A 57,120-nucleotide genomic window follows, 5' to 3' on the forward strand; every position below is an offset into this window, starting at 1 on the left:
GCTCGCGCCGATAGCTCCGGCGACGGAAGGACTGCTAGATCGCTCCCATGATCGATGTGGAGCGCATAGGGCGCGCTGCCTACACGCTTGTCATGGCGATTAAAGAACTCAATGTAGGTCGCGCCCAGCACAACGTGGGCGTTTGTTACCACCCGGCCATCGCCGATGTAGAAGCCGCTACCCTGGCCTATCTTTTTGCCGTCATGGCCGTAAGCATTTAACGTTAGCGCACTGTCTAGTGCGGCCCGCACGTTTTCTGCCGCGTCATAGTTGCCAATATTGGCAGTCGAAGCAGAGGGTTCATGATTTATTATTTTGGTTTCTTCTCCGTTTGACGGAGAATCTCCTCCCGATGTGGGCGACGTCACACAGGACGCTTGAATTAGCCCAGCAGCGCAAACAGTTGCCGCGCAGAGAATCTTTGACCACCTCCCAACGAAGGGCGCAGACGCATCGGTAATTCGCTGAAAATTACTCACGAAGGTTAAAAACTAAAGTCAAAATTAGTGCCTAAGTTTTGCTATCGGCATCAACCATACAAGCTTAAGCTACTCCGTCCTTCAAAACAGTCCTCCGCCGAAACTCATCCTCCGGAAACACCCGACCGGTCACCAGCGATTCGAAGATGTGATCGAACACCACGCCCGGCTTGCCGGCGGCGCGGCCGCTGCGGAAATAGGTGTGGCCCTTGGGGCTGTCGTAGGCGGTGTTGACGTCGTCGCAGTCCACGGAGAAGACGTTCTTGCCGACGGCGTCCATGTCTTCCGGGCCGGTGTGGCCCAGGCGGCGGGAGGCCACCCGGTTCTTCAGGTTGGCGGCCTTGCTGGCGCGCAGGGCGAGGTCGTCGCTGGCGAAGTAGACGGTGACGTTTCGTGACGCGTGGCCGATCAGCTCGCCGGGGTTACCGGATTCCAGGGATTCGTTGACGATGTCGGCGGCCACCAGAAAGGTGTTGCGGAACAGCAGAGGCACGCCGCCGGCGAGGTCGTAGCGGTTCCAGGCGGCCAGGCTTTCGCGCAGCACGCGGTTGCCCATGGAGTGGGCCAGCACGTTGATGCGTTTCAGGCAGGGGTCGTCCTGGGGATTCTGTTTCGGGTCGTTCCGCCAGGCCAGGAATTTTTCCATGACGCGGGCCAGTGACAGGGCGCTGGCGTCGGCGGCCTTCTGGTCGTCCCAGTAGTCCTGGACGATGCCGTAGTCGTTGTCGCAGGGCCAGATGACGGGCAGGACGAGGATTTCCTTGGGCTTGCTGGCGTCGCACAGGGCCTGGAATTCGGCGGCGCCGGCGAATACGTCCTCCGGCAGGTTCGAGTAACCGTGGATGTAAACCAGGATCTGCCGGTAGTCGGCGTCCTTGAGCCGTTTCAGCAGTTCGGTGCTGCCGACTTCCTCGTGTTCTTCCAGGCCCTGGCGCTGGCAGAAGAACACGGAGTTGCTGGGCGCGTTGTTCTTCAGGTCGAACGTGAAGCGCCGGCCCACACGCGTGCGGATGCTCTGCGTGGGAAAGCGATTGGTGATGAACAGCATGCCTCGCACCCCTTGCCGGCGCGCGGGCGCGCCGTGGTCCCCGCTTTCTTGTTAGCAGGCGGGGTGGGGGTAACGCAACTCGGGGGCGCGTGATCAGACGTCTAAGTGACGCGCTGTTCCCTCTCTCTGGCTCTCTCCCGTGGGGAGAGAGGATGGCTCTGGTTGGGCTTGGGGTTAGGCGAGGCCGGCGAGGACGGAGGCGGCGTAGATGGAGCCGATCAGCAGGCCGGACACGGCCAGCGCCAGGGTGGTGTTCACCGAGTACTTGATGGCGCGGTAGCGGCCGGGGTTGGTTTCCTTGAGGGTGCGCACGTTGGCCAGCGTGGGGGACACGCGGGCGAAGATGCTGTTGACCAGGCCGCGTTCGTCTTCCTCGGTGTTCGGCACCACGGTGGCGCGCATCAGGGCCTTATAGAAGAAGTTGATGATGCGGCCGACCACCCAGGTGGGGCGCTCCACGTCGCACATCAGGATCAGGCGGTAGCGCTGGGCGTCGTTGTGGGCGTAGTGCAGATAGGTTTCGTCGAACAGCAGGTCGTCGCCGTCACGCCAGGAATAGTCGGTGCCGTCGATGTTGATGTAGCAGGCGTTGTCGTTGGGCGTGGCCAGGCCGACGTGATACCGCAGCGACACCGCCACCGGATCGCAGTGGCGGGTGAGCTTGGAGCCCACCGGCAGCACCGAGAACATGGCGCCCTTCACCGTGGGCGCCTGCTTGAGGATTTCCAGCGTCTTCGGGCAGGCGGCCTGGGCCGAGCGGTGGGTGGTGCCGTACCACTTGAGGTAGAACTTGCTCCAGCCGTACTTGTAGAAGGTGCGGAAGCCGATGTCGTAATAGGCGCTGGATTCCGGGTTGTTGGTCTGGTCGAACGCCTTGCTTTCGTACAGGGCCACCGCCTCGTCGCGGATGGTTTCCCAGTTGTCGCGGATCGGCGCCAGTTCCGGGTACTCGGTGGTGTCCATGATGGGCTTGCGGGCCCGCTTTTCCGTGAACAGGTAGAGCAGGCAGTTCAGCGGGCTGAAGATGGGCCAGCCCTTGCGCACGTACTCGCCGAAGCTGGCGTAGCGCTCCTCGCCCCGCACGCGGTAGACGTAGAACATCGACCCGAGAATGAAGGCGAAAACGGCGAATGTGGTGAGTGCGACAACCATGGTGATTCCTCGCTGCCCGGGGCGGCCGGACGTCCCGTCGTAACGGCTGATCGATCGATCAGTTTACCAGAATGCGGCCGAAGCGGCCTGTTTTTGCCATTGGCGGTGCTGCGATCCGGGGTGACCCGGCGGCTTGAAAGCCGCCCTACGGTCGATTGCCGTAGGGCGCCATTCATGGCGCCTGGTCAATACGCCGTTTCCTGCTCAAGCGCGGCGGCTTGAAAGCCGCCTTACGGGTCGTTCGGGCGCAACGGCCGGGTCCAGAACATCAGCGGCTTTTCGGTTTCCTCGTCGGCGCCGACATCCGGCCAGGCGTAGTGGGCCATCACATCCGGCCGGGGCGTGTAGCCGCGGCTGCGCCAGAACTCGTCCAGCGGCTTGTAGTTCGCCGGGCGGGCGGGATGATCGGCCGGCCGCTGCACGGCGCAGAAGCAGGTGGTGTCGAAACCGCCCTGCTCGGCCGCCCAGGTTTCGCGCTCGTCGAAGAAGCGATGGCCGAGGCCGCGGCCGCGATACTCGGGCAGCAGGATGGACTCGCCGAAATAGAACACCCGCTCGGGATCGAACCCGGCCTGTTCCAGCGGCGCCCGGAAGGCGGCTTCCTCGTCCACCAGCGGCAGCGCGGTGGTGGCGCCCACCAGGTGCTCGCCGTCGAATACCAGGAACGCCAGCGAGCGCTCGGCGTTGACGTAGGTTTTCAGGTAGTCGCGTTCGTAGTCGAGGTCGCCGTCGTACAGGTAGGGCCACTCGCGGAACACGCGGATGCGCAGGGCTGCCAGCGGTTCGATGCGGGTGGCGATGTCCTCGCCGTGTCGGCACTCGAAAACCAGGTCACTCATCAATCGGCCGGTCGCGAAAAACGGCCGCCGATGATAACGCGCCAGCCGCCGGTCGCGGGTGCCGGCGCTACCGGTCCGGCAACAGGCTGGGCATTTCCACCCAGTTCCAGCCGGGGGCCGCGCGTTCGGCATCCACGCCAACCTGATGGGCCTGCTGGCCGGTCAGCGCGATGGCTAGCAGCGCGGCGCTGAATACCAGAACGGGCATGACGGGTCGGCGGATGTGGGCGGGTGCGCTCATGATCAATTCCTCGTCCGGGATAACGCTATGTCGGTTATCGGTCGAGGACGGACAAGTTGAAGGGGCAGGCCCGGGCGGCAGCTCCACAGGCAGCTTGAAAGCCGCCCTACGGCGTGATCCGGTGACAAGCGACGGGCACAAAAAAACCGCGGGCCCGAAGGCCCGCGGCTGATCGTCACGACGTTTGTCGTGTTGCGCTTATCGCGTTGTCCGCCGCTTGAGCGTCTGCGGCGAGAAGTGGCGGTCTTCGTAGGTCACCGAGAAGTCGTTGGGCTGACCTTCGTTGGTCATCGCGGTGGAGAAGTACAACCCGGACTGCAGGTCGTAGATCAGTTCCGGCGCACCGCCCACGAACTGGCCCGTGGGCAGATGCACGTTGGCCGCTTCCTGGAACTTCCACAGTTCGTCGCGGTTGTCGTAGGCGTCCACGGCGACGATGTTCCAGCCGTCTTCGTCGATGTAGAAGGTCCGGCGCTTGAACTGGTGGCTGGTGCCGTCACGCAGGGTGGCGTCGACCACCCACACGCGGTGCAGTTCGTAGCGCATCAGGTCCTGGTTGATGTATTTGTCACCCAGCAGGTCGTCGGCGTAGGTGAGGTCGGGCTGGTTGATGGCGTAGTTGTTGTAGGGGATGAGCATTTCTTTCTTGCCCACCAGTTTGTAGTCGTAACGGTCCATGGCGCCGTTGTACATGTCGACCTGGTCGTAGAACTGCTGGCCGTCGGTGCCCTCGTAGGGGTTGTCGTAGGCGACGTTGGGGGCACGGCGAACACGGCGAAGCCCGGTGTTGTACAGCCAGGCGGAGCGATACCCGACGTGTTCCCAGGCCAGCAGGAAGCCGCCGGCGTTACGCGGCGGGGCCAGGGTTTCGGACAGGTAGTAGATCATGATGTCGTCCTGGTCATCGATGATGACCCGGTCATCATTGAGCAGGGTGTAGGGGAATTTGACTTCTTCGACCAGTTTGGTGATCTGGGTGTCGCCGTCCTGCTGGACGATGGCCTGGTCGTTGTTGCGGCGCACGTGTTCCCCGCGCCAGCGAAGGCGGTGATTCCACATGACTTCGGTGCCGGTCTTGGGAATGGGGAAGGGAAAGCCAAGCTCGGCGTTACGCAGGCAGTCGTTGCAGCCGTCCAGGGTGGTGGTGGTGGCGTTCTGCTTGGTGAATTTGTAGATGTTTTCCGGGTAGCCGACGTTCCGGTGCGTGGGGTACACCTGCATCTTGTAGTTGGGGTAGAGCTCGAACATGGCCTTGTGGCCTTCGGTGAGCTTGTCGGCGTGTTCCTGGTAGTTGTCCGCGGTGATCACTAGCCGCGGCTCTTCTTCCAGAAGCTTGGCAATGGTGTCGGGGTAGTTCTCGGCGGTGACGTCCAGACCGCTGAGCTTGCCTTTCTGCGGCCAGGGGTCCCAGGCGGGGATGGTGCCGGCGTCGTTGCCGGCCTTGGTGGCGCCCACCGGGGTCAGCTCACCGCCCAGCTTGGATGCTTCGCTTTCGGGGACCTTGGCGAACGACGTGTTTGCCGCGCCGACCAGGGCCAACGCGGCGCCCAGCGCCGCTGCGTGCTTGAAATGCGTCATGTATCGATTTACCTCCGGACGTATCTGCCCATCTCGATGGAATGCCATTTGGCGCCGCTGTGAGCGCGGCTCGTTTATCATTGAATTCAGCAAGAACTCTATCCCGATACGAATTTGATTGCCAGCAGGATTCACCGTCAGGCGGGCCTTCTGGCGGTCGCAGGAACGTTCATGTCCCCGGTATCCGCAGCGGATTCAGGTTCCGCGACTCACAAGGTTCTGACCGCCCCGGATGGCGGTCGGTTCAACCTGACGCGCGTCATCCCCGCCCGGCCCCGCGCCGCCGTGGTGATGCTGCCCGGCATGTTCACCGGCCGGCGGTTCTGGCTGTCAGACCAGGGCGTGGGGCTGGCGGCGTTCCTGGCCGACGCCGGCTTTGCCGTTTACATCGTGGAGCGCCGGGGCGTGGGCGCCACCCGGGGCGATGCGGGCACCGGCCGCGCCGGCTTTACCGAACACGTGCAGCATGACCTGCCGCTGGTTCAGTCGCTGGTGGCACAGGAACAAACCGGCCCGGTGTTCTGGATCGGTCACTCCTTCGGCGGCGTGCTGGCGGCCCGAGCAGTAGCCACCACCCTGCGCGCCGATCAGGTGGCCGGGCTGGTGCTGTTTGCCACCCAGTTCGAGGTGGGCAAGCGGGGGCTGGATTTCCCCGGCAACCTGTTCGCCCGCGGCGTGGCCCGGCTACTGGGACGCGTGCCGGCCCGCTGGGTGGGCCTGGGACCGGAGGACGAATCCCCCGCCACCATGACCGACGCCGGCCGCATGGTGGCCGACGGGCGACGGTAACCCGAACTGCGGGAACAGCTCGGCCGGCTGACCCAGCCGACGCTGGCCATCGTTGGCGCCGGCGACCGGGTGGACCCGCCCGAGGGCTGCGAACGCTTCATCGGCCACTTCGCCAGCACCGACCGGACGTTCCTGAAGGCCGGCACCCACAACGGCTTCGAGGTGGATTTCGACCATCCCGGCATCGTGATCAGCAAACCCGCCCGCGCGCAGATCTGGCCGCTGGTGCGCGACTGGCTGGACGCGCGCTGCGCTACTCGTAGTGCGTCCAGAGCCCGATGACCTTGACCACCTGCTCTTCCTCGAGGACCTGATACACCAGCCGATGCTGGATGTTGATGCGGCGGGACAGCGCGCCGCTCAGGTCACCCACCAGACGCTCGTAGGGCGGCGGCGTCTGATACGGGTTCTCGGCGATCAGGTCCAGCAGCGCCTGAGCATTCGCCTTCAGGCCGGAGCGGGCGAGCTTCCTGGCGTCCTTGCGGGCCTGTTTGGTGTAGACCAGCCGCCAGCTCACCAATCCAGCTCGGCATCACAATCGGATACCGGCGTTGCCAGCCCTTCGCGTATCGATTCACGCATGCCGGGCACGCTCAGCAGATAGAGCGTTTCCTGCACCGCATTCCAGTCGGCCTCGGATACCAGCACGGCGTTGTTGCGCTTGCCGGTAATGCGCACCGGCTCGTGCGAGTCGGCCGTCTCGTCGATCAGGCGGTAGAGGTTGGCGCGGGCGTCGCTGGCGGTCAGGGAACCCATGATCGGCTCCGATTAGGTGAGACTGCGTTAGCGTACGATTTGACGTACGCTAACGCAACACCGCACCGCCCGCATCAGGCCCCGATCAGCGACTGCCCGCAGACCCGGACCACATTGCCGGACACGCCGCCGGCGCCGGGCGTGGCCAGGAAGGTCAGCAGTTCGGCCACGTCCTGCGGCTGGCCGCCCTGGGACATGGAGTTCATGCGCCGGCCGCCCTCGCGGATCATGAACGGCATCTCGGCGGTCATGCGGGTTTCGATGAAGCCGGGGGCCACCGCGTTGACGGTGATGCCGCGGTCGCCGAACTTCTGGCCCTGGCTCTGCACGTAGCCGATCAGCCCGGCCTTGGTGGCGCCGTAGTTGGTCTGGCCGGCGTTACCGGCGATGCCGCCGATCGACGACAGGCACAGGATGCGGCCGTGGTCGTTGACGATCTTGTCGCCCAGCAGCACTTCGTCGATGGCCAGGATCGAACGCAGGTTGATCGCCAGCACCATGTCCCACAGGTGCTCGGCCATGTTGGCCAGCATCTTGTCGCGGGTGACGCCGGCGTTGTGCACCACGATGTCCACGCCGCCGAAGTTGTCCTTGAGGAAATCGGCAATCGCCCGGGGGGCGTCGGCGTCGGTGATGTCCTGGGCGAGCGCCGTACCGCCGACCGCCTTCGCCGTGGTTTCCAGGGTTTCGGCATCGGCCGGGATGTCCAGCACCACGACGTGCGCGCCTTCCTGGGACAGCCGTTCGGCGGTCGCGGCGCCGATGCCGCGGGCGCCGCCGGTGACCAGTGCTACCTTGCCATCCAGCGGCCTGGTCACCGGGACCGAACGCGGCATCTTGCCGCCCCTGGTCACGCGCACCGGCTGGCCGTCCACGTAGGTGGAATGGTCGGACAGGAAGAAGCGCAGCACGCCGGCCACGCGGTCCTCGGCGCCCTTTTCCACGTAGACGAGATTGGCGGTGGCGCCCTTGCGGCCGATTTCCTTGGCCAGCGAGCGCACGAAGCCTTCCACCGCGCGGGCAGCCACCGCGGCCGGCACGCTATCGGCGGTTTCGGGCACGTCGGCCAGCAGCACCACACGGGCATTGCCGGTGAAGTTACGCATGATCGGATGGAAGAAATCGTAGAGCGCCCGCAGCTGGGCCGGATCCGTCATGCCGGTGGCGTCGAACACCACCGCGTTGAAGCGGCTGTCGCCGGTCACGTCGGCCGCCGACTGCGCCTCGGCGCCCATCGCCTTGAGCGTGGTCTGCACCTTCTTGCTGGCAGTGGCGCCGTCACCCGCGCCGAACAGCACGGTCTTGCCGGCGAGTGGTGTGTCGACATAAGGGCCGCCGGCCCGGGCCAGGGTCTGGGGGGTGGGCAGCCCGATGGTCTTGATGACGCTGCGCAGGGCCGGCTGCTGGGCCATGCGGACGAGGTAATCGCTCATGCTCGATCTCCGTGTCGTTGGTTCGGCGACGCCGCGCGCCGCCGCCGGTCGGATGAATCCGACCCTACAATCAGAGCCGGCTCGGGGTCATGCCGAGTCGGCGCGCATTCAGGCTTCGAGGATCGCGGTCACGCCCTGGCCGCCGGCGGCGCAGATGGAAATCAGCCCACGGCCGCCGCCGTTCTCGGCCAGCGTCTTGGCCAGCGTCGGCACGATACGGCCGCCGGTGGCGGCGAACGGATGCCCCGTCGCCAGACTGGACCCCTTGACGTTCAGCTTGCTGCGGTCGATGGACCCGAGCGCAGCCTTGCGGCCCAGCCGCTTCTTGCAGAAGTCTTCGGATTCCCAGGCCTTCAGGGTATAGAGCACCTGAGCGGCGAAGGCTTCGTGGATTTCGTAGAAGTCGAAATCCTGCAGCGACAGGCCGGCGCGGTCGAGCATGCGCGGCACCGCGTAGGCCGGGGCCATCAGCAGGCCCTCGCGTTCCTCGCGGAAGTCCACCGCCGCAGTCTGGGCGTGGACGATGCGGGCCAGCACCGGCAGGCCGTGGGCTTTGGCCCAGTCCTCGCTGGCCAGCAGAACGGTGGAGGCGCCGTCGGTCAGGTTGGTGCTGTTGGCGGCGGTCAGGGTGCCGTTTTCCTTGTCGAAGGCCGGGCCCAGCTTGGCCAGCTTCTCCAGGGTGGAGTCGGGCCGCATGGTGTTGTCCCGTTCCAGCCCGGCATGGGGCGTGATCAGGTCGTCGAAGAAGCCGGCCTCGTACGCGGCGGCCAGCTTCTGGTGGCTTTCCCAGGTGAGCTGGTCCTGATCCTCGCGTGCGATCTTCCAGCGCTTGGCGGTTAGTTCGCAGTGCTCGCCCATCGACAGCCCGGTGCGCGGCTCGCCGTTGGCGGGAAGCTCCGGCACCAGGTTCTTCGGGTTGGCCAGCTTCATCAGGGCCTTCAGGCGCTGGCCGTTAGTCTTCGCCTGGTTGATTTCCATCATCGCCCGCTGCATGCCGCGGCCCACCGCGATGGGGGCATCGGAGGTGGTGTCCACCCCGCCGGCCACGCCGACGTCGATCTGGCCCAGCGCAATCTTGTTGGCGACCAGGATGGCCGCCTCCAGCCCGGTGCCGCAGGCCTGCTGCACGTCATAGGCCGGGGTGTCGGGGGACAGGCCGGAATCCAGCACGGATTCGCGGGTGAGGTTGAAGTCGCGCGAGTGCTTGAGCACCGCCCCGGCCGCCACCTCGCCCAGGGTTTCCCCGGCCAGGCCGCAACGATCCACCAGCCCGGCCAGGGCCGCGGTGAGCATCATCTGGTTGGACTGATCCCCGTAGGCGGTGCCCGAGCGGGCGAAGGGGATGCGGTTGGCGCCGACAACGGCGACGGAACGGACATCGGTACTGTTCATGGCATGCGCTCCTGCGGTGGCCCGCTGGCGTAACAAGAAAAGACTTCTTTCCAGATTAGTTCATCGTGCGTTGCAGTGCAACAAACGCGACGCTCGCGTTCAAGCATGACCGCAAACGCATGTCAGAAGTTATACGACACGCTCAGATTGACATGATCCCGGTCGGCCAGGTTGTTGAACTTCCCGTCCCAGAATGCCTGGTAGATCATCTGCCCGCTGATGCGCGAGGTGAAATCCACTTCCGCGCCCGCCAGGATACGCTTGCGGCCCTCGATGTAGTTCTGGATCGGCGCCGGGGTGATGCCGTGGATGTCGTGCAGGAAGGCCACGATCGGCCGCACGGTCAGACCGCCGATCAGGTCGTTGTACTGCAGCCGGGCGAGAATGCGATAACCGGCCGAGACATCGGTGGGAAAGCTGCCGGTCTGCTGGGTGGGGTTGAACGAGCGCGGATCGGGCTGTCCACCCGGCTGGCCGGTGCCGTCGGCGCCCGGCGAGGGATGGGTGCCGTTGGCGAAATCCAGCGCCGCCAGCGCCAGATCGTCGGGCGACGGCATGTTCATCACATGGGTCACGCCCAGTTCCAGCACCAGAATGATCTGGTTGGCGCCCAGCGGGTTGTTGGGGCCGAACACTCGCAAGCCGGTGATGTCGGCGGTCTGCACCCGCAGCCGCTCGTAGCCGCGGATCAGCTCGTTGGGCTCGACCGGATCGTTGCGGTACACCGACAGCAGGTCGGGCACCGCGTTGCGGGCGCTGGGCAGCACGCCCACGCCGATGTTGACGTCCTCCTCGGCAAACGCCGGCTGCAGGCCGGCGAACACCACGTCGGACGCCTGAATCGCCAGCGGCTGGTTCGGCCGGAAGGCGTATTCGCCGGCCATCGCCCACTTGCCGAAATTGGTGTTGAAGGACAGCCCCACCATGTGAATGTCCTCCGGGTAGTCCAGAAACGGGCGGATGGTGTCGATGGGCGCGGCTTCGTCGGGGCCGTTGGGCGACAGCGGGCCGAAGGTGGCTTGAAGCGCGTCGGCCAGCCGCCCCTGGCCGTTGAAGCCGCCGCAGGCGATGGCCACCGCGATGGCGTCGGCGCTGACGTCCTGGAAGGTGATGCCGCTGACCAGGTCCTGCGGCACGTTTTCGATCACCGCCTGTTCCAGCTGGGCGGTCAGCGTATCCAGACCCGGGATGTCACCGCTGCCCGGCGCGGGAATCTCGCCCGCCCGCCGGGCGCAGGACGCGTCAGCCGCGATGATGCTGGCGACCGGCAGCCGCGCGTGATAGTTCAGCGCGTAGAAGCTCAGCTCGGTGCCGCCGTTGAAGTCCGGCAGATACCAGTTCAGCCGGGCGCCGTACTGGCCCCCGCTTTCCGGCCGCCCGGCCCCCTGCAGCAGACGGCCGGTGCCGGTGGTGGCCGTGGCCTGCCGGGCCAGGAAGTTGGTGAAGCCGCCGGTCTGGTCCGGGTCTTCGGACAACTGACCCAGCGAGATGTTGATGCTGTCGCCCCCGCCGGCCGCCTCCAGGATGTTGAACAGGCTGCCGTCGGCGGCCGGCGTGGAACGCTCCCAGTCGTACTGGTAGACCAGCTGCAGGCCGACGTTCTGACTCATCTGCACGTCCAGCACCGCCAGCCCGGTGGGTTCGAACACCGACGCGATCTCGGTGCCGGGGAAGAACAGCCGGTTCTGGTTCACCGGGTTGAGCTGGTCGAGACTGCCCAGGAAGTTGAATAGCGACTCGCCCCAGTGCACCCGCTGCTCCCCCACCGACAGCTGCACACGGCGGCCGAAGGCGTCGAACGGCACGCTGACGAAGGCCTCGAGTACATCGATGTCGTGGCCGATCTGCTCGACCGACTTGCGGGGCAGCCGCGTGCGCCGGGGCTGAAACGCGGTGGGCGCGTCGTCGGCCAGCGCGGCCTCCACACCCTCGTAGCTCACCGGCGGCACGTCCTCGAAGTTGTCGGGGTGGAATTCGTCCAGATGACTGGCCACCCCGTCGTAGAAAGCCAGCGACGAGAACTGGAACACCGCGTCGCCCCAGAAGGCCGTGAGGTCGGTGGCCAGACGCAACTGGGCGGCGGTCATGTCGCCCTGGTCGAAATTGAGGTTGCCGTTGTCGCCGTTGGCGCCGAAGAAGCTTCCGGGCGCGTCGACCAGACGCTGGTTGGGGCCGGGGTCGCCGTTGGCGCCGCCCAGATCCAGACAGTCGTCCGGACACAGCCCCGGGTTGTTGTTGAGCTTGCTGACCAGCGCGGCGTCACGCTTTTCCGTGCGCCAGGTGGCGCCGACGGTGGCCCGGTTGTTGAGGGAGATTTCCAGATCCCCCCAGTCGAACTGATACCCGGCCGCACTGCTCATTGTCAGCAGACAGCCGGCACCGATCAGAACGGTTCCTGCCCTGGTTCCCGACATCGCACTCCCCCTCGCACCACATCGTTCATTGTCGGCGCATCCGGACGGACTCGACACGGCCCGTTACCCGTCACGCTGTTTATGAATACCGAGATTACGCACAAGCGTTGGCTCATGCCAACCCGATCGGGATTGCCGCGTCGGGAAATCGCCATTCGGGCTCTAACTATTGACGCGTGAAGGGCGTGAGGCCGGCGCCGAGGCGATAAACATTCCTGATTACCACCAATTGACATTGGCGAGACGCGCTGCCTACGCTCCGACAACCACATCGGGGTAGAGCGACACGCCATGAGCGCGAAAGATTCCACCATTACCGGCAACCAGTTCGCCGCGGCCGACAGCCCCACCACGCTACGCGCGGCGGTCGGCGTGTTCATGAGCTATCGCAGCCCGCAGATTCTGGCCGCGCTGGCGGGCGCCTCGCTCGTGCTGCGCGTCTTCCTCGGTCCGTTAAGCGCCCTGGACCTACTGGTGGCCGCCACCCCGATCCTGATCTGGCCGTTCCTGGAGTGGTTCCTGCACCGGTATCTGCTGCATCTGAGGCCGGTCGAGGTGTTCGGCTGGACGCTGGATTTCGATTTCGCCCGCAAGCACCGCATCCACCACCAGCAACCCTGGCGGCCCGAGCACATCTTCCTGCCGGTGTACGTGCACGCCACGCTGGCACCGGTGCTCACGCTGGGGGCATTCTGGCTGCTGCCGCAGCCGGGGCTGGCCGCCACCTGGATGGCGGCGCTGGCGGGCATGACGCTGCTATACGAGTGGACCCACTTCATCGTGCACAGCCGCATCAAGCCGAGGTCCGCCTTCGCCCAGAAGCTGTTCCAGAATCACCGGCTGCACCATTTCCGCAACGAGCACTACTGGTACAGCTTCACCGTGCCGCAGGTGGACGCCATGTTCGGCACCGCGCCGGATGCCACCGACGTGCCCCGCACGCCGACGTGTCGAACGCTGGAATACGGCGAGGCAGAGGCGGGGACGGATCGAGCCGCGTAATCCGGAACGCGCGGGCAGCACGCCTGCAAGAAGAAACCGCAGATTTCACAGATTCACGCAGATTGAACGGGTGGCTCGGGACGACGCTCGCGCCCGGGCCAACGGGTCAACCGATTGCGACGTGACCAGTAGCCACGATGGCGTATGGCCAAACCGAACCATGGCCTCGCACTCTGACGCAGTAATCCACACAAATCCTTAATCTGCGTCATCTGCGAAATCTGCGGATAACCTCTTTCTTCCCGATTCCTGAATCTGCGTCAATCTGCGAAATCTGCGGATAACTTCTTCTTCCCGATGCCGCCTCAGAAGTTATATTCGAGCGCCAGCGAGATGTTGTCGCGGTCGCGCAGCGAGATGCGCCGGTCGCCGGTGCCCCAGTAGGTTTCCAGCATCACCTGGCCCTGGATGCTCTGGCTGAACTGGATTTCCGTGCCCAGGATCAGCCGCTTGCGGCCCTCCACGAAGTTCTGTGCCGGGAAGGGGGCCACGCCATCGATATCGTGGAAGAAGAACAGCAGCGGATTCACGTTCCAGCCGAACAGCAGGTCGTTGTAGGTCGCCTGCACCAGGGTGCGCCAGCCGTAGGAGGTCTGATCGGCGAAGCAATCGCCGGCCTGGGTCGGATTCAGGCGGCGGGCGTCCGGGCCGGCCGCGCCGGTGCCGTCGGCGCCGGGACTGGCGTGGGTGCAGTTGGGGCCGCCGCCGTCCAGCTGCAGGTCGCTGCGGTCGGGATGATCGATGACGTGGGTGATGCCGCCCTCCAGCAGCCAGATGATCTGGTCGGCGCCGATCGGGTTGCTGCTGCCGAACACGCGGATGCCGGTCAGGTCGAGCTGCTGCACCTGGAAGCGCTCGTAGCCGCGCACGATCTCGTTGGCCTCGACCGGATTGTTGCGGTAGCGGGTGCTGATGAAATCCGGCACCGCGTTGCGGGCGCTGGGAATGGTGGCGATGGCCAGGTTGATGTCCTGGTCGGGCAACGCGGGCTGCAGGCCGGCGAATACCACGTCCGGAATCGACACCTGCAGCGGCATGTTGGGCCGGAAGGCGTACTCGCCGGCCAGCGACCAGGATCCGAACTGGGTGGTGAAACTGGCGCCGAACAGGTGAATGTCTTCCGGGTAATCCAGGAACACGCCCAGGGTGTCCAGCGGCAGCGGTTCGCGGCCCAGGCCGGTGCCCTCGGTCAGCGAGCCGTTGAAGCCCTGGCAGGCCACCAGGGCCGTCACGCCATCCGCCGACAACTGCTGCCCCAGGGTGTTTTCCAGGGTCGACACGATCGGCTGCAACACGCCCGGCAGATCGCCGCCGTCGGGCAGATCCACCCGGTCGCGCAGGCAGGACCGGTCGGTGGCCTGCACGCTGCCGTAGGGCAGACGGCTGTGATAGTTCAGCGCGTAGAGGCCGAAATCGGTACCACCGTTGACGTCCTCGGCGTAGTAGTTCAGGCGCAGGCCGCCCTGCCCGCTGTCGCTGGGCTCGCCGCGGGTGGAATCCACCGGCACACTGTTCGAGGTGCTGGTAATCAGCTGGGCGGTGCCGGTCTTAAAGGTACCGATCTGGTTCGGATCCTCCGAGAACTGGCCCAGGCCGACCACGGCATAGTCACCGCCGCCGGCGAAATCGTTGGTGGCGAAGAAACTGCCCTCCGCGGTGGGCTGCACCCGTTCCCAGTGATACTGGTAGACCAGTTCGGCCGACAGGTTGGGGGTGAAGTTGGTGGTCAGCACCGCCAGGCCGGTGGGCTCGAACACGCTGGCGATCTGCGCGCCCGGGAACCGCAGGCGATTCTCGTTGGGCGGGTTGAGCTGATCCAGACTGCCCAGCGCCACGAAGGTGGACTCGCCCCAGCGGATGCGCTGTTCGCCCACGGAAATGTTGAAGTCCATGCCGAAGGCCTGGAACGGCACTGACACGAACGCCTCGAGCAGGTCGATGTCCGCCCCGACCCGCTCCTTGATCGGCCCGGCCCGTTCGCTGAAGCGCGGCTGGAAGGCGGTGTCGGGATTGAAGTCGTCGAAGCTCTCGTTGACCTCGTCGTAGAAGCCGATGCCGCTTACCTTGAACGCGACGTCGCCCCAGAAGCCCTTGAGTTCGGACTCGATGCGCGACTGTCCGGAGATGAAGTCGCCGCGATCGTAGTTGAGGTTGCCGTTGTCGTAGTTGGACCCGACGAACGACCCGGGCGCATCCACCAGCCGCTGGTTGGGGGCGGTATCGCCGGAGAACGACAGACAATCATCCGGGCACAGGTCGGGATTGACGTTGAGCTTGCCCACCAGGGACTCGTCGCGCTCTTCCAGCCGCCAGCCGGCGCCGAGAATCAGCCGGTTTTCCCAGGAGGCCTGGATATCCCCGACCTCGAATCGCACCGCCTGTGCCGGCGTCATCCAGGCCAGTCCAGCCGCCATGCCCACGATGGCCGCAAGCGACCGTCCACCCAATGACATCATCTCCCCGCCTCCCGACAGACCGGCCCACTGGCCAGTGATTATTGCTTTAGGAAAGAACCCTTGCCAAATGTAGCTGACATTGCGTAATGTGACAAACCCGCGTTGACTCGATCCAGCGCAAACCCACGGGACGGAGACAAACCGATGCGACAGATGATCACCGCCCTCGGGCTGGGCGCGGCCCTGGCCATGCTGCAGATGCCGGCGCATGCCGCCGTCGGCGAAGAAGAAGCCGCCAAGCTGGGCAACGAGCTCACCCCCGTCGGCGCCAACCCGAACGGCAACGAGGCCGGCTCCATCACGCCGTGGATCGGCGAAGATGCCTTCAACGAGGAGCAGAAGAGCTTCACCCCGGAGACGCTGGAAGAGGTCCGCCAGAAGATTATCGAATTCGGCGAGAACCATCCGGACATGAACCTGCTCACCAACATCGACGACCTCCGAAAGGCCGCCGAGATGGAGCCGGAGCTCAACAATCTGGTAACCCAGATCGGCGTCGGCAATCTGGTGCCCCGCCTGACCATCACCGCCGACAACGTCGACGAGTACGCCGACAATCTCACCGAGGGCCACAAGAAGCTGTTCGAGCTGTATCCGGACTACCGGATGATCGTCTATCCGACGGTGCGCCCGGCCTACTATCCGGACGAGATCAACGAGGCCACCAAGCGCAACGCCACCCGCGCCACGCTGGAGGGCACCGACGGCATCTCGGGCGCCGAACTGGGCGTGCCGTTCCCGATTCCGAAGTCCGGCGCGGAGGTGATCTGGAACCACAAGCTCAAGTTCCGCGGCTCCGCGGTCAAGCGCTATAACGATCAGGCGATCGTGGACGCCGACGGCAGCATCGAGATCACCAAGGTGATCGAGGACGTGGGCTTCGAGTACGGCAATCTCAACAAGGAGGCCGGCGAGCGCAACAACGAGATCATCGCCTACTTCCTGCAGGAGACAGTGGCGCCGCCGCGCGTGGCCGGCCAGTTCACCCTGGTGCATGAAATCTTCGGCAAGGGCACCTCGGGCCGTAATGCCTGGATATTCAATCCCGGCCTGGGGCGGGTGAACCGCGCGCCCGACGTGGGCTACGACAACCCCTCGATCGGCTCCGACGGTCTCCAGTTCAACGACCAGATCGACATGTTCAATGGCGCGCTGGACCGCTACAACTGGAAGCTGGTGGGCAAGCAGGAGATGTACATCCCGTACAACTCCTATCTGATGAGCAACCCCATCGCCGACTACACCGACGTGGCCGGCAAGGGCCACATCAACCAGGGCATGGCCCGCTACGAGCTGCATCGCGTGTGGGTGGTCGAGGCCACGCTGCGCGACGGCACCCGCCACCAGTTCGGCAAGCGGGTGTTCTACGTGGACGAGGATTCCTGGGGCATAGTGGCGGTGGACAATTACGACACCCGCGGCGAACTCTGGCGCTTCCAGGAAGGCCACATGCTCACCGCGCCGTTCGTACCCACCACGACCACCACGCCGGAAGTCATCTACGATCTCAAGAGCGGCCGCTACTTCATCACCGCGCTGACCAACGAGGGCAAGATTCCGGACTTCCGCATCGAGTACGACGGCGGATACTTCGGGCCGAACGCGCTCAAGCGCAAGGCCCGCCTGCGCTGATCGATGATTGCCGGGCCGCCGTCAAAGGCGGCCCGGTGGTTGCCACGCGAGACCGCCAAGGGGGGAACATGGGGTCTGATCCGGCATCACTGCGCCAGCTGCTGCCGCTGGACGAACGCGCCACGGATTTTCTGGCGCAGCTGGCCGAGGCCGACCGCCAGCGCCTGAGTGATCAAGTCACCGACGCGGCGGCAGCCCAGCGCCAGTCCCTGGAGGACGCCATCGACCAGGCCGCCGGCTTCGTGCCCGGCCCGTTGCGGCGCACCGCCCGCAAGCTGCTGCTGGGCTGACCCGACCGATGTCCGACCTTACCGCCCACGCCGAGCGCATCAAGCTGGCCCGTGTTCTGGGGCTGGCGCCCGCCGAACTGGATTATCTCGAGGACCGAGACGGCCAGGCGCTGCGCGACTTCCGCGAATCCCTGTCCGACGCACTGTTCAATCGCTACCGGGCCCGTTTCGAGGGCATGGCGAAACTGTCGTCGCTGCTGCCCCTGGCCGCCAACGCCCGCCTGTCCGAGCTGGTGCTGGGGCCGACGCTTTCGGCACGCATCGCCGGCGAACTGCCGGTCAAGCGGGCCATCGCCCTGGCCGACCGGCTGCCGGTGGCCTTCCTGGCCGAGGTCAGCCGTGAACTCGATCCCCGCCGGGCGGCCGCCGTGGTGGCCGGCATGCCGCCGCAGCGGGTTGTGAAAGTGGCCCTGGTGCTGCTGGCCGAGGACGACCACATCACCATGGGCCGGTTTCTCGACAGTCTGTCCGAAGCCGCTCTTGCTGCCACCATCAAGGCCATCGAATCCGACGCCGCACTGCTGCGGATCGGCTTCTTCGCCGAAGACACCGACCGCCTGTCCGACATCGTCCGGCTGATGCCTGCCGGCCGCCGGCGCGGCACGGTGGTCGCCGCTGCCGAGCAGGACTGCTGGCCGGAGGCGCTGTCGCTGATGCTGCATCTGGATGACGACCTGCAGGCCGAGTTCGGGCAGTTCATCTTCGAGGATGCAGCCCTGCTGTCCAGCGCCGTGGATGCAGTGGCCGAACACGACGCCTGGCCGGTGCTGGTGCGGCTGGCTGCCCACCAGAACGGCGACGGTCAGACCCGCCTGGCCGAATACTGTGCCGGCCGCAACGCCGGGGACCACGATCATCTAACGGCCGCAGCCGAGGCCGAGGGCGTCGCCGACGCGCTCGCACCCTATGCGGCCGCCTACCGGAAGCAACGCCCATGAGCATGACCCAGCGCATTCTGCGCATCGTCGAGCCGGTGATTTTCGGCGCCCGCTGGATCACCCTCGCGGTGCTGATTGCCATCACCGCATTTCTGGGCTGGCAGGCCTCGCAACTGCAGCCCAACGCCGGCTGGCTGAAGATGGTGCCCCAGGAACACCCCTACATGGAGACGTTCCTCGAGTATTACGACGAATTCGGTGGTGCCAACACGGTGCTGGTCGCGCTGAAGAACAAGGAAGGCGATATCTACCAGCCCGCCTTCATGGAGAAGCTGCGCAAGCTCACCGACGAGGTGTTCTTCATCCCCGGCGTGCAGCGCGAGCGGGTGACCTCGATATTCACCCCCAACATCCTCTACGTGGAAGTCCAGCCCACGGGGCTGTCCGGCTCCACCGTGGTACCGGCGGACTACGCGCCGACGCCGGAGATGATGGACAAGCTTCGCTCAAACGTCTCCAAGGCCAACGTGATCGGCCGGCTGGTCTCCAACGATCAGAGCGCGGCGATGGTGGTGGCCGAGCTGCTCGAGCGCGATCCGGTCACCGACGAGAAGATCGACTACACCGAGGTGGGCGACAAGCTCGAGGCGATCCGCACCAAGTTCGAGGACGAGAACACCACGGTGCACATCATCGGCTTCGCCAAGGTGGTGGACGACATGACCGACGCCGCCACCGAAGTGGTGGGCTTCTTCGCCCTGACCCTGGTGCTTACCGGCATTCTGCTGTGGCTGTACACCGGCTCGTTCCTGCTCGGCATGCTGCCGCTGGTGTGCTCGATCGCCGCGGTGATCTGGGAGATGGGCCTGCTCAACCTGGCCGGCTTCGGGCTGGACCCGTTCGCCATTCTGGTGCCGTTCCTGGTGCTGGCGGTATCGGTGTCCCACGGGGTGCAGTACGTGAACGGCTGGGCCAGCGAGATCGCCGACGCCGGCCACACGGCGTATCGGGCGTCGCTGAACACCTTCCGGCGGCTGGCCATTCCCGGCACCATCGCCCTGATCACCGACGTGGCCGGCTTCCTGACCATCTACCTGATCGACATCGACGTGATCCGCGAGATGTCGCTCAACGCCGCCTTCGGCATCGCCGCCATCATTATCACCAACAAGGCGCTGATGCCGGTGCTGCTGACGGTGGCCAACGTGCGCGACCGCGAGGCCTTCCAGCGCAAGCAGGCCCGACGCGAAGCCCTGGGCGACCGGCTCTGGCGCTTCATCGCCGCCACCTTCACCAAACGCCCGGCGGCGGTGGTCACGCTGATGGTGTGCGCGCTGATTCTGGGCTGGAGCGTGTGGAAGTACGACGACCTCACCGTCGGCTCGGCCCAGGAGGGCGTGCCCGAGCTGCGGCCGGATTCGCGCTTCAACCAGGACGCCCGCCTGATTGCCGAGAACTTTTCGCTGGGCGTGGACCAGTTCAACGTGATCGCCGAGACCGTGCCCGATGCCTGCATCAAGTACGACCTGATGGCCGAGCTGGACCGCTTCGCCTGGCACATGAAGAACGAGGCCGGGGTGCGCGAGACCATGACCCTGCTGGACCTGTCCAAGCTGGCCTACGCCGGGCTGTCGGAAGGCCGGCTCAACGCCCAGGTGGTACCCCGCAACCGCTATGCCCTGGCCCAGGCCACGGCGCTGGTGCCCACCACCTCGGGCATGCTCAACGACGACTGCAGTGCGCTCAACGTGTTCCTGTTCACCACCGATCACAAGGCCGCGACGATCAAGGAAATCGTGGCCGCGGTGAAGGCCTACAAGGCCGAGAAGAACGACAACCCGGACATTGAGTTCAAACTCGCCTCCGGCAATGTCGGGGTGATGGCTGCCACCAACGAGGTGGTCGAGGCCAAGGAAGTGGAGATCGTGCTGTGGGTGTACGCGGTGGTGCTGACCTTCCTGTGGCTGTCCTTCCGCACCTTCTCGGGCGTGATCTGCGTGGCCCTGCCGCTGTCGCTGGTATCCATCTCCGCCTACGGGGTGATGGCGATGCTGGGCATCGGCATGAAGGTGGCCACGCTGCCGGTGATCGCGCTGGCGGTGGGCATCGGCGTGGACTACGGCATCTACATCTACGCCACGCTGGCCGAGGGCCTGCGACGCGGCATGAATCTGGAGGAGGCCTACTATCGCACCCTGCAGAAGACCGGCAAGGCGGTGGTGTTCACCGGCATTGCCCTGGGTCTGGGCGTGGCGACCTGGCTGTTCTCCAAGCTGCAGTTCCAGGCCGACATGGGCCTGATGCTGGTCTACATGTTCACCGCCAACATGTTCGGCGCCATCCTGGTGCTGCCGGCCCTGGCCCACTTCTTCGCCGGCGAGGAAACCCGTCACCAGGGACAGGACATTACATCCGGCGCAGACGACGAGCCGGACGGAGGAAACCGTCATGATGCGTAACGTCATTGCCGCCACCGCCGCCGGGCTGCTGATCGCCGCTGGGACCGCGGCGGGTCAGACCGACGACGCCGAAGCCGAAACCCGAAAGGCCCAGCCGGCGGAAATGATGCCGCTGGCCGACCAGGGCATCGTCAACGCACTGGCCCGCGCCGGCGATCATTTCGTGGCAGCGGGCGAACGCGGCCACATCCTGCTGTCCGACGACGGTATGCAATGGCGGCAGGTACCGGTGCCGGTGCGCGGCATGCTCACCCGCGTGGTGTTCCGTGACGCCACCCACGGCTGGGCCACCGGATGGGACGGCGCCGTACTGCGCACCACCGATGGCGGCGAAACCTGGTCGCTGGTGAATTTCGAGCCCGACTGGGGCAAGCCCTATTTCGACATTCTGCCCACCGGCGCGGACAGCGCCACGCTGGTCGGCTCGAACGGCCTCATGCGCACTACCGATGACGGCGGAGAAAACTGGACGCTGGTGGACAACGACGTGTTCGCCGCCGGGTTCCATCTCTACGATCTGGCGCAGTTGGCCGACGGCACGCTGCTGATTGCAGGCGAACGCGGCATGATCGCGCGCAGCATCGACGGCGAATCCTGGGACATGCTGGTACCGCCCTACGTGGGCTCCTACTTCGGCGTGCTGCCGGTGGGCGAGCACGGGGCCGTGCTCTACGGGTTGCAGGGCCGGGTACTGTTCGCCGAGGACGTGCGGGCGCTGCCGGTGCTGGACGACCCGATGGCCTATGACCCGTTCGCCGCCGAAAGCATCACCGACCCGGCAGTGCTCGAGTCAATGGGCTGGCGCCGCCTTGACAACCCCTCGAAAGAGAGTCTGTTTGGCGGCGTCATCGATGACGACGGCCGGCTCACCCTGGTGGGCGTGGACGGCGCGATCGTGCACGGCGATCTGGAAACCGGCGAGTTGCACCTGATCGAGAGCCCGACGGCGGAACCGCTGTCCGACGTGGTTCTGCGGGGCGACGAACTGCTGCTCAGCGGTCGCACCGGCCTGCACACCGGCGGCCTGACCCGGAAACGCTAGGGCGTTGGCGCACGGGCGCGCGCCGCGCGGGCCTCTTCCAGCAATCGGACACGGCCGCGGTGGGCGGCCAGGATGTAGTTGTCGATCACCTGATCCTGCCGCCGGGCCTGTTCGACGATCAGCATCTGCGCAGCCCGCAGATTGCGGTCCGCAATCTGCGACAGCGCCTGCTGCATCACCCGCGTGCCATAGGGATCGGCGTTAGCCAGAGCGCCCTGCAGGAACCGCAGTTCCTGGTAGTTACGCTGCAACTGCCGAAAGCGTGACTCGGCTACGGTGTGGCGCAGCCAGGCGGTCTGCGGCAGCGCGCCGTACTCGTCGCGGGCAAGCGCGGCCGCGTGTTCACCCCGCTGCAGGTCATGAATCAGGCGGTCGAGCCGGCGCCGCTGTTCGGCCAGCCAGTCGACGGCGGCCTCGTAATCCGCCACCGCGCCCTGGTGGTCGCCGGTATGAGCCAGCGTGTAGGCCCGCGCCACCCGGGCCTCCTGCACCGCAGGCTCCAGTGGATCCCGTTCGAGCAGCGCGTCCCAGGCCGACATCGCCCGGGCTGCGGCTTCCTCGGGTCTGACTTCGCTGGCGCCGAACACGAATGGCCCGAAACGGATGCCCCCGGTTTCGCGGGGCTGTTGGTCATCGCCGGCCAGCGGCGCCAGTTCGCTCCAGCCGAAGCCGGCCAGCGCCCGGCTGGTATACGGCCCGCGCCAGGGCAGCCGGGCGAATACCCGCCGCGCGCGCGCGCCATCGCCGGCCCGGAGATATTCGTAGCCCAGCGCCAGATTCGCCTTGTCACCCAGCCGGCTGTCGTCGGCCCGGCCGAGCCGGTCGAGCAGCTTGCGTCCGGCCTCGTCATCGCCGCGGCGGATCAGGGCCACCGCCAGGTTGAAGTGCACGTGCGGCGCCTGTTCCAGCGACCAGTCGATCGCCTGCAGCGCTCCCACGGCACGGTCGTTATCGCCCAGGGCGAGAAGACAGCGGCCGCGCAACTCCTCCCAGTCGTTGCGATGCACCGGCGTGAGCCGGTCGCGATGGTTCTCCAGGATGGCCAGCGCCGCCTCGACATGCCGATGCCGGTACTCCAGCGCCGCCAGATCGATTGCCACGCCGGTGACCGCAACTGTCGGCTCCTCCGCCTCGGCCGCATCGGCCAGGGCCCGGTAGGCCTGATCCCGCATGCCCAGATCGATGTAGCCACGAGCCAGTAGCGTGTGAAAGCCCGTTGGCAGCGAATCGGCATCCGCTACCGACGCGGAAATTTCCAGCAGGAACAACAGAGCGGCCAGCGGCCGGCCGGTGGCCTGCAGAAGCCGCACCATGCCCAGGCGCGCATCGTCCGGGTCGCTCTGCCAGGCGACGCCTCCGGCGGTGCCGGGTTCGCTGGCGTCGCGCACGGTGTGCCCGGGCAGCACCGGGACGGTCAGCAGTTTGCCGCGATCGGCCTTCTGGAAGTTCAGGCGATAGGAACCGATAACCGGATCACCGTCGGTGCCCGACCGGCCGCGGTAACGCACTTCCAGCGTATTCAGACCGCGGGTGGCCGTACTACGGGCGATGGCGTGGGTTGTCTCGGGCAGGTCGCGCAGGGCCCGGGCCTCGGCCGCGCTGTAGTCATGCTCGGCGATGCGGTTGCCATTGAGCCGGACTTCGGCGTGTTCCAGCAGGAATCCGGCCATGTGCACATCGAGAAAGATGCGAATCCGCTGGTCGGGCGGGAAACGCTCGCGCAACACCCGGCCCTGGATATCGGACAGGCGCTGAACCGCAATGCTCTTGAAATGGTTGGACCGCTCGAGCGCCTCATCGGCAGGATTCGCCGCCGCGATGCCGGGCAGCCCGAACACCGCGGTCAGCAACGCGGCCGTCCACCGCGGCGACATCACGCGGGCCATGAGCGGGGACTATTCGGGCTGGAGATCGTCGCGCTGATCCAGCGGCTGCTGCGGCACGCGCCGCAGGGCATCGGTGTCGTAACCGAGCGCGGCCACCCGATGGACCAGATCGTCGTAAACCGTGGACGGAACCCGGGGCGTGCGCGCCATGATCCAGACCCAGTCCCGCTCGGAGCGGGCGACAATGGTGGTCTCGTAGTCCGGATCCACATAGCTGATGGTGTACTCCATCTGCAGGGGCCAGAAGAATTCCATGCCCCACACCGCATTGTTGGTTTCGGCCAGCGGATGGCCGGTTGGTTCCATGGTAACCAGCTCACCGTCGAAGCCACCCTCGCGGTAGGTGAAGCGAGTTGCCACCCGGCCATCGTCGGTCAGGCGGTAGCGTTCGATGCTGTTGTAGGAGTTGCGAGTGCGGTCCGGCGGAATATGGGCAATCACGTACCAGGCACCCATGTAGCGTTCGATATCGACCGACCCTTCGCGGGGGAAGGTATCGGGCGGCATCACGCTGCAGGCGGACAACAAGGCTACAATGCCCGCGGCAACAACGGCGAACACGTTCTGACGCATGAAGTTTCCTCTTGATGGCAGCGGAAATACGGCGTGAGCCGCCGCTCGGTTGCATTGCCACAAATCCACTAAGCCCGCAACTCTACATCATGGTCACCATTACTCTGCTCGGCGCCACGTTCGGCTGGATGATTGCCGGATTTCCCGGTCTGATCATCGGCGCTATCCTCGGCGTCTGGGGCGGCCGGGCCGTCAAGCTCACGCTGGCCAGCGGCCAGATCGGCCGTGTGCGCACCCGTTTCCTGGAAGCCACGTTCGCGGTGATGGGCGCCGTGTGCAAGGCGGACGGCCAGGTCACCAACGACGAGATCGACATGGCCGAGACCATGTTCGACAAACTGCGTCTGTCGGGCGACGACCGGGCCGCCGCCAAGGCTGCCTTCAACCGCGGCAAGGAACCGGAATTCGACCTGGATGCCGAGGTCGCGGCCTTCGAGAAGGAGGCCCGGGGCCAGAAGCCGCTGCTGCAGATGTTCCTGCAGGTGCAGCTGTCGGCAATGGCAGCGGACGGCCACATCGATCCGGCGGAACAGGACATGCTGCGCCGGGTGGCCCGCGGGCTGGGTCTGTCGGAGGCTGAACTGGCGCGGCTGGAAGCCATGCTCGGCGGGGCGGCCGGCGGGGCCCCGAGCCAGGCGTCACTGGAGCAGGCCTACGAGGTGCTGGGTGTCGATCCGGAAGCCAGCGATGCCGAGGTCAAGAAGGCCTACCGCCGGCTGATGAGTCAGAACCACCCGGACAAGCTGGCAGCCAAGGGGCTGCCCGAAAGCATGCGGGAGATGGCGGAACAGAAGACCCGCGAAATCACCAACGCCTACGAGCGCATCAGCGAAGCGCGGGCCTGATCACCGGGGCGGGCGAGCCCGCCCCGGCACCGGTCAGGTCCAGCGATCTGCTACAGCAGATCGATCGCCATGTAGAGAATCAGCATCAACTGGATGATGAAGAACGTGGCCCGGATCAGCACCAGCAGGAACGAGGTGCCGATCAGGTGCGCCACGCTCTGTCCGATGCGGGCGTAGAGCACATAGGCGCCCAGCACATTGGCCAGCGCCATCTCGCCCATGGCCGAGGCCACCAGCACCACACCCGCGAACAAAGCGAAGTTTTCCACGCAGTTGAGATGGGCGTCCTTGGCCCGCTGCAGAATCGGCGGATCATCCGACGGCCGGCCCCGACTCCAGTGATCGGCGCTCTTCTGGCCGGTCAGCACCAGCGGAATGCGGTAGCCGGCATAGACCAGCGTCAGCGCCACCATCCAGATCAGGTACAGAAGTACCGCAGTAAATGCTGTCATCGTCTCCCCCTCGTTTGTTTATTGTTTGTCGCCGCGGCACCGCGCCGCGGTCATGGCATCATACCCGCCCGGGTAGGCGGCGCAATGCCGCCGCCGTCCCGGGGAAGACCACGGTCAGGCGCTTTGCCAGGGCGACTCCCAGCGTTCGACCACGGCCTGTTCCAGGGGCGGGAACTGCTGGATCGAATCCAGCATGGTTGCATCGATGGCCGGCGATTCACCGTCGCCGATGCGGAAGATGTTCATGTAGAACCAGCCGAGATGCCCGAACGTGTTGGCCGTAAGGCGCGTCGCCTCGTCCAGCTCCGGTAATGCATCCGGGCCCACCGGCTGCAGCCGGTCCTCGAAGCGGGGCAGCGAATCCGCGCTTCCGTCGAGCAATCGCGCGGTGCAGGCGGGGTCGCCCACCAGCGGCCGGCCGATGCCGATCATATCCAGCTCGCCGGCTGCCAGCGCCACATTCATCGCCTTCGCGGTGCGAAAACCGCCGGTCACCATCAGCGGCTTCTGCCAGACCTCGCGGGCCTCGCGTGCAAAGTCGAGAAAGTAGGCCTCCCGCTGGCGCGTGCTTTCGCGTACCGGTCGGCCATTGGCGTCGTTGTCGCCGAACAACAGCACCGGATCCTCGTAGTTACCGCCCGACAGCTCCACCAAGTCCACGCCCAAATCGTCGAGCATCCGCAGTACCTCGCGCGAATCCTCGGGGCTGAAGCCGCCTTTCTGGAAATCGGCGGAGTTGAGCTTGACCGCGATCGGGAACGCCGGCCCGACAGCCTTGCGTACCCGGGTGACGATTTCGGTGAGCAGGCGGGCGCGGTTTTCTAGCGAGCCACCCCAGCGATCGTTGCGCTGGTTGGTCAGCGGCGAGAGGAACTCGCTGAGCAGATAGCCGTGCGCCGCATGCACCTGAATGCCGCCGAAGCCACAGGCCCTGGCGGTTTCCGCGGCATGAACGAACCGCTCGATCACATCGGCGATATCGTCCTCGGTGGCAGCCCGCGGCGTGTTGAATTCCGCCCCCGGCATGTGCACCGCGCTGGCGGACGGCGCGAGTGGCTCGGCACAGATGTCTGCCGGCGACTGGCGCCCGGCGTGGCTTATCTGGGCCCAGAACTGCGTGCCATTCTGGCTGCCGGCAGCGGCCATGGCCTTGAGTTCATCGAGGCCACCGTTGCCGTCCACCGCCACGTTGCCGACCCGCTCCAGATAGCGTCGGTCAACGTGGATGTTGCCGGACAGGGACAGGCCAACGTGGCTGGCCGCCCAGTAGTTGTAGAGATTGAGATGCCGGTCGGTGGCACGGTTCTGCGGATCGGCCAGGCCCTCGGTCATGGCGGCCTTGGCCAGACGGTTGGGCAACTCTATCCCGCAGGGCAGCGTGATCGGATCGGTAATTCGGGTCATCGGCGCTGGACTCCTTCGCTTGGCGGGACCGAAAGCGCCGCCGACGTCGATGACGCCGGCGGCGAGAATCGCGGGGCGAGTGCTTGTCAGGCCGCGAGTGCCCGGCGCACGGCGCCAGCCGCCTGGTCCACCGCCTGGCGCGAGGCTTCCAGCGCACCGCCCATCATGAAGAATCCATGGGCCACGGACGGATAGTCGGCCACCACCACGTGCACACCCGCCTCGTTCATCTTCTCGGCGTAGGCAATGCCCTCATCGTGCAGCGGGTCGAACCCGGCCACCAGCACCAGCGCCGGCGGCAGATCCGCCAGCCTGCCGTGGTTGAGCGGGTCGACACGGAAATCCAGCGGCTCGCTGGCGCCGTCCAGATAATGCTTGCGGAAGTAGTCCATCGCTCGATTGGTCAGCAGGTGGCCCTCGCCATACTTGTCGTAGGACGGAAAGCCGCCGGTCTTGGTCTGGGTGACCGGATATACCAGAGCCTGGTAGCTGATCTTCGGCCCGTTGTTGTCGCGGGCGAGCATCGCACATACGGTGGCCAGGGTACCGCCCGCACTGTCGCCCGACACGGCGATACGGCTGGCGTCGGCGCCGATCTCGCCGGCGTTGGCGGCTGCCCATTCCAGCGCGGCATAGCAGTCCTCCACCGCGGCGGGATACGGGTGCTCCGGCGCCAGACGGTAGTCCACCGCGATGGTCACGCAGCCGGCCTTTTCCGCCAGATTGCTGGCCACCCCGTTGTAGTCATCCAGGCCGCCGATCACCCAGCCGCCGCCGTGGAAGTACATCAGGATGGGATGGGGCCCGCTGCCCTTCGGCTTGTAGATGCGGATGGCCAGGTCGCCGCCCGGGCCCGGGATGGTGCGATTGTCCACATCCACGTCGCCCTGCGGCAGATCGACGCTGGTAACGAACTCCTTGAAGAAGGCCCGGCATTCGGGCGGTTCGAGATCGGAAAAATCGGGGGCGCCCTGTTCGGCCGCCATCTGCATCACGGCTTCGAGCTGTTTGTCGAGCATCGCGTGGTCTCCTCCTCGGTTGTTGCCACAATGCCGGTCGGGCGGCATCGCGTTTATCGGATTTTCAGGCTGACACCGTTTATCCACGGTCGCCAGCATCACCGCCTAGCATGGCGGCTGGCCGGCGGCAAAACCCCACCCGTCCGGGCAGGTGGGCGCGGCTTTGGGCACAATAACGCCACAATCACGACAAACGGGAATCGCCATGCCGCGTCAACGCGTTGTGTTCAAGAAACAGTACCCTCAGCCGCCGGATCAGGTCTTTCCGCTGTTCGCCGACCACCATCGCTTCGGCAAGCTGCTGGGCGCACCGATCAAGCGGGTCAAGGACGCCCCTGCCGGCACCGACCCCAACGGCGTGGGATCGGTGCGCCGCATCGCGGGCGGCCCGTTCGCATTCGAGGAGACGGTGCTGACCTCCGAGCCGCTGGAACTGATCGAGTACACCGTCAGCCGCGGCGGCCCGATCAAGAATCACCTCGGGCGCATCGAGTTCCGCCCCACCAAGAACGGCGGCACGGCGCTGCATTACACCATCGAGTTCGATGGCCGCATCCCCGGTTCCGGCAAGGTGATTGCCGGCGTGCTCAGGACGCTGATCGGCCGCGCGCTCGACCGTGTGCCGAATCAAACAGCCGCCGCCCGCTGAGACGCCACTGGCCAGTCACGGCCGGGTGGCCCCGGCCCGGGACGGAGGTTGTATAGTGCGGAGCGGGGGTGACGCGTATCCGGCCAACCGATAATAAGGCCGGAACTCATTTGCGACACCAGGAGGAGATACGCTGATGCAGACCCCTTTGACCCCGCTGGACTTTGCGCGCCGGGCGCGCCGACTTTATGGCGACCGTGAAGCGGTGGTGGATGGCGACCGGCGTTTCACCTACCGGGAATTTCTCGACCGCTGCGACCGGGCCTCGGCGATGTTCCAGCGTCTGGGCGTGTCGTTCGGTGACCGGGTCGCCTACATCGCCCCCAACACCCATGCTCACCTCGAGGGCTACTACGCCGTGCCCCAGCTTGGCGCGGTGCTGGTGCCGATCAACTACCGCCTGTCCGCCGCCGAGTTCGCCTACATCATCGATCACAGCGGCGCGACCGTGGTGTGCGTGCATCCCGATTACATCGGCATGATCGACGGCATCCGCGACCAGATCCCCGGGGTGGCGCACTTCATCGCCCTGGAAGGCGAAGCCGACGGCTGGCAGCAGTACGAGTCCCTGATTGCCGATGCCCCGGCCGAGTTCGACGCCCCCGAGATCGACGAGAACGACCTGATCACCATCAACTACACCAGCGGCACCACCTCGCGGCCCAAGGGCGTGATGATCACCCACCGCAACGCCTGGGTGAACGCGGTGGGTACCCTCGCTCACCACCATCTGGGTACCCGGGACCGCTACCTGTGGACGCTGCCGATGTTCCACGCCAACGGCTGGACCTTCGTGTGGTTGATTACCGCGTGCGGCGCCACGCACGTGTGCCTGCGCCAGGTGGCCCCGCCGGAAATCTTCCATCTGATGGAGGCAGAGCGCATCAGCATGTTCTGCGCCGCTCCCACGGTGCTGATCAGCATCGCCAACGCGCCGAAGGAACTGCGCGACAACGCCCCGAAGGGTATCCGCCTGTTCACCGCCGGGGCCCCGCCGGCCGCGGCCACCATCGAACGGGTGGAAAACGAACTGGGCTGGGAACTCACCCAGGTCTACGGCCTGACCGAAACCGCGCCGTTCATCACCATCTGCGAACCCCGGCCCGAGCACGACAATCTGTCGGCCAGTGAACGCGCCACCCTCAAGGCCCGCCAGGGGGTGGAACTGATGACCTCCGGCGATCTGCGGGTGGTGGACGACGATGGCGTCGAGGTCCCCTGGGACGGCGAGACCCTGGGCCAGATCACGGTGCGCGGCAACGTGGTGATGAAGGGCTACTACAACGACCCGGAGGCCACCGACGAGGCCATCCGCAACGGCTACTTCCACTCCGGCGACGCTGCTGTGGTGCACCCCGACGGCTACGTCGAGATCCGCGACCGGCTCAAGGATGTGATCATCAGCGGCGGCGAGAACATCTCCTCGGTGGAGGTCGAGGGCGTGCTGTTGCGCCATCCCGCGGTGCAGGAAGCCGCGGTGGTGGGCATGCCCCACGAGAAATGGGGTGAATCACCCCACGCCTTCATCATCCGCCAGCCGGATGCCGAGATCACCGAGGATGACCTGCGGCAGTTCGTGCGCGACAACCTCGCCCACTTCAAGACCCCGCAGTGGTTCTCGTTCGTGGATGAACTTCCCAAGACCGCCACCGGCAAGATCCAGAAATTCGTGCTCCGCAAGGGGCAGGCGGGCATCAACCAGCAATAGGGATTAAACCGCAATAACAGGCCACACCAAGAGCCAGACGCGAGGAGGAGAAACCTGATGGACAACAACAGACTCGACGCCCTGCTGGGCGGGGCCGCCGAGGCCGGCAAGGTGCCGGGCGTGGTGGCCATGGCCGCCGATGCCGACGGCGTGACCTACACCGGCGCCTTTGGCGAGCGGGAGCTGGGGGGCGGCGACGCGATGACCGAGGATACGGTCTTCCTGCTGGCGTCCATGACCAAGGCGGTGGGCGCCACCGCCGCCATGCAGCTGGTGGAACAGGGCGAACTCACCCTGGACGGCGCAGCCAGCGAACTGCTGCCCGAGCTGGCCGAAATCCGCGTGCTGGACGGCTTCGAGGGCGACCAGCCCCGGCTGCGCCGCCCCCGCAGCACGGTGACCCTGCGCAACCTGCTGACCCACACCTCGGGCTTCGGCTACGAGATCTGGAATGCGGACCTCGCGCGCTATCAGGAACAGAAAGGCATCCCCAGCATTCTCAGCGGCCAGCGCGCCGCGCTGCGGGTACCGCTAATGTCGGACCCCGGCACCCGGTGGGAATACGGTACCGGCATCGACTGGGTGGGCCGACTGGTGGAAGCCGCCTCCGGCCAGCGGCTGGGCGACTACTTCCGCGAGCACATCTTCGAACCGCTGGGAATGACCGACACCGCCTTCACCATGTCGGACGACGCCCGCGCCCGGCTGGCCACCATTCACGCCCGCACCCCGGACGGCCGACTCGCGCCCCACCCGCTGGTGCTGGAACAGGACCCGGAACAGCAGATGGCCGGCCACGGGCTCTACGGCACCGCCGGGGACTATCTGCGTTTCACCCGCGCCATCCTCAACAACGGCGAACTCGACGGCCAGCGCATCCTGCAGGCCAAGACGGTGGACCTGATGCGCCAGAATCACATCGGTGATCTCGAAGTCCCGGCGATCGAAAGCATCGACCCCACCCTGTCCAACAACGTCGAGCTGTATCCCGGCATGTCCAAGAAATGGGGTCTGAGTTTCCTGATCAACACCGAGGAAACCCCCGAGGGCCGTGCCGCGGGCAGCGTGGCCTGGGCGGGTCTGGCCAACAGCTACTACTGGATCGACCACGACAAGGGCGTCACCGGCGTCTACTTCACGCAGATACTGCCGTTCTTCGATCCGGAGTCCGCCCCGCTGTTCCAGGCTTTCGAACAGGCCGTCTATAACGGGCAATAACACCATGGGCGAAAAGCTGGACCAGTTGCGGGCGGAAATTCCGATGAACGTCGACGTCCAGCGCTTCTTCGACGAACTGGACGAGGGCGACCGCGAACAGCTCGCCGACTTGATCGGCGATGCCGTGGCGCGTCAGGAAACCCGCATCGACGAGGCCGGCGAACAGGCGCTGCGGCTGGTTCCGCGGGCCTTTCGCGGGCCGGTGAAGAAACTGCTGTTCGGGGACCACGACTGATGCCGCGTCTGGCCGTACGCGCCGAACTGCAGAAACTGGCGCGGCTGCTCGATACCGGGCCCGAGGCGCTGGACTTCCTCGCCGACAGGCCGGCCGCCGAACTGCGGCAACTGCGCGAAGGCGTAGCCGAGGCCATGTTCAAGCGCCACAGCAGCAGCTTCCGGCTGCTGGCAAGCCTGAGCGGTCTGCTGCCAGCCGCCATCACCGCGCGCATCGCCCACCTGGCACTGGGGGCCTTCCTGGCAGGTCGGGTCACCGGAGAGATGACCCCGAAACGGGCGGTGGCCATTGCCCACAAGCTGCCCACCGATTTTCTCGCCGAAACCTCACTCTACATCGAGCCATCGCGGGCGCAACCGGTGCTGGCGGCCATGCCCGTCGATATGATCGAGAAAGTGGCGGTCATTCTGGTGGAACAGCGCGAATTCATCACCATGGGCCGCTTCGTCGGGGCAGTATCGGAGGCCGCCCTGTTCCGGGTGATCGACCGGCTGGACGACGAGGCGCTGCTGCACATCGGTTTCTACGTCGAGGACGCCGGCCGGCTGGACCGGATTCTGGAATACCTGGATGACGACAGGCTGCGCGGGGTGATCAAAACCGCCACCAGCCAGTCACTATGGCCGGAGGCCCTGTCGCTGGTGCAGCTGGTGGGCGATGCCCAGAAGGGCCGGCTGGGGGACCTGGTGGCCCGCGAGGACGAAACCGTGCTTGATTCGCTGGTCCACGTGGCGCAGGAACAGTCGCTGTGGCCGGAGGTGCTGGTAGCGGTCGGCAGCATGCAGCCGGGAAACCGCCAACGAGTGGTGAACCTGCCCTCGGTCACCGATCCGGCCGTGCTGAATGCACTGATAGATGCCGCCTACCGTCAGAGCCTGTGGCAGGTGGTGGTGCCCTTGCTGGCCATGATGAACGACGACGCCCGCGCCGCCGCCGTCGAGGCCGGCCTGGCCCAGACCCCGGCAGTATGGCGGACCTGGCTGGATGCGGCGGCCGAACCCGATCTGCTGCCCGATGCGGTGTCGATATTCACCCGCCTGCCCGAACGGCTGCGGGCCGAGGTTGCCCGACATGTGGAACAGCGGGTCAACGAGCCCGGTGCCGGGCGCCTGGCGGAGCTGGCGGCATCCCTGAACGTCGGCGGCTCGCGCTGACAACCGGCATACCGCGGGCCATTTCCCTTGAGTCTGCCGGGATCGCGAAAATATTTGCCATTCGAGATCAAATGGATAACGAGTCATGTCGGCAACCACGGAAACCCTTGAATCAGCCGGCGCCGTGCACGCCACGCTCAACTTCATGGTCAAGGACGGCCAGCGCCCGTACGTACGCACCGAGGCCCTGACCGGCGCTCCCGAACCCGAGTATGTGGCCACCATGGCGGACCACCAGGTGCCGATTCACGACGCCCGCCCCGAGGCCGACGCGCTGTCGCTGGAGCGGGAAGGCATCGCGTATCGCGACCGGCCGGTAGACATCGTCGATTTCTATGACGATGCCGAGGTACGCGCCCGCTACTACCCCAACGTGGTCGCGTTGATCCGCGACGTCACCGGCGCCAGCCGGGTTGAAATCTTCGACCACACACGCCGGCGTGACGGCGGCGGCGACGCGCAGGCCAAGCAGCCGGCCAGCCGGGTGCACAACGATTACACCGACTGGTCCGGCGCCCAGCGCGTGCGCGACGTGCTGGGCGCCGAGGAGGCCGCCCGGCTGCGGGACACGCCTTTCGCCCAGATCAACGTCTGGCGTTCCATCGCGGGCCCGGTCAAGCGCTCACCGCTGGCCCTGCTCGACGCCACCAGCCTGGACCCGGACGACCTTATCGGCACCGACATGCACTACCCCGACCGGGTCGGCGAGATCTACCATCTGGCTTATAATCCGGCGCAGCGGTGGCTCTACTTTCCGGACATCGGGCCGGCGTCGGCCATTCTGATCAAGGGCTTCGACTCGCGCACCGACGGCCGCGCCCGGTTCACGCCGCACAGCGCCTTCACGGACCCGCGAACCCGACCCGAGGATCCTGCGCGGGAGAGCATCGAAGTTCGCACCCTGGCATTCTTCTAATAACCTTGCTGGTATCGCCGCGACTAGAGCGGTGCGCCGGCATCATCCAGCCGTCATACTGACGACCGCGGGAATGTTTGAGCACATCATGATCAACGCCGGCGAGGCGCGTTCCCCACCTTGGCAGGCCAGCCCTTGACGGACACCGAGAAAGCGGTCCGTCCCGTAGGCCAGTCGTTTCGGATTCGTTGCCTATAAAACCATCAGAGTCGTGTCGTCCTCCGGGGGGAGGTATGCCGATACGGCAAGCCGACGCCGCTGCACTGACAGTGATCTACCGCAAGCAATATCCGCAGGGAGAGCCTATTTCATCATGTCGAATACCAAGAATTTCATTGTCCTAACGCTATACACGCTGGCCTACGCGGCTGCATTGCTCGCCCTGGCCAAGACCGCCTCGGCCCACCGCCAGCAATTCTTCATGGAAGGCCACGGGCTGGAAGGCATTCATCAAGGATTGCTGGCCGCCGTTGTCGGTCTGTCCGTGATTGGCGCAATCCTGCGGCCCGCCTGGCGCAGTATATTCGTCGTTCTGGCGCTGCTCGGCCTACTGGGGTCGATCCGGGAACTCAACAATTTCCTGAGCGACGCGCTGCCCATCCTGGGCTGGCAGGGGCCGGCCGGGCTGGTGCTGATCGCGCTCGCCGGCTACACGATCGGCTCGCGCCGGCGTCTCGGACAAGAGCTGACAACCTTTCTGCGCTCGGATGCGCTGGCCATGCTGTGGGCCGGCCTGGTGATCACCGCCCTGATGGCCCAGCAGATCGGGCACGGCGAATTTCTGCAGCCTCTGCTGGGCGACGACTACCAGCCGGTTTACAAGCGGGTGATCGAGGAGGTCATTGAAGCCTTCGGCTATCTCATGATCGCCCTGGGTACGCTACAGACCGTGGTGCGCGCTCCGCGCAATGGGGAAGACGCGGACCCGGTATAGCTCGGGATGCGCGCCGGTCACGAACGGCTTTCAGTGGTCCAGGTGCGCACATTCTCGTGGCCCGGCCGCCGCCAGGCCGGCGGCTTCCACAGATGCTTCAATCGCTGGGTAAGCGGCCCCGGCGCCAGCACATCGCGGAACATGTCCACGAACTCGTGCACATTCAGCACCAGGAAGTTGTAGCTGACGATCTGCTGCGGAATACCGTAGTCGACCGGCGCTTCCTCACGTTCGTAAGTGCCGAACAGGCGGTCGAAGATGATCAGCACGCCCCCGTAGTTGCGGTCGATGTACTCCGGATTGCGGCCGTGGTGCACGCGATGGTTGGACGGCGTGTTGAGCCAGAACTCGCACCAGCGCGGCAGCCGGCCAACCACCTCGGTATGCACGAAGTACTGGTAACTCAGATTCACCGCGTACAGGAACATCACCACCGCCGGCGGTACGCCCAGCAGTACCAACGGCAGGTAGAACACGTAGCTGCCGATGAAGGCGTTGAGTACGCTCTGGCGCATCGCCGTGGTGAAGTTCATGGTCTCGCCGCTGTGATGCACCACATGCGCGGTCCAGAACCACCGTATGCGGTGCGAGCAGCGGTGGAACCAGTAGTAGCAGAACTCCACGCCGACGAAGATGGGCAGGATGGTCCAGCCGTTGACCGGCAACTCGAACAGCCGGAACTGATACACGAACGCGAATACCGCCCCGGTGATCAGCAGCCACATGGCGGTTTCGGCGATCTGGTACGAGCTACCCAGGGCAATGTTGGCCCAGATCTCCTTCCAGCGGAACTGGCTGTTACGTCCGCGCCGCAGCATCACCCGCCACTCCACCAGGAACGCCAGCACGAAGATCGGCGACATACCAACCAGCAGCACCTGCTTCCAGTCCACATCCGTGCCGAAGAACATCTGCAGCCAGGGCATCAACCAATCCATCACGATCACCTCGCCAACACGCGGATAGGGATCGAGCCTATGCCGGATGAGGCGCGACTGTCTTGACAGCAGTCACGGCATTTTGACATTTCTCGCCACTTGCTCATGATGCCGAGGATCCGGCGTTGACCACGGACACCTGCCTTTCCGACACGGCGCAACATGACTGCAGACATCCCCGTTCACGGCGTCGTGCCGGGCACCCTGGTGGGGCTGCTCTACGACTACCTCGACGCCCACGGTCTGGCGGCCGACACCCTGCTCGGCGAAACCCGGCCGGACCCCGGCCCGCACGGCCTGGCCCGCTATCCCGCCGCTGGCTGGCAGGGGCTGCTGGAACGCGCCGCCGCCCGGCTGAACGATCCGCTGCTGGGCCTGAAACTCGGCCAGACGGCCACCGCCGCCCATTTCGGGGTGATGGGCTACGTGCTGCACAACTGCGCGGATCTGGGCGCGGCGTTCGAGCGCTACCGCCGGTTCGAACGACTGATCTACGACATGGAACCGGTGCAGTTCTCGCAGGACGCCGACGCGCTGGTCCTTGAATGGGGGCTCGGCCACGGCCGCCCCGGGCCGCTGGTGGACGAGACTGCCATCACCGCCCTGGTGGCCTTCGCCCGGGCGCTGACCGGTCGGACGCTGGCGCCGCTATCGGTGCACTTCGTCAATCCTCGGCCGGCGGACGTGTCGCCCTATCAGGATTATTTCCGGTGCCCCGTGCATTTCGAGGAACCCCACACCCGCATCCGCATTCCGCGGCCGATGCTGGACCTGCCGTTGCAGCAGGCCGACCCCGCCCTGCTCGGTCTGCTCGAGGCCCAGGCCGAGGCGCTGCTCGCGCAACTGCCGCCCGGCGGTCAGCTGGAGGACGATGTCCGCCGACTGATCGCCCGCCTGCTACCGGACCGGGAACCCACACTGGCGGCGGTGGCCGAACGCATCGGGCTGTCCGAGCGCACCCTGCACCGGCGGCTGGCCGCGCGCGGCGTCCACTTCCGGATGCTGCGGGATGACACCCGCCGGCAACTGGCCCAGCGTTACCTGGCCGACCCCCGCCTGACGCTGGCGGAAGTCGCGCTGCTACTGGGTTATGCCGAACAAAGCGCCTTTTCACGGGCCTTTCGCAACTGGACCGGGGAGTCGCCCGGCCGCTATCAGGCCAGGAATGCATTGCCCTGAACCCGGGACGGGAAATCCTGAAAAACGGGAAGATTTCCCGGCGTGGTGGCCCGCATTGTCGTGACGCGCGGGAGGGGCTAACGTAGCCGCCTCTGCCGAGCGTTCAACAAGAGAGACGTCATGAGCGAGAACGTCGAACACCTCGAAACCGGGCCGGCCTGGGCCAGCGCGTTGGGCGTGGTCGCGATCGTGCTGGGGGTGCTGCTGGTGGCCGCCCACGGCAACGAATGGGTGACGCAGTACACGATTCCCGCCGTCGGCGACACGGTGTCGGAAATGCCGCCCGCCGACTGTCCGCAAGACGAGCTGGAGGAAGAGGGCCTGACCGTCGCCCAGTGCGAACAGATGGTCTCCAACCTGCAGAGCATTCGCGTGTCGCGACCGGACTGGTTTCGCAGTTCGCAGCTGGTGATGTCCGCGGTGGGCACCGGCCTGGCATTTGCCTCGATCCTGGTGGGCGCGGCGCTGGTCAATTATCGCCGCTGGGCCGCCGGCGCCGCGGTCGTGGTATTCGGGGCCCTGGCGGCCGTCGATGTCATCACCTTCGTCACCGCGGTACAGACCGGGCCAATCCTGCGGGCCATGTATCTGTGGGATGCGCTGCTCTGGTTCTGCCTGCACCTGATGATGATGCTGGGCGCCGTGGTCGGCGCGCAGCATGAAAAGACCGCCTAACGCGGTTGCCACCGTCCAGCTAAGCGAGAGCCGATATGGCAAACAAGGCCTACCGACCCACCGCCGTCATCACCCACTGGCTGATCGCGGTATCCATCTTCTTCCTGTTCATCTCCAGCTGGTGGATGCTGGCCCTGCCGCTGCCGGGTCCGGAATTCCAGTTCCGTGCCTTCCCGTTCCAGCTGCACAAGAACCTGGGCATCACCCTGGTATTCCTGCTGTTCCTGCTGCTGTATGTGCGCCTGCGCCACCGGCCGGTGCCGGAACAGTCGCCGGCGATGAAGCCCTGGATGCACAAGCTGGCGGCCATCGATCACGTAATCCTGTATCTGGTGATCTTCGCCTGCTGCATCAGCGGCTACATCTCCTCGTCATTCAGCGGCTGGGGCACCACCCTGTGGTGGACCGTCGACCTCTACCACTGGGGCTGGGAGGATGAAGACCTGAACATGCTGTTCTCCGACATCCACCTGTGGACCTGCTGGGCCCTGCTCGGCCTGATCGCCGTGCACATCAGCGGCGCCATCTACCACGCCTTCGGCAACGACGGCATCGTGCGGCGCATGCTGCGGCTCTGATTCCTCGCAAGCCCACCCCCTCTCCCCGCCTGCGGGGAGAGGGCCAGGGAGAGGGGAAATCAGACAATCGGACGATCGCCGGCAACATCGTCACGACTCAGCCGGATCTCATCCGCTGCGATCGCAGGCCAGCCCAAATCTGGCCACCACCCGCCCCATCACCGACAATGACCAGCCCGCATCCGGATAACCCCGCGGCATGAGCTGGAAAACGCAGCGCGACGAAATCGAACAGCGCCGGCACGCCGCCCTGGAACAGGGCGGCGAAGAGGCCGTGGCCAAACAGCACCGCAAGGGCCTGCTGACCATCCGCGAGCGCATCGACGGCCTGCTGGACGCCGATTCCTTTCGCGAGGTCGGCCCCATCGCCGGCCACGGCGAACGCGACGGCGGTAACCTCACGGAATTCCAGCCCGCCAACTTCGTGCTCGGCATCGGCCGCATCAAAGGCCGTCACTGCGTGGTCGGCGGCGAGGACTTCACCCAGGGCGGCGGCTCGCCCAACGCCGCCGGCCTGAGAAAAAGCGTCTACACCGAGGAACTGGCCTGCCGCTATCGTGTGCCGATGGTCCGGCTGCACCAGGGCGCCGGCGGCAGCGTGGCCGGCAGCTCCGGCAAGGGCCAGAGCCACGCACCGGTGTACGAGACCCACCGCTTCAAGTCGATCGCCCGGGCCCTGAAGACCGTCCCGGTGGCCAGCGCCGCGCTGGGCGCCGTGGCCGGCATGCCCGCCGGCCGGCTGGTGTCCTCCCACTTCGCGGTCATGACCCGCAATTCCCAGGTGCTGATCGGCGGCCCGGCATTGGTGGAGCGTGCCCTCAAACGCAAACTCACCAAGGAAGAACTCGGCGGCCCCGAGGTGCACGAATCCTCCGGCGTGGTGGACGCCGTGGTCGAGGATGAACAAGCAGCGTTCGACGCCATCCGGCGATTCCTGAGCTACCTGCCGGCCAACGTGTCGGAACTGCCGCCGGTGGTGGAAACCACCGACGCCCCCGAACGCCGGGACGAGGCCCTGAACGACGTCATCCCGGACAACCGGAAGATGACCTACGACGTGCGCGCCATCCTGCACGGCGTGCTCGACCGCGGTTCGGTCTTCGAGATGACCGCCGGCTACGGCCCCAGCCTGATCACCGCCCTGGCCCGCCTGAACGGTGTGCCCGTCGGCGTTCTGGCCAACGACTGCACCCGCATCGCCGGCGCCATGGACGCCAGCGCCTGCCGCAAGCTCAAACGCTTCGTCGAGTTCTGCGAGCAGTTCCACCTGCCGGTCATCAGCTTCGTGGACGAACCCGGCTTCATGATCGGCCTGCAGGCCGAACAGGACGGCACCATCCGCGCCGGCGCCGAAGCGCTGACAACGGTCGCCACCACCGCCGTGCCCTGGGCGTCGGTGGTCATGCGCAAGAGCATGGGTCTGGCCAGCGCCCTGCACTACGGCGATCAGGCATACGTGCTGGCCTGGCCGTCAGCCGAGTTCGGGGCGTTGCCGGTGGAAGGCGGGGTGGCGTTGGCGTTCAAGCGGGAGATCGAGGCGGCGGAGGACCCGGAGGCGAAGCGGCAGGAACTGGAAGAGCAGTTCGCGGCGCGGCAGTCGCCGTTTCCGCGGGCCGAGATGTTTGCCGTACATGACTTAATCAGTCCGGATGAAACCCGGCCGCGACTTTGTGAATGGCTGGATCTGACACTGCCACTACTGAAGTACTAGCTCGGACAGGTCCGACCTGGTTGAGGATTTATCCGACACCCGCCGCACCTGAGTTGGTTCTGGTGCGTACCAGGCCCAGAAGGCCTTCAAGGTCGGCGGCGTAGCTGTAGCTGCGCTGGTGGAACAGCGCGTCATCGGCATCCCAACCGGGTGCCCGAGGCCGCGGAGCAGCAGATTCTCGAGCTTTGCCAGCACCAGCCCACGTATGGGGCCTAACGCATTGCCAATGATCTGCGCTTACAGGGCGAGCGGTTAAACCGTCGGGGGTGCGCAGCGTCTAGGTCTAAGCTTCGCCATGACCTGGAAACCCGCTACAGGCGCCTGCTGCGCCCGGGCCCGGGATCAGACCTTCGTGCTCTCCGATGAGCAGGTGCGACTGCTGGAACGTCATTCCCCGGCGTTTCGCATGCACCACGTCGAGGACAGCGCACCAGGCGAACTGCCCACTTCTACCGGGGCACGCTCAACGGCGTGGACTAGGTCTATGTCCAGATTGTAGTGGATGCTTCCTGCTAACCGGCCTTTGCCGAGGTCTACACCTCGAAGATTCCGGTGACCGCCGCCAATCTGGTCTATGCCAGACAACAGCCCGGAGTTCTCGGTTCGGCCAGATAACCATCCCTGTGAGCTGTTGCTGGCCCGGCACGGTAAAGCAGGACCGCGATATCCAAGCTGGAGCATTAATCGGCCTAACCAAAAGGAAGAGTTCGCGGGCGATGTAAAAGCCCCTCTTTTTGGGGGGGGGCGACAGCGCTCATGGGATGGCAGGATCAAATTCTGGCTGGGGAGATTTTCGCGCTCAGCCCAGATTGATTTTCACCCAGCTTCGATTCGGGGGACACAATATAATGCAGCTTCTAAAGTGGACGTCGTGGATGCCGCTGCTTCTGATCGCGTCATCAGTGCATGCCACGTTCATCGTGGCACCGCATACGGCCGGCCGTGACGCGGACCTATCCGGCAATACGGTTGCCTCTCCCGAGGACGCCGGTAGCGCTCAGTATGTCAATCCGGCCGGGGTTGTAGGTGCGCCAAGCAGCCAGACGATGCTGGCGCTTGCAGCGATGAACTTTACCGCGCGCTACACCGACGACTCTCGCGGCTATCGCTCCACCAGCAGTGAGACGCCGCTCCTCCTGAACTTCTGGTACGGCCTGGGCGAGTGGAATGGCTGGCACATGGGCGTTGGCACCTACGGCTCGGTGGGCACCGCCTTCGACTTCGCTTCCGACCCGAGCAACGGGCAGACCTCGCCCTACGTCGGCAAGCTTATGGTGCTCAATCTGGGGTTCAACATGGGCCGGGCGATCACCGACGATCTGCGCTTCGGGTTCCAGATCACGCCGCGCTACGGTAAGCAGTCGCTGGAAACCCCGACCCCGGCCGGCGACGTCGACTTCGACATCGACGGCTTTGGCATCGTTGGCTCGCTGGGCCTGGTCTACGATGTTTCCGACACATTGTCGCTGGGGCTGACCTACCAAAGCACTGGGCTCGTGGATATGGACGGTGATGGCACCGTTGGTGGGCAACGCGAAAACGTGGAGCATGACCTGCACACGCCGCAGAACGTGACCGCGGGCGCGGCCTACCAATGGAGCGACAAGACACGAGTGATGGCGCAGCTCAAGTGGACCGACTATAACGACTTCGAGCGCGGCGACGTCGAGTTCGAGAACACCGCGGCCCTGAACCAGCCATTCATCGCGGATACCAAGAATCGAATCCGCTGGGGACTCGGTCTGGAGCACGAGGTCGTGCCCGACTCGTGGCTTCGGGTGAGCTTTAGCTACGAATCGTGGATGATCGAGGACTCCTCGTTGCGGCCGTATCTGTTCGACAATCGAGACCTGATGCTGATGGCTGGCTACGAGATTCGCTACGAGACGCTGAGCCTGGGATTCATTGGCGGCTACGCTGACCTGTCAGAACGTAGCGTGACTGCCTCGCAGAACCCGGTGACCCCGGGTAACTACGGCGGCAACACCGACATAATGGCGGGCGTCCGGATTACCTGGCATCGGTGAAGCCGGATCAATCGCAAATTCATAAGCGAGGCAAGGGGGATATCGCTGTCCTCCATTACCCGTGTTTTTCCAATATCCTGCGACCTGACCGGATGGATGCGGCGGCGCGTGATAGCCGATCAAAAGACTTCTGGCTCAGGTCTTATAACGGCACCGGGTTGAGCCAAGATACTTGCAACGGGGCCATCCGCGGCGTCTCGGCCGGCGGACAGTACCTGGCGGCTGACGAATAGCTGCCATAGGCGCACGATATCGACAGGCGGGGACGGCAGCAGCGACTCGCCATGTCAGTGCTGTTAGGGCTACCCGACGGGGCGAGATTACCGCGCGCCTTCGGCGCTCGCAATGACCTGGGCGAAACCGTGTTCAGCGCGGTCGCGGGGGAACGTCGGGAAGCTGCGCGACGGACGGGGGATCAGGGCGGATTATAGCTGCCGACGACAACTACGCCTGAACAGCAGGTGTGGGGGAGTAATCGGATTGCCTGGCAACCGGCAAACCGCTGCAGTAAATGAAAAGCCGGTGACCAGCGCCCGGGGGGAAGAGGGAGACGCCAGCCACCGGCAATCAGGAAATGATGAAGGAGAGCAGCCCTGTTACCAGTCGCCGCCTCCGTCGTCATCTTCACCGTCATCCCCGCCGCCAGTCTGGTTCCAGTCGTCGTCGCCGTCCTGGTCGTCGCCGCCGCCAGCCTTGTAGGCAGCCTGAGCGGCCTGCGGCTGATCCTGTACGGCCGTGGAACCCGATGTGGCGTCGGCAGCAGCGGTGCCGGCGAACGCCATGGTGACCATTGCCATCATGGCAAAGAACAGATTGCGGATCTTGCTGAGGGTCTGCATAAAGAACCTATCGTTTCAAATGAGCGACACGGCGCTTCGAGATTGATCGCGTGCCGTAATTAGCAGGTTGCAACCCTCGTGCCAGCTCCCAGAGGCGCTGAAACCCTTGTTTGACCGTTCATGACCCGGATTTTGTTGTGTCGTACTGACACATGTGCCGGCAGGTCTGGGGGTGCCGCGCCACCCTCAATCGCCATGGCGCCGGCATTGCCGTACATGCCGAGCCACACCACATCCTTCTTCGCCTGGCAGCCGCGCATCCTCAGGAGATCGAAAAGCCTTCGTAGCCATTCTCGGCGATATCGGCGCAAAGCTTCCGGTAGTTCCCGAACCCGCCGATATAGGGCAGGAAAACGCGCGGCTTGCCGGGTATGTTCGCACCCATGTACCAGGAATCCGCCTGCGGGAACAGAGTGGCGTCCGCAAGTTCGCCAACGTGCTCGCCCCATTCCTGCTCGGCCGTAACAGTCGGTTCAATGGTCTTAGCGCCAATCTCCCGCATATGGGCCATGCAATCGGTAATCCACTCGACGTGCTGTTCGATCGAGGTCGGCATGTTGCCGAGCACCGACGGACTGCCGGGGCCGGTAATCATGAACAGGTTGGGGAAGTCGGCCATGGCCACACCCAGATAGGTCTGCGGACCGTGCGCCCATTTTTCTTCCAGCTTGACGCCGGACCGGCCACGGAAGTCGATACGGGTGAGGGGCCGGGTCATGGCATCGAAGCCGGTGGCGAACACGATGGTGTCGAGCTCGACGGTTCTGCTCTCGGTGCGGATACCCGCCGGCACGATTTCCACGATCGGTTCTTCCCGCACGTCGATGAGGTCGACGTTGTCGCGGTTGTAGGTTTCGAAATACCCCTGATCGAGCGGCAGGCGCTTGGTGCCGATGGGATAGCCCGTGGGTATGAGCTTGCGCGCCGTTTCCGGATCGTCGACCTTGTCCCGGATTTTTTCACGCACGAAGTCGGCGGCGATGTCGTTGGCCTGCTTGTCGAACAGCAGATCGTTGTAGCTGCCGAACATCCATTCGAAACCGCCCTTGGCCCAGTCGGCCTCGAACTGGCGGCGGCGTTCTTCCTCGCTGACGTCCAACACGCCATGATCCTTCAAATCATAGGGCTGCCCAATCGTCGCCCATCGACAATTCTCCCTGATTTCCCGGATGTTGCGCTTGAGCGTTTCGCGTTGCTCGTCTGTCAGTGGCACATTGCCCGCCGGCACGCTGAACTGGGGCGTGCGTTGGAAAACAGTGAGGTGGTCTGCCTGCTCGGCGATGACGGGAATACACTGGATGCCGCTGGATCCGGTACCGATCACGCCGACGCGTTGCCCCGTGAAGTTTACCCCCGCCTTGGGCCACTGGCCCGTGTGATACCAGTTGCCGGCAAACGAATCGCGCCCCGGAATCTCGGGAACCTGCGTGGCGGACAGACACCCGACGGCGGTGATGACAAACTCGGCCGTCACCGTCTCGCCGTGATCAGTTTCGACAACCCAGTGGCCAGCGGTTTCATCGTAGCGGGCACTGGTAACACGTGTCTCGAAATCGAATGCGGAGTGGAGGTCGAAGCGCTCGGCCACGTACTCCAGGTAGCTCAGGATTTCCGGCTGCGGCGGAAAGCGGCAGCTCCAGTTCCACTCCTGTTCCAGTTCCCGCGAGAATGAAAAGCAGTAGACCCAGCTCTCGGAATCCGAGCCGGCGCCGGGATAACGGTTCCAGTACCAGGTGCCGCCGACACCATCACCCTGCTCGAACGCGCGCAGCGTGAAGCCCAGCTCCCTCAACTTATAGACGGTGTACAACCCGGAAAAGCCGGCACCGATCACCACCGCGTCGACGTCGGTGGCTGCTGATAGTTTCCGGGCGATAGATTCGCTGGACATGGCGCTCCTCCTGATACGTAATAAGTATGTCAGCGTGCGTTGCAACCGCTATCGACGACAAGCCAGGAAGTCCGGCTTCGCTGCCACATCGCAAGATCACCCTGGAACGATCCCCGAGTTTTCGGCCTACGGGTTAAAACTCGAAAATCGTGTGCTCCTCGGTCATGAAGATGTAGGACTTGCTGAGGTCGAGAAACTCGGCCTCGTCCTCGACCAGGCGCTGCATCGCCGCCTGGCCTTCCTCGGTTTCCGCCGCGCGGATGAGGTCATCCATGCTGTCCCACCAGACTTCGGTAATGCCGTCATAGGGTTCCGCCATGCCACGAGCTTCGCGCAGTTGCTCGTTGACCGATGTATCCAGCTTGTGGCTCTGCACATAGCGGCGGGCACCAATCTGCTCGGCCACACTTTTAACCAGCGGACCATGCACGTTGAGCCAGCGATCGTAGAACGCTTCCGGGGTGAAATCGGATCGACGGTGACAGATGTAGACGAGCTTGATCATGATGTTCTCCTGCCCTGGGAATCAGTGGTTTCAGCATGATGCTCAGCACTGGCCCCTGACAATGACGCCAGCGGCGACGCTCGAAGAATGACGCCCCGTCAAAACTTCATGCGATAGCAAAGCCCTCGTATCCCTTGGCCTTGAGGTCTTCGCAAGCCTGACCATAGGCGTTGACACCGCCAATGTAACCGAGCAGGCGCTGCTGCTTGCCCGCCACATTGGCGCCCGTGTACCAGGACTTGGTACGGGGGATGAGGGTCATGGCCGCGAGTTCGTCGTGGTGGTCGATCCACGACTGTTCCATTTCCGGCGTGGGCTCGATGGTGCGGCGGCCCTGCCGCTCGAGATAGGCGATGCAGTCGGCGATCCAGTCCACCTGCTGCTGCAGGCAGGTGGGCGCGTTGCAGAATGCCGAAGCCGGTGCGAACGGCGCCGAGGTGGTGAACAGGTTGGGATAGCCGTGGATCTGCAGGCCCATGGTGGTGCGGATCTCCTGCGACCACTGGTCGGCAAGGGCCACGCCATCCCGGCCACGGATGTCGAAGCCGGTCAGCCCGCCGGTACCGGCATCGAAGCCGGTGGCCAGAATGATGACGTCCAGCGGGTATTCGGTGTCCGCGGTGCGGATGCCGGCCTCGGTGAAGCACTCGATGGGCGCTGCCTTGATGTCAACGAGGTCCACGTTGTCACGGTTGTAGGCTTCGAAATAATTGGTCTCCAGCGGCACGCGGCGGGTGCCGAAACCGTGGTCGGTCGGCACTAGCTTTTCCGCCATGGCGGGATCGTCGATACGGGCGCGGATGCGCTCGCGGACGAACTCCGAGATTTCCTCGTTGATGGCCTCGTCGAAGAACACCTCCTTGAAGCCGCCGATCCAGAGCTTCAGGGAGCCATCCTCGTACAGGCGTTCCAGCGTATGCCGCCGCTCCTCGGGGGACAGATCAGCGGCATCGCGTTCGTCCAGGTCCTCGCTGAACCCGGCGAATGTGTGGTGCACCTGCGACCGGATGGCGGGATAGCGGGCCCGAAGGGCGGCCCGGTCGTTGTCGTCATAGGTCGGGTTGTGCATGGGCAGGGCGTAGTTGGCCGTGCGCTGGAAAACGGTGAGATGCTCGACCTCGGCGGCAATGGTCTGGATCACCTGGATACCGGTGGCGCCGGTGCCGATCACACCGACCCGCTTTCCGGCCAGGTCCACCCCCTCCCGCGGCCATCTTGCCGTATGGACGATTTCCCCGGTGAAGGTCTCGTGCCCTTCGAACGGCGGTACCAGCGGCGCCGACAGCGGGCCGAGGCAGGTGATCAGGAATCGCGCGGCCACGGTTTCGCCGGTGTCGGTCGAGATTTTCCATTGGCCGGTAGCCTCGTCCCAGTGGGCCGCATCAACACGGGTGTTGAACGTGATGTCCCGGCGCAGGTCGAAGCGATCGGCCACATGATTCAGGTAACGCTCGATCTCCGACTGGCTGGGGAAGCGCTCCTGCCAGTTCCACTCATCCAGCAATTCGTCCGAGAACCAGTACTGATACTCGTGCGACAGCGAATCAGTCCGGGCACCCGGATAACGGTTCCAGTACCACGTGCCGCCTACCTCGCTGGCGGCATCGAACACCCGCACGTGCAGACCCTGCTCGCGCAAGCGGTACAACTGGTACAGGCCGGCGACCCCGGCGCCAATTATGACGGCATCCACGCGCTGCGACTCGGCCATTGTTTTCTCCTCTCGCTAATCTGATTGTTGTATCCAGCCACGTTAGCAACGACACTGCCACGGCAGTTGACATTACGCGCGGATTAGTTTGCATTAGACGCATACAATCCCGACAGGTGCGTCATGTCCGGTTCGTTCGTTTCCAGCGCCATCCTGGTGGGGGCTGATGCCGTGATTCGCGCCCACGGCGTGAACCCTGCCGAATTGGCACCACGGGCGGGCGTGCCCGTTTCGGCCCTGAACGATCCCGACATGATGGTCCCCGCCCGTTCGGTGCTGCGGTTGTTCGAGCTGGCGGCGGCTGCCTGCGACGATCCGAGCTGGGGTCTGCGCCTGGCCTACAGCGTACGGCTGGCCACGGTGATCGGGCCGCTGTGGATTCTGCTGCGCAACGCCCGCACGGTGGCACAGATGTGCACGGACTTCGCGCACAATTTCGACCTCTACACCAGCGCCGCGCGCATCACCTTCGAGCCCGTCCCCGGCGGCGGCCTGCTCAACTGGACGGCCACCCTCGGCCAGACCGAAAGCGAGGTGCAGATGGCCGAGTTCGCGATGGCCACCTGCTGCAATGAGATCCGCACCCATTGCCCGCCGGGATGGATGCCACGGGCGGTGCTGTTCCGGCACGCCGCCCCAGCGGATCTGAACCTGCATCGCCGCCTGTTCGGCCACGACCTGCGCTTCGACCAGGACCGCAATGCCCTGCTTTTGGACGATACGACGCTCGTGCAGCCCCTGCGCGGCAGCGCCACGCACGTCCGTACGCTGGTACGGGCGGTGCTGCGTCATGAAGGAGCAACGCTCGGCGGGGATCTGCCAGCCCAGGTGGAGGTCATCATCCGCCGGCTGCTGCCGTTCGCCCCCTGCACCATCGGCAACGTCAGCCTCGCCATGGGGATGGCCCCGCGAACCCTTCAGGCACACCTGCAGCAGCATGGGCAAAGCTTCAAGAACATCAAGGATGCCGTGCGTGCGGAACTGGCTCTGAAATACCTGCTGCATTCCAGCATGAGCATCGGCCAGATCGCGGATTGCCTCGACTATGGCGACATCACTGCCTTCAGCCGCTCATTCCGGCGCTGGCACGGCCGCTCCGCGCGCGACATGCGGGCGCAGTGGGACGCCCGGCACGAGACGCCTTCGCTCACGGCACGCTAGTGCGTCGTCGTGCTACTTGAGCTCGCTCGACGTCTTGCCCAGCAGCCGGCGCGCCACGATCAGCAGCTGGATCTGCTGGGTGCCTTCGAAGATATCCAGGATCTTGGCGTCACGGGCCCATTTCTCCAGCAGGGTGTCTTCCGTGTAGGCGGCGGGGCCTACCAGCTCCAGGCAGCCCAGCGACACGCTGGTGCCCACACGGCCGGCCTTGGCCTTGGCCATCGAGGCCTGCAGGGAGTTGGGCTGGCTGTTGTCGGCCATCCAGGCGGCCTGCAGGGTGAGCAGGCGGGCGGCTTCGTACTCGGCCTCCATGTCGATGAAGGCAGCCGCGGCGGCGGCCTGGGACTGGGCGGGGCGGTCATAGTCGATCTCGACCCCGGCCGCTTCCAGCAGCCGCCGGGTTTCCTCCAGGCTGGCGCGGGCCAAACCGATAGCCATGGCGGCGACCAGCGGACGAGTATTGTCGAAGGTCTTCATTGCCCCGGCGAAGGAACGCTTGGTGTCGATCTCGGGCGACCCCAGCAGGTTTTCCTTGGGCACCCGGCAGTCGGTGAATTGGATGGTGGCGGTGTCCGAGGCGCGGATGCCCAGCTTGTGGTCCAGCCGCACCACGTCCATGCCCGGCGTGCCCTTGGGCACAACAAACGACTTGATCGCCGCACGCCCGGCCGCGGGGTCCAGCGTGGCCCAGACCACCACGGTGTCGCAGCGGCCACCGGCGGTGACGTAGATTTTCTCGCCGTTTAGCACGTAGTCGTCGCCATCCTCGACCGCGCGGGTGCGGATGGCGGCCGAGTCCGACCCGGCGCCCGGCTCGGTGATGGCCATGGCCGCCCAGCAGCCCTCGAAGCGTTCGGCCTGTTCCTCGTTGGCCACGGCGGAGATCGCGGCGTTGCCCAGCCCCTGCCGCGGCAATGACAGGGCCAGGCCGACGTCACCCCAGCACAGTTCGATCATGCCCAGCACCGCCGACATGTTGCGGCCGTTGACCACGCTGCCGTCGGCAGACTTTTCCTGGCTGAGCTTGCCGGCCCCGGCGCCTTCGCCGCCACTGTCGTTCATGCCGTCCAGTAGCGCGGCCAGGGTATCCAGTTCCTTCGGATACTCATGCTCGGCGCGATCGTACTTGCGCGAGATGGGGCGGAACATTTCCCGGGCCACCTGGTGGGCCTGGTCAACGAGGCCGCGATAGCGTCTGGGATTTTCGAGATTGATCATGGTTTTCTGCTCGAAGTAAGAAGAAGGATCCGCAGATTTCGCCGAATACGCAGATTCAACAGAAGAAAGAACGTTTCTCGCATCAGCCGGATAACGGCTTAATCCGTAGACGATCCATCGCCGTATCTCTACGAAATTCCCTTCAGAATAGTCTGTGCAATATCTGCGTAATCTGCGGATAAAAACGTCTTAAAGACACGCCCCGCCGTGCATCACGCCGACCGCCCGCAGGTCGCGGTACCAGCGCTCCACCGGGTGTTCCTTGACGAAGCCGTGGCCGCCGAGCAATTGCACGCCCCAGCTGCCGATGGCCATGCCGTGGCGGCCGGCCAGCCGATGGGCGATGGCGGCTTCCTTCGTGAACGGTTTGCCGGCGTCGGCCAGGGCGGCGGCGCGCCAGGCGGCCAGACGCAGGCCTTCCAGTTCGATGGCCATGTCGGCGATGGCAAAGGCCACGGCCTGCCGGTGGCTGATGGGTTCGCCGAAGGCCTGGCGGTCGTTGGCGTAGTCGGTGACGTAGTCCAGCACAGCTTGGCCGGTGCCGGCAGCCAGGGCACACCAGGCCAGGCGCGACAGGGCGATTAGTTCACGGACGTCGCAACCGGCATCACCACCCAGCTGATTGCCGGCCGGCACCCGGGCGTCGGTCAGCGTCAGCCGGCCGGTGCCGGCGGCGCGCAGGCCCATGGCCGGTTCGACGTCAATCGACAGCCCCGGCGTATCGCGTTCGGCGATGTAGACGCCGATTCCGCCATCGGCTGCGGCCGCCGTCACCAGAAAGAACTCGGCATCCGCCGCCCGGGGTACCAGCGTCTTGATGCCGTCGAGCCGGACCTCGTCGCCCTGCGCCGTCGCGGTAGTGGCCGGGGTCAACGGGTCGAACAGCGTCCGGGGTTCAGCCACGGCGATGGCAGCGACCGGGGGCTGCTCGCCGGCAAACGGGGCGAGGTAGGCCGCCTGCTGTTCGGCTGTGCCCCAGCGCAGCAGGGCGTTGGCGGCACTCACCGGGGCCAGGCAGGCCACGGCCAGGCCCATGTCGCCGTGCGCCAGGGCCTCGGCAATCAAGGCGCCGGTGACCGCCGAATGCTCGGCGCCGGCGCCGTCCAGTGACTCCGGTACCGACAACGAGGCCAGCCCCAGGCCGGCGGCCTCGTCCAGCAGTTCGGTCGGGGCCGCGCAGGCCTCGTCCGCGTTGGCAGCGGCACTGCGCAGGCGTTCCCCGGCGAAACGGGCCGCCGCTTCCCGCAGCATGGCCTGGTCGTCGGTGGGCGTCAGGTCGAACACGCCGGCGGGACCAGCACCCGGCGGCCGGCCTGGCGCGGACAGCGAACGCGCGGCCTTGAACGCGCGGTTGCCGGCGGTGGCGGCGGCGAAGCCGGCCCGGCTGCCGTGGTAGACGAGTCGGTCGAAACGCGGCCCCAGGCCAGTGCGCTGCAACCAGGGATTGGCCGCCACGCGCCGCAGCACGGCCAGGCCGAAACCAGTGGGATTTAGATTCATGTCGTCTCCTGTCAGGCGGATGCCCCGGGCTGTAGCCGCTGGCGCATGCGGCGTATGCGATCGATCAGGCCGCGGCCCAGGCCGACGGGTTCTTCGGTGACCGGCCGGGCGGCGTAGCGTCGCGTCTGTTCCGGGTTCTGTCGCAGCGTGTGATGCCGTTCCAGCGCGGAACGCACGCTGATGCGGCACATGGTCTGGCGCAGCGGCCGGACCAGGAAGCGGTAGACCTGGCTGCGGTTGATCAGGTCAATGGCGTCGTGGGCGTCGGCCCGCTCGGTGACGATGATGGATACCAGATTGGGCGCGTGGGTCTTGAGCAGACCCAGCAGTTCGACGATGCGCGTGTTCTCCACCCGCACGTCGGAAATCAGCACGCCTATATCCTCGCTCTGCAGCCGTTCCACGGCGGTGTCCAGATCGGCGGCCTCGATCACGCGGTAGTTGCCGCCGAGCACGCCGGCCATTTCGGCGCGGCGGGCCGGCGACGGATCCAGCACCAACACGCCGGGCCCGGCCGCCTCGGACGGTCCGGTGTCCGCCGGCATATCGGCATCGGCATCCGTGATATCCGCCGGCGTCGAGGCCGCGGGCGCCGCCGGTACCGGTGCGGCAGCGGCAGCCGCGGCGGCCTCGTCGATAATGGCAAGCAGTTCGTCGTTGACCCAGGGTTTGCTGATGAAACGGAAAATCTCGCCTTCGTTGATCGAGCCGATGATGGCGTTGAGATCGGCGTAGCCAGTCAGCAGCAGGCGCATGGCGCCGGGCTGGATCGTCCGGGCCTCGCGCAGTAGTTCGAAACCGGTCATGCCGGGCATGCGCTGGTCGCTGACCAGCACATCCACCGGATGCTCGCGCAGCACCGCCAACGCCGCCTCGCCGCCCTCGGCGATGCGCACATTGTAGCGGCGCCGGCAGAGCATGCGCAGGCTGGTGAGGATGCGCGGCTCGTCGTCAACGAACAGCACGCGGGGCCGGGACCCGAGGGCCGGGGCTTGCGGGGTATCGGGATCCAGCTCGCTCATGCCGACATCTCCTCGGCCACGCCGACCGGCTCGGCCGTGTCCGCGGCCTGCGCCTGACGCAACGGCAGCATGACCGTGAATTCCGTGCCCCGCCCGGGCACCGAGGCGGCGACGATGCGGCCGCCGTGTTCGTTGACGATGCGGTAGACGATCGCCAGCCCCAGGCCGGTGCCCTCGCCCAGCGGTTTGGTGGTGAAGAAGGGGTCGAATATCTGCGACCTGGTGGCTTCATCCATGCCGGCGCCGGTGTCCCGGATGCGCACCAGCACGCGGTCGCCTTCGTGGCGGGTGATCAGCGTCAGTCGGCCGGCGTCGCCCATGGCCTGCCCGGCGTTGGTGATCAGGTTGAGAAACACCTGGTTGACCTGCGAGGGCGCACACTCGATCTCGGGCAGTTCGCCATAGTCGCGCACCACCTCGATGCGGTGCTTGAGCTGGCCCTGGCAGATGTTGAGCGCGGCATCCAGGCCGTCGTTGAGGTCGACGAACTCGGTGCGGGACCGGTCCAGGCGGCTGAAGTCCTTGAGGTTGGCCACCAGCTCGCCGATCTGGGCCAGGCCGTGGTGATTGTCGGCCACCAGCTGCTGCAGCTCCTCCAGCAAGGTGTCGGGCTCCAGCTCGGCCTTCAGCTGTTCCATCTCCTGCAGGGCGCGGGCGGTGGCCTCGAAGTCGGCCGCCGGGTTATCAAGCAGGGCCAGGGCATCGCGATAGCAGGTCAGCAGCATCGCCACTTCCTGCATCGAGGTGGACACGATCTCGTTGTTGCTGCGCACGTAACCCAGCGGCGTGTTGATCTCGTGCGACACGCCGGCAACCATCTGGCCCAGCGACGCCATCTTCTCGGACTGGACCAGCTGGGCCTGGGACGACTTCAGATCGGCCATCGCCTGTTCCAGATGCTCGGTGCGACGGGCCACCCGCTGTTCCAGTTCCACGTTGGCATCGCGCAAGGCATCGTTGGCGGTATCCAGGCTGCGGTAGCTCGCGCGCAACCGCCAGCCCAGCCAGGCCAGCCCCAGCAGCAACAAACCGGCATAGGCCAGCAGCGCCCAGCGGTATTGCTGGGCCGCGGCCAGCCGTGCACCGCGGGCGTCGGCATACGCAGTCTGTATTTCGCCCAGACGCTCGTTGGTCGGAAACGCCAGCAGCTTTTCCAGCGCCGTCTGCACCACCTGCTTGTCGCTGAGCACCGCGTTGCCCAGCGAGGCCAGCCGCCGGAACGGCGTGCCCGCACCATCCGGCAGCGCGATGTCGGACTGGCTCACGCGGTAGAGCATGTCCTCGACCGCCTCGAGGTTGGTCGGGTTCGGCAGCATGCCGTAGGCGAGGATTTCCTTGTTGAAGCGGTTGACGAAGTCGATCGCCGGATCGAATTCGTCGGTGACCGGCAACTGGGCCAGCAGTTCGTCGGACACGCTCGGGATCAGGGCCAGCGCATTAACTAGCCGCAGGTTGCGGCGCTCGTACTCGCGGCCCAGTTCCACTTTCTCGCGCATGGCGACGATGTAGTCCGCACGGGCCGAGTCCATGGCCGGGGCGATGCCGGCCAGCGGCCCGGTATCGGCGGCCAGATCGTCCATGCGGGCGGCGACCTCGTCGAGCAGTTCGTAGAGCACGTCGCGCTGCACGTCGACAATCAGCCGGGCGCGGGCAACCTCTTCATTGAAACGGGCGTCGAGGCGTTCCAGGGATCGGAACTCGGCGCGTACCGCGTCCTCGTTGCCGGCTTCCAGCCCGCGAATGGCCACCACCAGCGCGGCCAGGCCGGCGACCGCGGCCACCGCCAGGCCCGCGATGAAAAGCGGTTTGATCCGCATGTTGTCTCCCCCCTCTTGTTCGTATTGTTTTTCAGCCATCGCACCGGCACGGAACCGGCGGGGCCGTCGGGGGTCTGCGTCACGGAAACCGGTAGTGCCCCGGCGCAGCCCCCTAGCCGTACTGTGCTTCGACCATGTCCACTTCGTCCACATAGGACCGCATGGCCTGGTCGCGAGTCATCCCCTTGCGCTTGGCCCAGGCGTCGTACTTCGCCCGTTCGATCACGTTGAGCATACCCGGCCGCTTGCCGGACACGTCGCCGTCGGTCGCCTGTCGGTACAGGGCATACATGGTCAGCTTGTAGTTATTGCTGGGCTTGAAGTCACCGTCCGTCGGGGCGTTGCGCACCTTGTCGACGGCCGCGTTGAACTGTTGTTCCAGATCGGACATGGGGCGTTATGTCTCCTGTGGCTAGCGGGTCGAAATCCGCGCGACGCTGTTCGTTTGTCGGTCCTGCTCGGCCGGCGGACTGACGTCGGCCCTACACGGACTCGAGGCCGGCATTGCACATCACGATCCCATGGCCTGCTTCACGCGCTGCCGCAGTCGGCCGCGTGACTTGCCGTGCAGCCATTCGGACAGTGCGGTGTAGACCTGCGGGTGGTTCATGATCTCGAAGTGGTTCATGCCGAAGAAAATGCGGCCGTCGGCATCATTGAAGTGCAGCCGACGGCTGGGCTTGCGCGATGCGCCGGTAGCGCTGCGGATGGGCACCAGCAGGTCGCCCAGCCAGCGGTCGGCGAAGTCGCCGTGGCGGCGGCCCAGGCTGGCGGCCACCAGATAGTTGCGGGTGCCTTCCAGTGGCCTGAGCTTGCGCGGCGTGATTTTCTCGGGATGGTCGGGATCGCGCCCCCGCCAGTCCTCGTCCACCAGAAAGCCGTAGCGCAGGTCCTTCACGCCCGCGCTGCGGACATTGCCAATGCGCGCGAACGGCGCGGTGAACCGGGTCCAGGTCAGGGCGTGGGTGAACGCGCTGCCCAGCCGCTCCAGCGGGGCGCCGAGATGCGGCGAGCCCAGGCATACCAGTTCGGTGAGCTCGGACGGCCAGCGGCAGCCGGCCTCGCGCCCATAGTGAGTGGCGCTGCGGGCCACCAGCCCGCCCATGCTGTGCCCGATGATCACCAGCCGCTGGAGTTTCGCGGGATAACGTTCCACCAGTCGCTCGAGCAGCGCGGCCAGCTCGCGGCCGTTCTCGGAGATGTGGCAGCCGCTGTTGTAGCGCAGGTAGAGGGCGCTGTAGCCGTGTTCCTCGACCAGCCGGGCACCCAGATCGGGGCCGCCGGGGCGCTGCCACTGCTGATCGTTCATGCCCAGGCCGTGGACCAGGACCACCAGACGCTTGCGGGGCTTGCCCAGCGCCCGGCGCAGGCCGTCGCGGTCGATCTCGACCTCGGTGCCGTCCGCTTGATGCAGCCCCATGCGGATGGCCAGCGGGTTGCCCTCGGCCGCCATGCGGTCACCCAGCACGCCATTGAGCGCCGAGATCACGGCCAGCCGGCTGCGGCCCAGATCCAGTCCGCGGCGCACCGGCACCAGCGCCCCGGCCAGACCCACGGCCTGGTCGGCCACGATGAAGGAGGCATCGCCGATTTCGCGCACGCCGCGATAGACCCGCTGGGTGCGATCGACCAGCTGCCGGTCGATCGGGTTGACCCGACCGATGGTGCGCAGCACCGAGCTGTGCACGTCCTCGACGATGTCGGTGACGCCGAAGAACAGCCCACGCCACAGCTGGACGGCGCCCTGGGCCCAGTCCTGGGCCGACAGGCGGCGAGGCTTCACATGCTGCGTATAGCGATCACTCATTTCCGGCACTGCCATGCAATGGTGGTCAGGAGTTCGCCGAGCGCGATCAGATGCCCGCCCAGCACCGCCTTGCCGGTGACCAGCAGGGAGACGGCGATGTCGCGGGACGGATCGGCCCAGCCGAGAATGTTCATGAACCCGAGGTGGCCGTAGGCAGTCCCGGTCATGGGCCCGTACAGCCCGAACGGATTGGCGCCGAGCATCAGGCCTTCCGAATAGCGCATCGGAATCTTCAGCGTGTGGTCGAACTGCAGCCGGTTGGCCGGCCGTACGGCACGCGCCACCGTGGCTTCCTGCAGTACCTGTTCGCCCTGCCAGCTGCCGCCGTTGAGCAGCATCTGGTAGAAGCGCGACAGTTCCTCGGCGCTGGCATAGAGATTGCCGGCCGGCACCACGGCCTCCATGAAGACGTCGGTGTTGGAGGCCTCGATCACCTTCTCGAAGGGCACCGTCAGCGCCCGGGCCACCACCGCGGACAGCGGGAAGCGCACCGGCTGGCCGGCAGCGTAGTTGAGCGCACCGTTCGGGCGCAGCGCCGGTTCCAGACCGTAGGTGAAGGTCTTCATGCCCAGCGGCCGGCGCAGACGGGTGTCCAGGTACTCGCTGATCGGCGCCCCGGTCACCCGCTGGATGATCTCGCCCAGGATGAAGCCGCCAGTGATGGCGTGATAGGCCATGCGGGGGCCGTCGCGCCAGGTGGGCCTGGCCGCGCAGATCATCTCGATGCAGCGGTCCCAGTCGAGCAGGGTTTCCACCTGCGCGGCGTCGCCCGCGACATCGAACATGGGGAAACCGCCGCGATGGGCCAGGACTTCGGCCACGGTGGTCTCGCCCTTGCCGGCGGCGGCGAATTCCGGGAGGTAGTGCGACACCCGCTCATCGAGGTGGATGCCGCCCTCCTCGGCCAGCTTGTGAACCAGAATGGCGGTCACCGCCTTGGAGGCCGAGAACAGGCAGACCGGGGTATCCGGCCGGGCCAGCAGGCGCGGCTCGCGATCGTTGTTCATCGGACCGTTGCCGCGGGCGTGGCCCAGCGACCGATTGAGTACGATCTGACCCTGGCGGCGCAGACAGAGAGTGATCGCCGGATAGGCGCCGCTGCGATAGAGGTCCTCGGTGGCACCCCAGATGGCGTCCACCGCCCGCGCGGACAGCCCGCCCGCGCCGGGCGGGCGCTCCGTGCGGGTATCGATGCCGGTGACGTCCCCGAGCTCCTCGGGGACGTCGACCAGCGCGGCTCCCAGCAGGCTGCGGGTCATCGCGCGCCTCAGGACACCGCCCGGATGCGGGCCTCGCCCGGGCCGGGCTCGTCGCGGGGATGGGCCAGCGGCTCGCGCACGTAATCCTGGCTGAAGTCATCGGTAAGGATGGCTTCGTAACGCAGGGCGTCGTACTCGCGGATGCCGTCGGCGGCCGCCTGGCTGATCAGGCCCTGATTGACCGCATCGGTGAGCTGGGCGGATACATCCTCGCCACGCACCCGACCGGTCTTGACCGCCTTGAGGAACGGTTCGTAGTCGGCCTCGATCTCCTGCAGCTTCTCCAACGTGCGCAGCATGTGGCCGGTGGGACCGTTGTCGGCACCGCCGATGTACAGGTCGTACTGCAGGCGCTGATTGAGTTCGCTGTCGGTGGCGCTGTCCAGCATCACGTCGCACACGGCGGCGT

General features: G+C 65.7%; 52 protein-coding genes (1 of these 52 only partly in view). 23 read left to right on the forward strand and 29 right to left on the reverse strand.

Annotated elements, in window-relative coordinates; all coding sequences use genetic code 11:
• The first annotated feature begins 47 nt into the window (after positions 1-47).
• Positions 48-221, forward strand: a complete 174-nt coding sequence (locus RM532_RS16085) for a hypothetical protein (RefSeq protein WP_311652221.1) — start codon at positions 48-50, stop codon at positions 219-221.
• Positions 222-543: 322 nt separating this feature from the next.
• On the opposite strand, the gene RM532_RS05720 is transcribed toward RM532_RS16085, so the two are convergent.
• From RM532_RS05720 to RM532_RS05740, 5 genes are all read right to left on the reverse strand, one after another.
• Entirely contained in the window at positions 544-1,527 is a 984-nt protein-coding gene (locus tag RM532_RS05720; protein WP_311652222.1) for an alpha/beta hydrolase, read from the reverse strand.
• 174 nt (positions 1,528-1,701) lie between these two features.
• Positions 1,702-2,679, reverse strand: coding sequence for an aspartyl/asparaginyl beta-hydroxylase domain-containing protein (locus RM532_RS05725; RefSeq protein ID WP_311652223.1), 978 nt, complete (start codon positions 2,677-2,679; stop codon positions 1,702-1,704).
• Between the two features lie 230 nt (positions 2,680-2,909).
• Positions 2,910-3,518 (reverse strand): GNAT family N-acetyltransferase, encoded by a 609-nt coding sequence (locus RM532_RS05730; protein ID WP_311652224.1) that lies wholly within the window; start codon positions 3,516-3,518, stop codon positions 2,910-2,912.
• Positions 3,519-3,585: 67 nt separating this feature from the next.
• Positions 3,586-3,759, reverse strand: a complete 174-nt coding sequence (locus RM532_RS05735) for a hypothetical protein (RefSeq protein ID WP_311652225.1) — start codon at positions 3,757-3,759, stop codon at positions 3,586-3,588.
• A gap of 198 nt (positions 3,760-3,957) precedes the next feature.
• Positions 3,958-5,337, reverse strand: a complete 1,380-nt coding sequence (locus RM532_RS05740; protein WP_311652226.1) for a DUF1329 domain-containing protein — start codon at positions 5,335-5,337, stop codon at positions 3,958-3,960.
• A gap of 171 nt (positions 5,338-5,508) precedes the next feature.
• Between RM532_RS05740 and RM532_RS05745 the strand changes: the two genes are divergently transcribed.
• Positions 5,509-6,126 carry an alpha/beta fold hydrolase gene (locus RM532_RS05745; RefSeq protein ID WP_311652227.1) on the forward strand — a complete coding sequence of 206 codons (618 nt, stop codon included), beginning with the start codon at positions 5,509-5,511 and terminating at the stop codon, positions 6,124-6,126.
• 69 nt (positions 6,127-6,195) lie between these two features.
• Positions 6,196-6,408: a hypothetical protein gene (locus RM532_RS05750; RefSeq protein WP_311652228.1), complete on the forward strand. Its 213-nt coding sequence runs from the start codon at positions 6,196-6,198 to the stop codon at positions 6,406-6,408.
• Here the strand turns inward: RM532_RS05750 and RM532_RS05755 are convergent.
• From RM532_RS05755 to RM532_RS05775, 5 genes are all read right to left on the reverse strand, one after another.
• Positions 6,380-6,643, reverse strand: coding sequence for a Txe/YoeB family addiction module toxin (locus tag RM532_RS05755; RefSeq protein WP_311652229.1), 264 nt, complete (start codon positions 6,641-6,643; stop codon positions 6,380-6,382). The genes RM532_RS05750 and RM532_RS05755 overlap by 29 nt on opposite strands.
• Entirely contained in the window at positions 6,640-6,882 is a 243-nt protein-coding gene (locus RM532_RS05760; protein ID WP_311652230.1) for a type II toxin-antitoxin system Phd/YefM family antitoxin, read from the reverse strand. Before RM532_RS05760 ends, RM532_RS05755 begins: the two co-directional genes overlap by 4 nt.
• A 74-nt stretch (positions 6,883-6,956) precedes the next feature.
• Complete coding sequence (locus RM532_RS05765) at positions 6,957-8,315, reverse strand: 3-oxoacyl-ACP reductase (protein WP_311652231.1); 1,359 nt, start codon at positions 8,313-8,315, stop codon at positions 6,957-6,959.
• A gap of 108 nt (positions 8,316-8,423) precedes the next feature.
• Positions 8,424-9,707, reverse strand: a complete 1,284-nt coding sequence (locus RM532_RS05770) for an acetyl-CoA C-acetyltransferase (protein WP_311652233.1) — start codon at positions 9,705-9,707, stop codon at positions 8,424-8,426.
• Between the two features lie 122 nt (positions 9,708-9,829).
• On the reverse strand, positions 9,830-12,121 hold the full coding sequence (locus RM532_RS05775) for a DUF1302 domain-containing protein (protein ID WP_311652234.1): 2,292 nt from the start codon (positions 12,119-12,121) through the stop codon (positions 9,830-9,832).
• A gap of 291 nt (positions 12,122-12,412) precedes the next feature.
• Here RM532_RS05775 and RM532_RS05780 point away from each other — a divergent pair, with 291 nt between their 5' ends.
• The gene (locus tag RM532_RS05780; protein WP_311652236.1) at positions 12,413-13,123 is read left to right on the forward strand and encodes a sterol desaturase family protein; all 711 of its coding nucleotides are present in this window, start codon (positions 12,413-12,415) and stop codon (positions 13,121-13,123) included.
• Positions 13,124-13,428: 305 nt separating this feature from the next.
• Here RM532_RS05780 and RM532_RS05785 read toward each other — a convergent pair whose 3' ends face one another.
• A complete protein-coding gene (locus RM532_RS05785; RefSeq protein ID WP_311652237.1) occupies positions 13,429-15,579 on the reverse strand; it encodes a DUF1302 domain-containing protein in 2,151 nt (716 codons plus the stop codon).
• 144 nt (positions 15,580-15,723) lie between these two features.
• Between RM532_RS05785 and RM532_RS05790 the strand changes: the two genes are divergently transcribed.
• The 5 genes from RM532_RS05790 to RM532_RS05810 all read left to right on the forward strand — a co-directional run bounded on the left by RM532_RS05790 (position 15,724) and on the right by RM532_RS05810 (position 21,880).
• Positions 15,724-17,211 (forward strand): DUF1329 domain-containing protein, encoded by a 1,488-nt coding sequence (locus RM532_RS05790; protein WP_311652238.1) that lies wholly within the window; start codon positions 15,724-15,726, stop codon positions 17,209-17,211.
• A 68-nt stretch (positions 17,212-17,279) separates the two neighbouring features.
• On the forward strand, positions 17,280-17,501 hold the full coding sequence (locus tag RM532_RS05795) for a hypothetical protein (protein WP_311652239.1): 222 nt from the start codon (positions 17,280-17,282) through the stop codon (positions 17,499-17,501).
• Positions 17,502-17,509: 8 nt separating this feature from the next.
• Positions 17,510-18,439, forward strand: a complete 930-nt coding sequence (locus RM532_RS05800) for a hypothetical protein (protein WP_311652240.1) — start codon at positions 17,510-17,512, stop codon at positions 18,437-18,439.
• Positions 18,436-20,838, forward strand: a complete 2,403-nt coding sequence (locus tag RM532_RS05805; RefSeq protein WP_311652241.1) for an efflux RND transporter permease subunit — start codon at positions 18,436-18,438, stop codon at positions 20,836-20,838. The genes RM532_RS05800 and RM532_RS05805 overlap by 4 nt, the downstream gene beginning before the upstream one ends.
• Entirely contained in the window at positions 20,828-21,880 is a 1,053-nt protein-coding gene (locus tag RM532_RS05810; RefSeq protein WP_311652242.1) for a WD40/YVTN/BNR-like repeat-containing protein, read from the forward strand. Before RM532_RS05805 ends, RM532_RS05810 begins: the two co-directional genes overlap by 11 nt.
• Here the strand turns inward: RM532_RS05810 and RM532_RS05815 are convergent.
• Positions 21,877-23,766 carry a tetratricopeptide repeat protein gene (locus tag RM532_RS05815; protein WP_311652243.1) on the reverse strand — a complete coding sequence of 630 codons (1,890 nt, stop codon included), beginning with the start codon at positions 23,764-23,766 and terminating at the stop codon, positions 21,877-21,879. The genes RM532_RS05810 and RM532_RS05815 overlap by 4 nt on opposite strands.
• 9 nt (positions 23,767-23,775) lie before the next feature.
• Positions 23,776-24,339, reverse strand: coding sequence for a lipocalin family protein (locus RM532_RS05820; protein ID WP_311652244.1), 564 nt, complete (start codon positions 24,337-24,339; stop codon positions 23,776-23,778).
• An 89-nt stretch (positions 24,340-24,428) separates the two neighbouring features.
• Here RM532_RS05820 and djlA point away from each other — a divergent pair, with 89 nt between their 5' ends.
• Complete coding sequence (gene djlA, locus RM532_RS05825; protein WP_311652246.1) at positions 24,429-25,184, forward strand: co-chaperone DjlA; 756 nt, start codon at positions 24,429-24,431, stop codon at positions 25,182-25,184.
• A 50-nt stretch (positions 25,185-25,234) separates the two neighbouring features.
• Here djlA and RM532_RS05830 read toward each other — a convergent pair whose 3' ends face one another.
• From RM532_RS05830 to RM532_RS05840, 3 genes are all read right to left on the reverse strand, one after another.
• Positions 25,235-25,636 carry an MAPEG family protein gene (locus tag RM532_RS05830; RefSeq protein ID WP_311652247.1) on the reverse strand — a complete coding sequence of 134 codons (402 nt, stop codon included), beginning with the start codon at positions 25,634-25,636 and terminating at the stop codon, positions 25,235-25,237.
• A gap of 114 nt (positions 25,637-25,750) precedes the next feature.
• The gene (locus RM532_RS05835; RefSeq protein ID WP_311652248.1) at positions 25,751-27,040 is read right to left on the reverse strand and encodes an NADH:flavin oxidoreductase/NADH oxidase family protein; all 1,290 of its coding nucleotides are present in this window, start codon (positions 27,038-27,040) and stop codon (positions 25,751-25,753) included.
• Between the two features lie 86 nt (positions 27,041-27,126).
• Positions 27,127-28,059 carry an alpha/beta hydrolase gene (locus RM532_RS05840; protein WP_311652249.1) on the reverse strand — a complete coding sequence of 311 codons (933 nt, stop codon included), beginning with the start codon at positions 28,057-28,059 and terminating at the stop codon, positions 27,127-27,129.
• A gap of 205 nt (positions 28,060-28,264) precedes the next feature.
• Here RM532_RS05840 and RM532_RS05845 point away from each other — a divergent pair, with 205 nt between their 5' ends.
• From RM532_RS05845 to RM532_RS05875, 7 genes are all read left to right on the forward strand, one after another.
• The gene (locus RM532_RS05845; protein WP_311652250.1) at positions 28,265-28,708 is read left to right on the forward strand and encodes an SRPBCC family protein; all 444 of its coding nucleotides are present in this window, start codon (positions 28,265-28,267) and stop codon (positions 28,706-28,708) included.
• Between the two features lie 136 nt (positions 28,709-28,844).
• Positions 28,845-30,416 (forward strand): long-chain-fatty-acid--CoA ligase, encoded by a 1,572-nt coding sequence (locus tag RM532_RS05850; RefSeq protein ID WP_311652251.1) that lies wholly within the window; start codon positions 28,845-28,847, stop codon positions 30,414-30,416.
• 54 nt (positions 30,417-30,470) lie between these two features.
• Positions 30,471-31,634, forward strand: coding sequence for a serine hydrolase domain-containing protein (locus RM532_RS05855; RefSeq protein ID WP_423246881.1), 1,164 nt, complete (start codon positions 30,471-30,473; stop codon positions 31,632-31,634).
• A gap of 4 nt (positions 31,635-31,638) precedes the next feature.
• On the forward strand, positions 31,639-31,869 hold the full coding sequence (locus tag RM532_RS05860) for a hypothetical protein (RefSeq protein ID WP_311652254.1): 231 nt from the start codon (positions 31,639-31,641) through the stop codon (positions 31,867-31,869).
• Positions 31,869-33,023, forward strand: coding sequence for a hypothetical protein (locus RM532_RS05865; protein ID WP_311652255.1), 1,155 nt, complete (start codon positions 31,869-31,871; stop codon positions 33,021-33,023). The genes RM532_RS05860 and RM532_RS05865 overlap by 1 nt, the downstream gene beginning before the upstream one ends.
• Before the next feature lie 85 nt (positions 33,024-33,108).
• Positions 33,109-33,939: a CmcJ/NvfI family oxidoreductase gene (locus RM532_RS05870; protein WP_311652256.1), complete on the forward strand. Its 831-nt coding sequence runs from the start codon at positions 33,109-33,111 to the stop codon at positions 33,937-33,939.
• 313 nt (positions 33,940-34,252) lie between these two features.
• On the forward strand, positions 34,253-34,873 hold the full coding sequence (locus tag RM532_RS05875; protein ID WP_311652257.1) for a hypothetical protein: 621 nt from the start codon (positions 34,253-34,255) through the stop codon (positions 34,871-34,873).
• Between the two features lie 17 nt (positions 34,874-34,890).
• On the opposite strand, the gene RM532_RS05880 is transcribed toward RM532_RS05875, so the two are convergent.
• On the reverse strand, positions 34,891-35,811 hold the full coding sequence (locus RM532_RS05880) for a sterol desaturase family protein (protein WP_311652258.1): 921 nt from the start codon (positions 35,809-35,811) through the stop codon (positions 34,891-34,893).
• 162 nt (positions 35,812-35,973) lie between these two features.
• Between RM532_RS05880 and RM532_RS05885 the strand changes: the two genes are divergently transcribed.
• From RM532_RS05885 to RM532_RS05905, 5 genes are all read left to right on the forward strand, one after another.
• Positions 35,974-36,990, forward strand: coding sequence for an AraC family transcriptional regulator (locus tag RM532_RS05885; protein ID WP_311652259.1), 1,017 nt, complete (start codon positions 35,974-35,976; stop codon positions 36,988-36,990).
• Between the two features lie 120 nt (positions 36,991-37,110).
• Positions 37,111-37,665: a hypothetical protein gene (locus RM532_RS05890; RefSeq protein WP_311652260.1), complete on the forward strand. Its 555-nt coding sequence runs from the start codon at positions 37,111-37,113 to the stop codon at positions 37,663-37,665.
• A gap of 35 nt (positions 37,666-37,700) precedes the next feature.
• A complete protein-coding gene (locus tag RM532_RS05895; protein ID WP_311652261.1) occupies positions 37,701-38,243 on the forward strand; it encodes a cytochrome b in 543 nt (180 codons plus the stop codon).
• 199 nt (positions 38,244-38,442) lie between these two features.
• Entirely contained in the window at positions 38,443-39,954 is a 1,512-nt protein-coding gene (locus RM532_RS05900) for an acyl-CoA carboxylase subunit beta (protein ID WP_311652262.1), read from the forward strand.
• Between the two features lie 875 nt (positions 39,955-40,829).
• Complete coding sequence (locus tag RM532_RS05905; protein WP_311652263.1) at positions 40,830-41,981, forward strand: OmpP1/FadL family transporter; 1,152 nt, start codon at positions 40,830-40,832, stop codon at positions 41,979-41,981.
• Positions 41,982-42,577: 596 nt separating this feature from the next.
• Here RM532_RS05905 and RM532_RS05910 read toward each other — a convergent pair.
• The 4 genes from RM532_RS05910 to RM532_RS05925 all read right to left on the reverse strand — a co-directional run bounded on the left by RM532_RS05910 (position 42,578) and on the right by RM532_RS05925 (position 46,927).
• The gene (locus RM532_RS05910) at positions 42,578-42,820 is read right to left on the reverse strand and encodes a hypothetical protein (protein WP_311652264.1); all 243 of its coding nucleotides are present in this window, start codon (positions 42,818-42,820) and stop codon (positions 42,578-42,580) included.
• Positions 42,821-43,082: 262 nt separating this feature from the next.
• Positions 43,083-44,756 carry a flavin-containing monooxygenase gene (locus tag RM532_RS05915; protein ID WP_311652265.1) on the reverse strand — a complete coding sequence of 558 codons (1,674 nt, stop codon included), beginning with the start codon at positions 44,754-44,756 and terminating at the stop codon, positions 43,083-43,085.
• Positions 44,757-44,844: 88 nt separating this feature from the next.
• Entirely contained in the window at positions 44,845-45,216 is a 372-nt protein-coding gene (locus RM532_RS05920; protein ID WP_311652266.1) for an EthD domain-containing protein, read from the reverse strand.
• A gap of 106 nt (positions 45,217-45,322) precedes the next feature.
• Entirely contained in the window at positions 45,323-46,927 is a 1,605-nt protein-coding gene (locus RM532_RS05925; RefSeq protein ID WP_311652267.1) for a flavin-containing monooxygenase, read from the reverse strand.
• Between the two features lie 123 nt (positions 46,928-47,050).
• On the opposite strand from RM532_RS05925, the gene RM532_RS05930 reads away from it, so the two are divergent.
• Positions 47,051-48,088, forward strand: a complete 1,038-nt coding sequence (locus RM532_RS05930) for an AraC family transcriptional regulator (RefSeq protein WP_311652269.1) — start codon at positions 47,051-47,053, stop codon at positions 48,086-48,088.
• Between the two features lie 12 nt (positions 48,089-48,100).
• Here RM532_RS05930 and RM532_RS05935 read toward each other — a convergent pair whose 3' ends face one another.
• The 8 genes from RM532_RS05935 to RM532_RS05970 form a co-directional block, all read right to left on the reverse strand.
• The gene (locus tag RM532_RS05935) at positions 48,101-49,306 is read right to left on the reverse strand and encodes an acyl-CoA dehydrogenase family protein (protein WP_311652271.1); all 1,206 of its coding nucleotides are present in this window, start codon (positions 49,304-49,306) and stop codon (positions 48,101-48,103) included.
• Positions 49,307-49,495: 189 nt separating this feature from the next.
• Positions 49,496-50,806, reverse strand: coding sequence for an acyl-CoA dehydrogenase family protein (locus tag RM532_RS05940; protein WP_311652273.1), 1,311 nt, complete (start codon positions 50,804-50,806; stop codon positions 49,496-49,498).
• A gap of 11 nt (positions 50,807-50,817) precedes the next feature.
• A complete protein-coding gene (locus RM532_RS05945) occupies positions 50,818-51,828 on the reverse strand; it encodes a response regulator (protein WP_311652274.1) in 1,011 nt (336 codons plus the stop codon).
• Positions 51,825-53,645: a DAHL domain-containing protein gene (locus RM532_RS05950; RefSeq protein ID WP_311652275.1), complete on the reverse strand. Its 1,821-nt coding sequence runs from the start codon at positions 53,643-53,645 to the stop codon at positions 51,825-51,827. Before RM532_RS05950 ends, RM532_RS05945 begins: the two co-directional genes overlap by 4 nt.
• Before the next feature lie 112 nt (positions 53,646-53,757).
• Complete coding sequence (locus tag RM532_RS05955) at positions 53,758-54,036, reverse strand: acyl-CoA-binding protein (RefSeq protein WP_311652276.1); 279 nt, start codon at positions 54,034-54,036, stop codon at positions 53,758-53,760.
• 120 nt (positions 54,037-54,156) lie between these two features.
• Positions 54,157-55,467 (reverse strand): esterase/lipase family protein, encoded by a 1,311-nt coding sequence (locus tag RM532_RS05960; RefSeq protein WP_311652277.1) that lies wholly within the window; start codon positions 55,465-55,467, stop codon positions 54,157-54,159.
• Positions 55,449-56,711 (reverse strand): serine hydrolase domain-containing protein, encoded by a 1,263-nt coding sequence (locus tag RM532_RS05965; RefSeq protein ID WP_311652278.1) that lies wholly within the window; start codon positions 56,709-56,711, stop codon positions 55,449-55,451. Before RM532_RS05965 ends, RM532_RS05960 begins: the two co-directional genes overlap by 19 nt.
• 8 nt (positions 56,712-56,719) lie before the next feature.
• A protein-coding gene (locus tag RM532_RS05970; protein WP_311652279.1) for an acyl-CoA dehydrogenase crosses the window boundary here: on the reverse strand, positions 56,720-57,120 show its final stretch. Its footprint extends 2,098 nt past the window's final position; 401 of the gene's 2,499 nt are visible here — the last part of the coding sequence; the start codon falls outside the window, past its right edge — the gene reads right to left on this strand; its stop codon occupies positions 56,720-56,722.

Origin of the sequence: Spectribacter hydrogenoxidans (assembly GCF_031846275.1) — a bacterium.
Classification (GTDB): domain Bacteria; phylum Pseudomonadota; class Gammaproteobacteria; order Nevskiales; family Salinisphaeraceae; genus Spectribacter; species Spectribacter hydrogenoxidans.

Excerpts from the sequence above, each read along its gene's own strand:
- RM532_RS16085 (WP_311652221.1), top strand. The coding sequence starts at position 48 with ATGATCGATGTGGAGCGCATAGGGCGCGCTGCCTACACGCTTGTCATG.
- RM532_RS05720 (WP_311652222.1), bottom strand. The coding sequence starts at position 1,527 with ATGCTGTTCATCACCAATCGCTTTCCCACGCAGAGCATCCGCACGCGT.
- RM532_RS05725 (WP_311652223.1), bottom strand. The coding sequence starts at position 2,679 with ATGGTTGTCGCACTCACCACATTCGCCGTTTTCGCCTTCATTCTCGGG.
- RM532_RS05730 (WP_311652224.1), bottom strand. The coding sequence starts at position 3,518 with ATGAGTGACCTGGTTTTCGAGTGCCGACACGGCGAGGACATCGCCACC.
- RM532_RS05735 (WP_311652225.1), bottom strand. The coding sequence starts at position 3,759 with ATGAGCGCACCCGCCCACATCCGCCGACCCGTCATGCCCGTTCTGGTA.
- RM532_RS05740 (WP_311652226.1), bottom strand. The coding sequence starts at position 5,337 with ATGACGCATTTCAAGCACGCAGCGGCGCTGGGCGCCGCGTTGGCCCTG.
- RM532_RS05745 (WP_311652227.1), top strand. The coding sequence starts at position 5,509 with ATGTCCCCGGTATCCGCAGCGGATTCAGGTTCCGCGACTCACAAGGTT.
- RM532_RS05760 (WP_311652230.1), bottom strand. The coding sequence starts at position 6,882 with ATGGGTTCCCTGACCGCCAGCGACGCCCGCGCCAACCTCTACCGCCTG.
- RM532_RS05765 (WP_311652231.1), bottom strand. The coding sequence starts at position 8,315 with ATGAGCGATTACCTCGTCCGCATGGCCCAGCAGCCGGCCCTGCGCAGC.
- RM532_RS05770 (WP_311652233.1), bottom strand. The coding sequence starts at position 9,707 with ATGAACAGTACCGATGTCCGTTCCGTCGCCGTTGTCGGCGCCAACCGC.
- RM532_RS05775 (WP_311652234.1), bottom strand. The coding sequence starts at position 12,121 with ATGTCGGGAACCAGGGCAGGAACCGTTCTGATCGGTGCCGGCTGTCTG.
- RM532_RS05780 (WP_311652236.1), top strand. The coding sequence starts at position 12,413 with ATGAGCGCGAAAGATTCCACCATTACCGGCAACCAGTTCGCCGCGGCC.
- RM532_RS05785 (WP_311652237.1), bottom strand. The coding sequence starts at position 15,579 with ATGATGTCATTGGGTGGACGGTCGCTTGCGGCCATCGTGGGCATGGCG.
- RM532_RS05790 (WP_311652238.1), top strand. The coding sequence starts at position 15,724 with ATGCGACAGATGATCACCGCCCTCGGGCTGGGCGCGGCCCTGGCCATG.
- RM532_RS05795 (WP_311652239.1), top strand. The coding sequence starts at position 17,280 with ATGGGGTCTGATCCGGCATCACTGCGCCAGCTGCTGCCGCTGGACGAA.
- RM532_RS05800 (WP_311652240.1), top strand. The coding sequence starts at position 17,510 with ATGTCCGACCTTACCGCCCACGCCGAGCGCATCAAGCTGGCCCGTGTT.
- RM532_RS05805 (WP_311652241.1), top strand. The coding sequence starts at position 18,436 with ATGAGCATGACCCAGCGCATTCTGCGCATCGTCGAGCCGGTGATTTTC.
- RM532_RS05810 (WP_311652242.1), top strand. The coding sequence starts at position 20,828 with ATGATGCGTAACGTCATTGCCGCCACCGCCGCCGGGCTGCTGATCGCC.
- RM532_RS05815 (WP_311652243.1), bottom strand. The coding sequence starts at position 23,766 with ATGGCCCGCGTGATGTCGCCGCGGTGGACGGCCGCGTTGCTGACCGCG.
- RM532_RS05820 (WP_311652244.1), bottom strand. The coding sequence starts at position 24,339 with ATGCGTCAGAACGTGTTCGCCGTTGTTGCCGCGGGCATTGTAGCCTTG.
- djlA (WP_311652246.1), top strand. The coding sequence starts at position 24,429 with ATGGTCACCATTACTCTGCTCGGCGCCACGTTCGGCTGGATGATTGCC.
- RM532_RS05830 (WP_311652247.1), bottom strand. The coding sequence starts at position 25,636 with ATGACAGCATTTACTGCGGTACTTCTGTACCTGATCTGGATGGTGGCG.
- RM532_RS05835 (WP_311652248.1), bottom strand. The coding sequence starts at position 27,040 with ATGACCCGAATTACCGATCCGATCACGCTGCCCTGCGGGATAGAGTTG.
- RM532_RS05840 (WP_311652249.1), bottom strand. The coding sequence starts at position 28,059 with ATGCTCGACAAACAGCTCGAAGCCGTGATGCAGATGGCGGCCGAACAG.
- RM532_RS05845 (WP_311652250.1), top strand. The coding sequence starts at position 28,265 with ATGCCGCGTCAACGCGTTGTGTTCAAGAAACAGTACCCTCAGCCGCCG.
- RM532_RS05850 (WP_311652251.1), top strand. The coding sequence starts at position 28,845 with ATGCAGACCCCTTTGACCCCGCTGGACTTTGCGCGCCGGGCGCGCCGA.
- RM532_RS05860 (WP_311652254.1), top strand. The coding sequence starts at position 31,639 with ATGGGCGAAAAGCTGGACCAGTTGCGGGCGGAAATTCCGATGAACGTC.
- RM532_RS05865 (WP_311652255.1), top strand. The coding sequence starts at position 31,869 with ATGCCGCGTCTGGCCGTACGCGCCGAACTGCAGAAACTGGCGCGGCTG.
- RM532_RS05870 (WP_311652256.1), top strand. The coding sequence starts at position 33,109 with ATGTCGGCAACCACGGAAACCCTTGAATCAGCCGGCGCCGTGCACGCC.
- RM532_RS05875 (WP_311652257.1), top strand. The coding sequence starts at position 34,253 with ATGTCGAATACCAAGAATTTCATTGTCCTAACGCTATACACGCTGGCC.
- RM532_RS05880 (WP_311652258.1), bottom strand. The coding sequence starts at position 35,811 with ATGGATTGGTTGATGCCCTGGCTGCAGATGTTCTTCGGCACGGATGTG.
- RM532_RS05885 (WP_311652259.1), top strand. The coding sequence starts at position 35,974 with ATGACTGCAGACATCCCCGTTCACGGCGTCGTGCCGGGCACCCTGGTG.
- RM532_RS05890 (WP_311652260.1), top strand. The coding sequence starts at position 37,111 with ATGAGCGAGAACGTCGAACACCTCGAAACCGGGCCGGCCTGGGCCAGC.
- RM532_RS05895 (WP_311652261.1), top strand. The coding sequence starts at position 37,701 with ATGGCAAACAAGGCCTACCGACCCACCGCCGTCATCACCCACTGGCTG.
- RM532_RS05900 (WP_311652262.1), top strand. The coding sequence starts at position 38,443 with ATGAGCTGGAAAACGCAGCGCGACGAAATCGAACAGCGCCGGCACGCC.
- RM532_RS05905 (WP_311652263.1), top strand. The coding sequence starts at position 40,830 with ATGCCGCTGCTTCTGATCGCGTCATCAGTGCATGCCACGTTCATCGTG.
- RM532_RS05910 (WP_311652264.1), bottom strand. The coding sequence starts at position 42,820 with ATGCAGACCCTCAGCAAGATCCGCAATCTGTTCTTTGCCATGATGGCA.
- RM532_RS05920 (WP_311652266.1), bottom strand. The coding sequence starts at position 45,216 with ATGATCAAGCTCGTCTACATCTGTCACCGTCGATCCGATTTCACCCCG.
- RM532_RS05925 (WP_311652267.1), bottom strand. The coding sequence starts at position 46,927 with ATGGCCGAGTCGCAGCGCGTGGATGCCGTCATAATTGGCGCCGGGGTC.
- RM532_RS05930 (WP_311652269.1), top strand. The coding sequence starts at position 47,051 with ATGTCCGGTTCGTTCGTTTCCAGCGCCATCCTGGTGGGGGCTGATGCC.
- RM532_RS05935 (WP_311652271.1), bottom strand. The coding sequence starts at position 49,306 with ATGATCAATCTCGAAAATCCCAGACGCTATCGCGGCCTCGTTGACCAG.
- RM532_RS05940 (WP_311652273.1), bottom strand. The coding sequence starts at position 50,806 with ATGAATCTAAATCCCACTGGTTTCGGCCTGGCCGTGCTGCGGCGCGTG.
- RM532_RS05945 (WP_311652274.1), bottom strand. The coding sequence starts at position 51,828 with ATGAGCGAGCTGGATCCCGATACCCCGCAAGCCCCGGCCCTCGGGTCC.
- RM532_RS05950 (WP_311652275.1), bottom strand. The coding sequence starts at position 53,645 with ATGCGGATCAAACCGCTTTTCATCGCGGGCCTGGCGGTGGCCGCGGTC.
- RM532_RS05955 (WP_311652276.1), bottom strand. The coding sequence starts at position 54,036 with ATGTCCGATCTGGAACAACAGTTCAACGCGGCCGTCGACAAGGTGCGC.
- RM532_RS05960 (WP_311652277.1), bottom strand. The coding sequence starts at position 55,467 with ATGGCAGTGCCGGAAATGAGTGATCGCTATACGCAGCATGTGAAGCCT.
- RM532_RS05965 (WP_311652278.1), bottom strand. The coding sequence starts at position 56,711 with ATGACCCGCAGCCTGCTGGGAGCCGCGCTGGTCGACGTCCCCGAGGAG.